Below are 43,139 nucleotides of genomic sequence, written 5' to 3' on the forward strand. Positions count from 1 at the left end.
GGTCATGAGACGAGCCTTCTCTCTGAGCGATGCCCAAACCGACGGTCGGTTGAACGTCCCGTGAACAGCTCAGCGGTTCTTCGCCAGCACGGCCCGCAACCGTGGCGTCAGCGGCTTCTCCACATACTGGTTCAGCAACCACGCGAGCAGCAGCATTGAGGCCGCGGTCAGGGCGAATGTCGCCCCGGATGGCAGGCCCAGGCCGCGGTGCAGCGCGTGGATCGCCACCCAGCCGAGGTGTTCGTGGACGAGATAGAACGGATATGTCAGCGCCCCCGCCACGGTCAGCCAGCCCCAGTTGGCCCAGCGCAGCCAGCCCAGCGCGATCGCCGCGACCGCCAGGAAGCCGAAGGTCACGACGAGGACGATGCCGGTCGAGGAGCGGTAGGAGAAGCCGTCCCCGCCGGCCGCGTGCCACAGGCTCTGCACCGCGTAGTGCTGCCCGATCAGCCAGCTGACGGCGACGATGCCCCACGCGTAGGCGTCCCGCCGGTCGAGGTGGACGAGGTAGAGGCCGACACCGCCGATGAAGTACGGGGCGTACTCGGGCATCAGGACGATGTCGAGCAGGGGCATGTTCGCGTTGTCCGCGATCACCGCCGCCAGCATCCAGCCCGCGCAGAACATGATCACCCGGCGGCGGCTCGCCCCCGGGAGCACCACGCACAGCGCGAACAGGGCGTAGAAGCGGACCTCCGCCCACAGCGTCCAGCACACCCCGAGCACCCGGTCCACGCCGAGCGGCATCTGCAGCATGGTCAGGTTGACCAGCGCGTCGCTCGGCGACACCGCCTTGTAGGCCACCACCGGCAGCGCGAACACCACCGTCACTATCGCGACCGCCACCCAGTAGGCGGGCAGCAGCCGGGAGGCGCGGGAGGCGAAGAACGACTTCAGGGGACGTCCCCAGCCGCTCATGCAGATCACGAACCCGCTGATGACGAAGAAGACCTGGACGCCGAGGCAGCCGTAGGCGAAGAACTCGTGCAGGGTGGGGAACTGGACCTTGGGCGAGCTGCCCCAGGCTTCGGAGACCTCACCGTCGCGACCGCCGTAGTGGTAGGCCGCCACCATCAGCGCGGCCACCAGCCTGAGGCCGTCCAGGGCACGCAGCCGGCCGCCGGAGCCCTTCCTGCGCCGCGGGGCGGTCGTGGCTCCCGGTGGTTCGACCAGCACGCTGACTTCGGGCTGGGGCTTGCGGGTGCTGACGACCGTCTCGGTCACGCTGGAAACCTCTGTAGCTCGTGTGTCCTTCACCTGAGCCGCCTGTGGGCGGGCAGGGCGCCGCCTGTCACCCTAGGACGGGAATTGACGCTTAAACGTTCGACAGAAACAGGCTTCGCCTTCCTGTTTCCATGGATTCATCTGGATGTCGGACGCGGGTGGCCGAAACGTCGGCCGCGCGCAGCGAATCGTCGGCCGCGCGCAGCCGAAAACGCGGAGGCGCCGGTCCGCCTCTCACGGGGGACCGACGCCCTTGCGGTGCTCGGCATACGTTTTCAGCGGCGTACCGCCTTGCGCAGTGCCCTGGCCCGCCGGACCACCCGGCGTGCCGTGGAATTGCGCGGCAGGAAGGCCAGCCGCTGCGGAATACCGCCGGGCAGGCCGAGCGAGGTGAGACGGCGCTTCTTGAAGTAGCGACGGGTGCGCGGACCGAGATACCGGGAGAGGAACCGCTCCGCCTGCGGGCGCAGCTCCGGGTAGATCTGCGGCTGCATGGTGAATCCGACGGCGGTGACCAGACCGGACAGCCGCTCGGCCGGCAGGACGTCGCCCTCCTGCCCGCCGTCCAGGTCGGGCAGCAGCGCGTCCGCCAGGGTGGTGGGGACCCGGTTGCTGTTCTGGTACGGCGTCAGCCGCTCCAGCAGCAGCTCGGTGCCGATGCGCGCGACCGGCAGGTCGTAGAGCGCCGAGGCCGTGAACAGCGCGGTCGAGAAGCAGCCGACGACCAGCGCGGGCCGGGCCCGGTCGAACAGCACCTCGGCGAGGACGGGAGTGTCCAGCACGGTGAGGTCCACGCCGAGCTTCTCGGCCTCGGTCTCCAGGGCGCGGCTGTAACGGGCCGGCGCGGTCGGGTGCGGTTTGAAGACGACCGTGCGGTGCCCGCGGGCGACCGCGCCCCGCATCATCCGCACATGCAGGTCCTCCTCCTCCTCCGGAGAGAGGATGTTCAGCGCCGACAGGTACTGACCGAGCAGCAGCGCCGCGTCACCGGGCAGGGCGGGCAGCTCGGGGACGGTCTCGGTGACCTCGCCCAGCACCTTCAGGAACGCGGGAGTCGGCACCAGATGCGCCGGCACCTCGAACTCGGTCAGCAGCATCGGCGTGAGCCCCGGCACCAGATCGAGGTGCAGCAGCCGCCGCACGCGCGTGCCGACCAGCGGGTCGAGCTTGTTGCGCGTGGGGCCGTAGCTCATCAGCCCGTCGGCGTAGACGTCGATGGGAGCGTCGGTGAACAGCTGGGCCACGGTCAGCGCGGGCGCGACCTGGATGGACTCCAGGACCAGGCTCACGCGGTCGTCGCCGAGACCCCAGAGCATCCGCAGATAGCGCTCGAACAGGGGGATGTCGTCGGAGCGCGGCGTCCAGGCCCCGGGATGGAAGGGGCGGATCGCCTCGTTCCAGGACAGCACCTCGTCGAAGTGCTCGCGCAGCGGTGCGAAGCCCGGCATCTCGTCGAGGGCCGGGGTGGTCTCCGGCGTCGCGGAGTTGTTGAACACCAGCAGCACCCGGCGGTCCGGCTCCTCGAAGAGGTCCGAGTCGATCGCGGCCGCCAGCGTGGCGACGCCGTACAGCGTCGAGGCGCAGAAGATCTGAGTGGTCCCGGGCATCAGGCGGCCGCCTCCGTGGTGGTGGCCCTGCGCCGCAGCCGCCGCAGCTTGGACGAGCGGTCCATGTCCATCGCCTCCAGTGCGTCACCGAGCGCGTCCTGCGGCATGCGCTTGATGGCCGCCGCGCTCATCGACCGCAGCTGTCTGGCCACGGCCGGTTCGAACCTGTCTTCGTTGGAGAGGTGGTGGGCGATGATCGCGCAGTAGGTCCGCACCGCCTTGGGGAGCAGCCGGTCGGCCTCCCGGTCCGACGCGGTCTCTTCGATCACCTGGTCGAAGGCCCGGATGAAGTCGAGCTGGCGGACATCGCCGATCTGGGTCAGCGACGAGGCCACCCCGCGCCGGTAGAACACGCCCAGCAGGCTCACCACGGCGAACGACTCCGCCTCCCGGTGCAGCTTCCAGATCCACGGCCGGTCCTCGGCCGTGCGCAGACCATGGGTGAAGTGGAGCACGCCCTTGTCGAGGAGGCGGCGGTGATAGGCGCCGGCCCAGGCGTAGGCGTAGTCCACCGACGTCGAGCGGTGGGCGGGGAGGATGGCGTCCCGCGGGCTGAACACCTCCCAGCGGCGGCCGACCGGCACCCGGCTCACGGAACGGGTGCGCGCGGTGGCCTGCACATGGTCGGTGCGCACGAAGTCGCATCCCAACTCGTCCATGGCGGACACCAGTTCGGTGAAGTAGCCGGGGGCCAGCCAGTCGTCGCCGTCCAGGAACGTCAGGTACTCGCCCTGGGCCGCGTCCAGGCCGGTGTTCCGGGCGGTGGCGAGCCCGCCGTTCTCCTCGTGGCGGATGTAACGCACCTGGGCGACATCCGAAAGTTCCTCGGCCGCTCGTTCGAGAATGGCCGGGGTTTCATCCTTCGAATGGTCGTCGACCAGGATGAACTCGAAATCACGGTCGGCGTTCAGCCGAAGGCTTCTGAGGGTGTCCGGGGCATATTGCTGCACGTTGTAGAACGGCACGATCACGGAAAGCTTAGGCACCTGCAAAACGTTAGGAGCCCGCCCGGCAGCGCAACTTTCCGATGAACGTACACCGGGTGAACTCAATGTGTCAGATCGGTGCACCCCGTGTACTTCCGGCCTTCCGGCAGGCCAGTTCGGCTCTCGGTGGGGTGTTGTTAACTTTTCGTTGAGTCCTGGTTCCGCCATACCTCGGATTCGCTTCCTAGCGTCATCGACGTGCCAGCAAGTACACCGAAGCGCCCGCGAATCGCCGTCCTCGCGGACTCAGACACCCGATGGAAATGGGGTGCGCTGACCGCGGACCGCATCGCCCCGGGCCCGTCCATGGAAGCCGGACCGCGCGAGGGCGCGCAAGTCCGCCCGGTCCTCGACGGCTACCTGCTGCGCGGCCGGGCGACGCCCACACCGCGCCAGCTGGAGGAAGTGGGCGTGCGCGCCGACTCGCTGCGGGAGGTCACCGCGGTCGAGTTCCTGCGCGCCATGGAAGAGGAGTCGTACGACCTCCTCGTCCTCGCCCTCGTCGGCGGCGGTGTGCAGGCGATGCTGCACGGCCTGGCGCGCGCCTGGCAGGACCGCGCCGAGCGGCCCGTCGTCGTCACCGGCTACGTCGGTGTCGTCTACGAGAAGCTCGCCGACGGCCTGCTGCTGCGGCACGGCGCGGACCTCGTCCTCGCCAACTCCCGACAGGACGCGGACCGCTTCCGCGCCGTCTACGACGGAGTGGGCGCCGACGCCTCCTCGGTGACCGAGGTGGCCCTGCCGTTCCTCGGAGGCGCGCCGTACGAGGGTGAGCACGACCCCTACACGGTCGTCTTCGCCGCCCAGCCCTCCGTCCCGGACAGCCGCAAGGACCGTACGTACCTGCTGAGCCGGCTGGTCCAGCACGCCCGCAGGCACCCCGAGCGCGAGGTGCTGCTGAAGCTGCGCTCCAAGCCGGGCGAGCACACCACCCACATCGAGGAACTGCCGTACCAGAAGCTGGTGCAGCGCCTCGATCCGCCGGACAACTTCCGCCTGGTCTACGGAAACATGGGCGAGGTCCTCGACCGCACCGACCTGCTGGTGACCATCAGCTCCACGGCCGCCCTGGAGTCGCTGCACCGCCGGATCCCCACCGTCGTCCTGACCGACCTCGGCATCCGCGAGTCGCTCGGCAACCACCACTTCGTGGGCTCCGGCTGCCTCGCCTCCTGGGACCAGCTCGACGCCGGGCACCGGCCGGCGCCCGACGAGGAGTGGGTCGCCCGGCAGGGCGTGGTCGCCGACGGCTCGTACGAGTCCGCCTTTGACGCGGCCCGCGAACGCATCGCCAAGCTGCTCGGCCGGCCCGGCGGCCTGCCCCCGCTGGCCCCGTACTACACACCCGTCACCGCGCCCGGCTACCTGCCCGGGATCCTCGCCCGCCACCACCTCGGCCCGGACGGCACCCCGCTGCCCGGCGCGCCCGCCGCCGACAAGGACCCCGGACCGGTCCGGCAGATCGTGCGCCGGGCGGCGCGCGGCGCCTACCGGCACGGCGTACAGCGCGTGGCGCCCGTCATCCGGCGGATGGGCGAGCTGTGAGCCGCCCCGAATCCCCTGCCCAAGGAGTAGTCCCCATGTCCCAACCGGAAGCGGGCCAAGGCGCCTCGGTGCGCCGCGTGCTCGCGGTGATCCCCGCGCGCGGCGGCTCCAAGGGCGTGCCCGCGAAGAACCTGCTCCCCGTCGGCGGCGTCCCGCTGGTGGCGCGTGCGGTGCGTGAGTGCCGCGCCGCCCGGCTCGTGACGGACGTCGTGGTCTCCACCGACGACCAGGCCATCGCGGCCGCCGCCCGCGAGGCGGGCGCCGAGGTCGTGCTGCGGCCCGCCGCCATCGCCGGCGACACGGCCACCTCCGAAGCCGCCGTCCTGCACGCCGTGGACGCGCACGAGGCCCTGCACGGCGCGGTCGTGGACGTGGTGCTGCTCGTTCAGTGCACCAGCCCGTTCATCACCCGGGAGGACGTGGACGGGGTCGCGGGCGCGATCGTCGAGAACGGCGCCGACACCGCGGTGACCGTGGCGCCCTTCCACGGGTTCATCTGGCGGGACGCCGAGGACGAGGTCGCGGTCGGCAGTGTCTCCGAGGCCGACGCGGCCACCGGCGGCGGCTACGGCGTCAACCACGACAAGTCCTTCCGCCCCCGCCGCCAGGACCGCCCCCAGGACCTGCTGGAGACCGGCGCCGCCTACGGCATGGAAGCGGTCGGCTTCCGCAAGCACCAGCACCGCTTCTTCGGCCGCACCGAACTGGTGCGCACCGACCCCGCGCGCGTGCTGGAGATCGACGACCCGCACGACCTCGCCCGCGCCCGGGCCCTGGCCCCGCTCTTCGACGCGGACCGGCCCGGCGCGCTCCCGACCGCCGACGACATCGACGCGGTCGTCCTCGACTTCGACGGCACCCAGACCGACGACCGGGTGCTCGTCGACTCCGACGGACGGGAGTTCGTCTCCGTGCACCGCGGAGACGGACTCGGCATCGCGGCCCTCCGCAGGAGCGGCCTGAAGATGCTGATCCTGTCCACGGAACAGAACCCTGTGGTCGCCGCCCGGGCCCGGAAGCTCAAGCTCCCGGTGCTGCACGGCATCGACCGCAAGGACCTCGCGCTGAAGCAGTGGTGCGAGGAGCAGGGCATCGCGCCGGAGCGCGTGCTCTATGTCGGCAACGACGTCAATGACCTCCCGTGCTTCGCCCTCGCGGGCTGGCCCGTGGCGGTCGCGAGCGCCCACGACGTCGTGCGCGGCGCCGCACGCGCGGTCACCACCGTCCCCGGTGGCGACGGCGCGATCCGAGAGATCGCCAGCTGGATCCTCGGCCCCTCTCTCGATTCCCTCACCAAGTAAGGACATCTGCGCCATGAGCACCAACTCCCGCATCCGCAAGTTCGGTACCCGCGAGGCCGGCCCGGGCCGCCCCGTCTACGTCACCGGCGAGATCGGCATCAACCACAACGGCGACATCGAGAACGCGTTCAAGCTGATCGACGCCGCCGCCGAGGCCGGCTGCGACGCGGTCAAGTTCCAGAAGCGCACGCCGGAGATCTGCACCCCGCGCGACCAGTGGGACATCGAGCGTGACACCCCCTGGGGCCGGATGACCTACATCGACTACCGCCACCGCGTCGAGTTCGGCGAGGACGAGTACGGCCAGATCGACGCCTACTGCAAGAAGCGCGGCATCGACTGGTTCGCCTCCCCGTGGGACACCGAGGCCGTCGCCTTCCTGGAGAAGTTCGACGTCCCCGCCCACAAGGTCGCCTCCGCGTCCCTCACGGACGACGAGCTGCTGCGCGCCCTGCGCGCCACCGGCCGTACGGTCATCCTCTCCACGGGCATGTCCACCCCGAAGCAGATCCGCCACGCGGTCGAGGTCCTGGGCAGCGAGAACATCCTCCTGTGCCACGCCACCTCGACCTACCCGGCGAAGGCCGAGGAGCTCAACCTCCGCGTCATCAACACCCTGCAGGGCGAGTACCCCAACGTCCCGATCGGTTACTCCGGCCACGAGACCGGCCTGCAGACCACCCTCGCCGCGGTCGCCCTGGGCGCCACCTTCGTCGAGCGTCACATCACCCTCGACCGCGCCATGTGGGGCTCGGACCAGGCCGCCTCCGTGGAGCCGCAGGGCCTCACGCGCCTCGTCCGCGACATCCGCACCATCGAGGCCTCCCTCGGTGACGGCGTGAAGAAGGTCTACGAGTCCGAGCTCGGCCCGATGAAGAAGCTGCGCCGCGTCAGCGGTGTGGTCGCCGAGGCGGAGATCGCCGACGCGGCGGGCGAGCCGGTAGGCGTCTGATCCCACAACCCCCACAACACCCCTTACGACGGGACGGTCGTACGTCGATGAGCCCCCGCGCCGGGAACGCCGGCCCCCACACTCTCGCGTTCGTCGAGAGTCCGGTACAGCTGCTGAACGTGCTGGAGTGGGCGCACGCGCATGCGCCCGGCGTGGGGCTCACCCTCGTGGTGCTGTCGCCCGTCGACCCGATGACGCGCGGCCAGCTGCGGCGGATGTCCGACCTGGCCCGTGACGAGGGGCACGAGGTCCGCTGGGAGGAGGCGCGCGGCGGCCCGCTGGCGCCCTTCCAGACCATCGGCGGCCTCACGGGCGTACTCCGCAGGGCCCGCCGGATCGTCCTGGGTGACCCCTTCTCCCGCTACGTTCAGCTCCTCCTGACCATCACCCGCGCCCGTGACCTGGTCGTCGTCGACGACGGCACGGCGACGATGGAGTTCGTCGGGCAGCTGGCCCGGGGCGAAAGGCTGGTGCGCTGGCATCGCAAGGGCGGCCGCCCCGGCCCCCGCGACCTGATCTTCGCGCCGGTGTCCTCCTCGGCCCGCCGCCGCCTGACCCCCGGGGACAGGCGCCGGGTGGAGATCTTCTCCTCCATGCCGATGGAGGAGACCCCCGAGGGCGTCACGATCAGCGCCAACGACTTCGCCTGGACCCGGGCCCGGTTCGGCCCGCCGCGCATCACCAAGGGCGCCGACATGGTGGGCACGTCCCTGGTGGAGACGGGAGTCGTCGACGACGACCGCTACCTGGAGGCCGTCCGCGCCCTGGCCGCCGCACACGGCGCCACCCGCTACTTCGCCCACCGCCGCGAGAGCCCGACGAAGCTCCGCCGCCTCGCGGTCGAGACGGGCCTGGAGATCGTCCGCCCCGAACTCCCCCTCGAACTGATCGCCCGCCGAGGCCCCATCGGCCGCACGATCCTCAGCTTCCCGTCCACGGTCGTCCACACCCTCCCCCTGGCCCTCGCCGGCACCGAGGTCCGCGTGGCGGTCTGCGACATCGACCCCACCTGGCTGACCGAGAACGCGTCCCCCCGGGCCCAGGGCTTCCTCTCGGGCGTGACGGGCACGGCCCGGGACGTCCACCGACTGTCCACGGGGGGTACGCCCGACGCCGCCGGAGGCCCGACCGACCCGGGAAGCATCCCGGACCCGACCACCATGACCGGCCCGGCGAGCGCCACGGATCCGACGGGTTCGCCGACCATGACCGGCCCGGGGAGTGTCCCGGGCACGGCGAGCACGACCGGTTCCGTGGGCCGGGGGAGTGCCACGGGCCCGACGGGTCCGGCGAGCACGACCGGCTCGGCCGGCCCGGGGGGTGTCCCGGGTTCGGCGAGCACGACCGGCTCGGCCGGCCCGGCCGGCATCCCGGGCCCGACGGCAAGGGCGAGCGTGTCCGGCTCGGCGGGGGCGGCCCGCTCGGCAGGCAGGACGGGCCCGGCGGACGCCGCGGGCGCGGTGGCCACGGGCTGACGCCATACAGGGCCCCTTGGGGGCCGGGGGACCGGTGCCCTCGGGGCCGAGCCCCAGCCGTGACCGGCTCGCGCCCCGGCAGGGCTCCGCTCACGCCCCGGCAGGGCTCCGCTCACGCCCCGGCAGGGCTCCGCTCACGCCCCGGCAGGGCTCCGCTCATGCCCCCGCAGGGCCCGGCTTGTAAGCCAACAGGAACGCCCGGGGGCGTTTCTCCTCGCCCTCCGGCTCCCGGAACACGCGGGCGTGGAGGCGCAGGCCTGCCTCGGTGAGGGTGGTCGCGACCGACTCCGGGGTGCGCCAGTAGAAGTCGAGCGAGATGGAGCTGCCGAAGCGCTCGGTGAGACGCTGGTGCCCGTCCTCGTCGCCCGACTGGAAGCCGAGCAGGACCGGCGCGCCAGGCAGCAGCACACGGTGGAACTCGGCGAAGACCGACGGCAGATGATCGTCCGGCACATGGATGATCGAGTAGAGCGCGACGATGCCGCCGAGCGTCTCGTCCGGCAGGTCCAGGGCCGTCATCGAACCGACGTGGAACCGCAGCCCCGGGTGCGCCCGGCGGGCCAGGGCCACCATGCGGGGCGAGACGTCGACCCCGAACACCGGCAGCCCGAGGCCGTGCAGTCGCGCCGCGACGTACCCGGGGCCGCTGCCGATGTCCGCGACCGGGGGCCGTACAGGCCCTCCGGGCGCCCGGACCAGGTCCACGAAGGCCGTGAGCAGCGCCCGCTCCAGCGGTCTCGCGTCCAGGCTGTCGGGGGACCCGGCGGTATAGGCCTCCGCGATGGCGTCGTACGAGGCCTGGGTGGCTGTGAGGAACTCGGAGTTGTCGGCGCGCACGGGCCGCACACTATCGGGGCCGTGTGTCAGTGAGACGAACAAGACAGCGTTCCCCGCGCGGGGCGTGGTATCCGTGGAGAGGATGGATGGGTACCGCAGTCGCGACTGAAGTGTGGCCGATATCACACTCAGCGGAGAGTGGTGACCGGCTCGACCCAAAAGGCGGGCGAGTTTACCCATCTCACTTGATGGCTATACGTCCGGCGGTCATATTTTCTTCCCCTAACGGGTTGAAAATTTGTTGATCGAGGGTCAGCCGACCGCCCTGGCGCCCTACCCTTCAGAGGGTGAAGCAATTGATGTCACTGGAGTCCGAGGTCGATCTTCCCGGCGAAGCCGTACTTCCCGGCGCACTGCCCGACGCCCTGCGCGCAGAGCTCATCGCGTTCCGACGCGACATGCACATGCACCCGGAGCTGGGCAACCAGGAGTTCCGCACGACCGCCGCGATCAAGGAGCGGCTCGAGCGGGCCGGCCTCAAACCGCGCGTACTCGCCGTCGGCACCGGACTCGTCTGTGACATCGGCGTAGAGGGCGAGCAGTGGGACGGCGGCCCCAGCATGCTCGCCCTGCGGGCCGACATCGACGGCCTGCCCATCCCGGACACCAAGGCCGAGTGCCCGTACCGCTCGACCGTGCCCGACCGCGCCCACGCCTGCGGCCACGACGTGCACACCACCGTCGTCCTCGGCGCCGGCCTGGTCCTCGCCGACCTGCACAAGCAGGGCCGGCTGCCCCGCCCCGTCCGGCTGATCTTCCAGCCCGCCGAGGAGGTCCTGCCCGGCGGCGCCGCCGACGTGATCAAGTGCGGGGCGCTGGAGGGCGTCGGCGCGATCATCGCCGTGCACTGCGACCCCCGGGTGGACGCGGGGTACGTGGGGCTCCGTGAGGGCCCCATCACCTCCGCCTGCGACCGTCTTGAGATCTCCCTCGACGGCCCGGGCGGCCACACCGCACGCCCCCACCTCACGACCGACCTGGTCACCGCGGCGGCCCGTGTCGTCACCGACGTACCCGCCCTGGTCGGCCGTCGTTTCGACAGCCGCAGCGGGCTCGCGATCACCTGGGGCCGCGTCGAGTCGGGGCACGCGCCGAACGTGATCCCGCAGCACGCCGAGCTCTCCGGCACCGTGCGCTGCCTCGACATCGAGGCGTGGCGCCAGGCCCCCGACGTCGTGGTCGCGGCGATCGACGAGATCGCGAACCTGCACCGCGCCAAGTCGGAGATCAACTACGTACGCGGAGTGCCGCCCGTCGTCAACGAGCCGGGCGTGACCGAACTCCTGCGCGACGCCATGATCGCCCGTCGCGGGGTCGAGTCCGTCCTGGGCACCGAGCAGAGCCTCGGCGGCGAGGACTTCTCCTGGTACCTGGAGCACGTCCCCGGCGCCATGGCCCGACTGGGCGTACGCGTCCCCGGCGAGCGCCACGTACGCGACCTCCACCAGGGCGACTTCGACGTGGACGAGTCCGCGATCACGGTCGGCGTGGAACTCTTCACGGCTGCGGCCCTGGTCAACGGCCTCCGTTAGGACAACCCCGGATCTCCGAGAAGGACTCCCGGCGAGGGCGGAGGAACGGCGCGTGCCGCACAGGCTCGCGCCGTGCCCCCGGCCGCACCTTTCGGCTCCGTTCGCTCCCGTGGTTCACAAGGACGTAACCGGCCATCGGCACGAATGGATAACGGCCCCACTGCGAACCGTTCCCAAGGGTGTCTACGCGCGTTAATGTGCGCCGCACTGAGCACCCGCTGCGGGGCTTTGGAGAATGGGGAACTTCAGATGCGTCGGATTTCCAAACTGACCCGTGTCGCGGTGGGGGTCGCGTCGCTCGGTCTCGCCGCCACGGCCTGTGGCAGCACCAGCAGTGAGAGCGGCGGCAGTGACACGAAGGACGACAAGGGTCTCGCCATCGCCTACGACATCGGCGGCAAGGGCGACCAGTCCTTCAACGACGCCGCCTACGCCGGCCTGACCAAGGCCAAGGACGAGTACGGCTACAAGACGGCCGACATCGAGCCCACCGAGGGCGAGACCGACGCCGACAAGGAGCAGCGGCTGGCCTCGCTGGCCAAGCAGGGCTACAACCCGGTCATCGGAGTCGGGTTCGCCTACGGCCCGGCGATGAAGGCCGTGGCCGCCAAGTACCCGAAGACCACCTTCGGCATCGTGGACTCCGTGGTCGAGGGCAAGAACGTCGCCTCCCTGGTCTTCGCCGAGGAGCAGGCCTCGTACCTCGCCGGTGTCGCCGCCGCCAAGGTCACCAAGTCGAACACCGTCGGCTTCGTCGGCGGTGTGGACATCCCGCTGATCCACAAGTTCGAGGCCGGCTACAAGCAGGGTGTTCAGGACACCAACCCGAAGGTGAAGGTCGTCTCGCAGTACCTGACGCAGACGGCCGAGGAGGGCGGCTTCGCCAGCCCCGACAAGGGCAAGGCCGCCGCCGAGGGCCAGATCGAGAAGAAGGCCGACGTCGTCTACCAGGCGGCCGGTCTCTCCGGCCAGGGCGTGATAGAGGCCGCCGCCAAGGCGAAGGTCTGGGCGATCGGCGTCGACTCCGACCAGTACAAGCAGGCCCCCCTCGCCGCGTACAAGCAGTACATCCTCACCTCCGCCCTCAAGGACGTCGGCGGCGCGGTCTACGCGCTGTCCAAGTCGGTCCACGACAACAAGCCGCTGTCCGGCACCCAGACCTTCGACCTGAAGGTCAACGGCGTCGGAGTCTCCGAGGCGAACCCGGAGTTCGGCAAGGTCGCGGGGCTCAAGGACGCCGTGGACAAGGCCAAGAAGGGCATCATCGACGGCTCGATCAAGGTCAAGACCGAGTAGTGGTCATGGTCTGAGACAGCTGGAGAGGGCGGGCACCCACGGGGGGTCCGCCCTCTCCGCGTTCCCCGGGGACGGATCACCCAGCGCCACCCCGCGTTCGCGGTCGGCAACGCCCGGGCCAAGGCACGGCGATGGCAGGGCACGGGCGCATAACAAGGTGGACAGAAGGGGTTTTCAGGCAGGTCTACGCGCGTTAATCTGCGGCGAAACCAGCGCCGAAGCTGAACCGACCCCGGCGCTTGTACGACAGGAGCCCCACACATGCGCCGGATTTCCCGGATCACGGTCGCAGGCGCAGCGACCGCCTCCCTGGCCCTCGCACTCTCCGCCTGCGGCAGCACCTCGACCTCTGCCGGGTCGTCGGACTCGAAGGGGAACAAGGGCCTCGCCATCGCGTACGACGTCGGCGGCAAGGGCGACCAGTCCTTCAACGACGCCGCTTACGCGGGTCTGGAGAAGGCGCAGAAGGAGTTCGGCTACAAGACGGCCGACGTGGAGCCCACCGAGGGCGAGACCGACGCCGACAAGGAGCAGCGTCTGGTCTCGCTGGCGAAGCAGGGCCACAACCCGGTCATCGGCGTCGGCTACGCGTACGCCTCGGCCGTCAAGGGCGCCGCGGAGAAGTTCCCCGACACCACCTTCGGCATCGTCGACGACGCCACGATCAACACCAAGAACGTCGCCGACCTGGTCTTCAACGAGGAGCAGGCCTCCTACCTCGCCGGTGTCGCCGCCGCCAAGAGCACCAAGTCGAAGGTCGTCGGCTTCGTCGGCGGTGTGGACATCCCGCTGATCCACAAGTTCCAGGCCGGCTTCGCGCAGGGCGTCAAGGACACCGACCCGAAGGTCAAGGTGCTCTCGCAGTACCTGACGCAGACGGCCGAGGAGGGCGGCTTCGCCAGCCCCGACAAGGGCAAGACGGCCGCCGAGGGCCAGATCGAGAAGAAGGCCGACGTGGTCTACGCGGCCGCCGGTCTGTCCGGTCAGGGCGTGATCGAGGCCGCCGCCGCCAAGAAGGTGTGGGCGATCGGCGTCGACTCCGACCAGTACGAGCAGGCCGCCCTCGCCAAGTACAAGGACTCCATCCTGACCTCGGCGATGAAGGACGTCGCCAAGGCCGTGTACAACCTTGCGAAGTCGGTCGAGGACGGCAAGCCCGAGACCGGTATCGTTCGTGGCGATCTGAAGACCGGCGAGGTGAGCCTCTCGGACTCCAACCCGAAGTTCGCGGACGACGCCGAGCTTCAGGAAGCCATCAAGACGGCCAAGGAGAAGATCATCAGCGGCGAGATCAAGGTCAAGAGCAGCTGACGACTTACTGCCTCGAGCAGGCAGTGACCCCCGGGGGGTCGCGTCCGCTCAACGGGGTGCGGGAAGGCTGTTCCCGTGCCCCGTTGGCGCGGGGGCGCCGGCCCCTTTGTATGCCGTAGGGGCGCTACGCGCGTAGACGACCCCCGTCCCCAGGAGAGTGCGTTATCAACGCGTCCAGCAGCCCTCCGGCCGGAGCGGCGGTCAACGAATCGGTGACCGCCGTCGAACTCGCCGGGATCACCAAGCGTTTCCCCGGCGTCGTGGCCAACCACGACATCCACCTCAGCGTCCGCAAGGGCACCGTCCACGCCCTCGTCGGCGAGAACGGCGCCGGCAAGTCGACGCTGATGAAGATCCTCTACGGCATGCAGAAGCCGGACGAGGGCACCATCGCCGTCAACGGCGAGCAGGTCGCCTTCTCGTCGCCGGCCGACGCCATCGTCCGCGGCATCGGCATGGTCCACCAGCACTTCATGCTCGCCGACAACCTCACGGTCCTCGAGAACGTGGTGCTCGGCAGCGAGAAGCTCCACGGCATCGGCGCCAAGGCCCGCCGCAGGATCAAGGAACTCTCCGAGCGCTACGGCCTCGACGTCAGGCCCGACCTCCTGGTCGAGGAGCTCGGCGTCGCCGCCCGCCAGCGCGTGGAGATCCTCAAGGTCCTCTACCGCGGCGCCACCACGCTGATCCTCGACGAGCCCACGGCCGTCCTGGTGCCGCAGGAGGTCGACGCCCTCTTCGCCAACCTGCGCGAACTGAAGTCCGAGGGCCTGTCGGTCATCTTCATCTCGCACAAGCTCGGCGAGGTGCTCTCCGTCGCCGACGAGATCACCGTCATCCGCCGCGGCACCACCGTCGGTACGGCCGTCCCCGCCGAGACCACCCCGCGCCAGCTCGCCGAGATGATGGTGGGCAGCGAACTGCCCACGCCCGAGACGGCCGAGTCCACGGTCACCGACCGCCCGGTCATCACCGTCGACAAGCTCCGCCTCGAGGCCCCCGGCGGCAAGGCCCTCCTCGACGACATCAGCTTCACCATCCACGAGGGCGAGGTCCTCGGCATCGCCGGCGTCGAGGGCAACGGCCAGACCGAGCTGGTCGACGCGCTCATCGGCCTCAAGCACGCCGACTCCGGCACGATCACCCTCGCCGCCGAGGAGATCACCGCCTGGCCCACCCGCAGGCGCCGCGAGCAGGGCATCGGCTACATCCCCGAGGACCGGCACCGCCACGGCCTCCTCCTGGAGGCGCCCCTCTGGGAGAACCGTATCCTCGGCCACGTCACCGAGAAGCCCCTCGCCAAGGGCGTCTGGCTGGACCCGAAGGCGGCCCAGGAGGACACCCGCCGGATCGTCACGGAGTACGACGTCCGCACCCCCGGCATCGACGTCACCGCCGCCTCCCTCTCCGGCGGCAACCAGCAGAAGCTGATCGTCGGCCGCGAGATGAGCCACAAGCCCCGCTTCCTGATCGCCGCGCACCCCACCCGGGGCGTGGACGTCGGCGCCCAGGCCGCCATCTGGGACCTCATCCGCGAGGCCCGCCGCGAGGGCCTGGCCGTGCTGCTGATCTCCGCCGACCTGGACGAGCTGATCGGCCTGTCCGACACTCTGCGCGTGATCTACAACGGCAGGCTGGTCGCGGACGCCGACCCGGCCGGCATCACGCCGGAGGAGCTCGGCTCGGCGATGACCGGCGCCGCGTCCGGACACCTGGAACACGAAGAGACCCCCGAGACCCGCAAGTCTCCCGAGTCTGGGGAAGACGAGGCCCGCTGATGAAGAAGTTCGACAAGGAGCGCGTGCTCCTCGCGGTGGCCGGGCCGGTCATCGCGCTCGCCGTGGCCTTCGTCCTGATCGCGATCGTGCTGGTCGCGTCGGGCAAGAACCCGATCGAGCCGTTCGCCCTGATGTTTGAGCAGCTCGGCTTCTCCGACATCCAGGTGCTGATCATCAACCAGGCGTCGATGTACTACATCGCGGCGCTCGCGGTGGCCATCGGCTTCCGGATGAACCTGTTCAACATCGGCGTCGACGGCCAGTACCAGCTCGCCGCCATGATGGCCGCCATCGTCGGCGCCCACGCGAGCATGCCGGCCGCGATCCAGGTGCCGCTGCTGCTCCTGACCGCCGTCCTCACCGGCGCCTTCTGGGCCGGCATCGCCGGTGTCCTCAAGGTCACCCGCGGTGTCAGCGAGGTCGTCGCCACGATCATGCTCAACGCGATCGCCACCTCGGTGATCTCCTACCTGTGGCTGCCGGACGTCTTCGGCGTGAAGGTCGGCAACAACAACACCACCGGCGAGATGCACGAGTCCGGCTGGATCCCCGGCATCGGCATGGGCGCGGCCGGCGAGATCTACGGCCTGGTCCTCCTCGCCGTACTGCTCGGCATCGGCTACTGGGTCGTCCTCAACCGCACCCGCTTCGGCTTCGACCTGCGCGCCTCCGGCGCCTCGTCGACCGCCGCCGCGGCCAGCGGTGTCGACCCCAAGCGCATGGTGCTGACCGCCATGCTGCTCTCCGGCGGCCTCGCGGGCCTGGCCGGTCTGCCGATCCTGCTCGGCGACACCCACACCTACAGCCTGAACTTCCCCACCGGCATCGGCTTCCTCGGCATCGGCATCGCCCTGCTCGGCCGCAACAGCCCGGTCGGCATCGCCTTCGCCGCCCTGCTGTGGGCCTGGCTCGACAAGGCCTCGCCCGAACTGGACTTCCACGGCTACGACAAGGAGATCGCGGTCATCATGCAGGGCCTGATCGTGCTCTCGGTCGTCGTCTCCTACGAGGCCGTGCGCGAATGGGGCCTGCGCCGCCAGCAGCGCCGGGTCGGCGCCGAACTGGCAGCCGGTCACGTCCTCGGCACCACCACCCACAACACCACGAAGGAGGTGGCTGGCCGATGACCACCGTGACCGACCTCAACCAGCCCACGCTGCAGCCCGCGGCGCCGACCGGCCGCCGCCTGTCGTGGCCCGTCCTGCTGCTGGTCATCGCCGGCGGCCTGGCGCTGACCTCGATCGTCCGCATCATCACCGGCGCCGACGGCATCACCAACGTCAGCCAGATGTCCACCGCGCTCCAACTCGCCGTGCCGATCGGCCTCGCCGGTCTCGGCGGCCTGTGGGCCGAGCGCGCGGGCGTCGTCAACATCGGCCTCGAGGGCATGATGATCCTCGGCACCTGGTTCGGCGCCTGGGCCGGCTTCCAGTGGGGCCCGTGGACCGGTGTCCTGGTGGGCATCGCGGGCGGCGCGATCGGCGGCCTGCTGCACGCCTTCGTCACCGTCACCTTCAACGTCAACCACATCGTCTCCGGTGTGGCGATCAACATCCTCGCCCTCGGCGCCACCCGCTACCTCGCGCCCCTCGCCTTCGAGGGCCACACGGGCGGCTCCGCCAAGCAGTCCCCGGCGGTGGACTCCCTCGGCAACTTCACGGTGCCGGGGCTTTCCGACGCCCTGCGGGACCTCAACGCCCACGGCTGGTTCCTGATCTCGGACATCGCCGGTCTGCTCGGCGGCCTGGTCACCAACGTCTCCTGGCTGACCCTGATCGCCATCGCGCTGATCCCCGCCACCTGGTGGATCCTGTGGCGCACCGCCTTCGGACTGCGGCTGCGCTCCTGCGGTGAGAACCCGGTCGCCGCCGAGTCCCTCGGCGTCAACGTCTACAAGTACAAGTACATCGCCGTGATCATCTCCGGCGGTCTGGCCGGCCTCGGCGGTGCCTTCCTCTCCATCGTGGCCAACCCCTTCTACCTGGAGGGCCAGGTCAGCGGCCGCGGCTACATCGGCCTCGCCGCGATGATCTTCGGCAACTGGATGCCCGGCGGACTCGCCCTCGGCGCGGGCCTGTTCGGCTACACCGACAGCCTCAACCTGCGCGGCGGCTCGGCCAACGTGCACGCACTGCTGCTGCTCGGCGCGCTTCTGCTGCTCATCGGCGCCATCTGGCTCGTGGTCCGCAAGAAGTACGTCCACGCCGCGATCACCCTGGTCGTCGGCGGCCTGGTCTTCGCCTGGTACGCGACCACCGACGAGGTCCCGAACCAGGTCGTCTCCGCCACGCCGTACGTCATCACCCTGGTGGTGCTCGCCCTGTCCGCGCAGCGCCTTCGGATGCCGAAGGCGGACGGCATGCCGTACCGGAAGGGGCAGGGCAAGTGACCGGCGCCGGCCCGGCCGTCGACTGGGAGAAGCTGCGTGCGGTGGCCCTGGACGCCATGTCCCGGGCGTACGCCCCGTACTCCGGCTACCCGGTGGGCGTGGCCGCCCTGGTCGACGACGGCCGGATCGTCTCCGGCTGCAACGTCGAGAACGCCTCGTACGGCCTCGGCCTGTGCGCCGAGTGCGGCCTGGTGTCGGAGCTGCAGAACACCGGCGGCGGCCGTCTGACGCACTTCACCTGCGTCGACCGCGAGGGCGACCCGCTCGTCCCGTGCGGCCGCTGCCGCCAGCTCCTGCACGAGTTCGGCGGCCCGGACCTGCTGCTGGAGACCCCGGCGGGCATCGTGCCGCTCTCTCAGATGCTGCCCCAGGCCTTCGGCCCCGGCCACCTCGGCAAGTAGTCATTCCCGTACGGCCCCTCCGAGTCGCTCGCGCGACCGGCTCGGAGGGGCCGTACGGCTTCTGGAAATCCTCGGAAGGAAGCCCAAACCATGGCCATGGACGCCATCTCCGTCATCCGCACCAAGCGGGACCGCGGCGAGCTCAGCGACGGACAGATCGACTGGGTCATCGACGCGTACACCCGCGGGGAGGTGGCCGACGAGCAGATGTCGGCCCTCGCGATGGCCATCCTGCTCAACGGCATGAACCGCCGTGAGATCGCCCGCTGGACCGCCGCGATGATCGCCTCCGGCGAGCGCATGGACTTCTCGTCCCTGTCCCGCCCGACGGCCGACAAGCACTCCACGGGCGGCGTCGGCGACAAGATCACGCTGCCGCTGGCCCCCCTGGTCGCCGCCTGCGGGGCCGCCGTACCCCAGCTCTCGGGCCGCGGCCTCGGCCACACCGGCGGCACGCTGGACAAGCTGGAGTCCATCCCCGGCTGGCGGGCCCTGCTCTCCAACGAGCAGATGCTGGACGTCCTGAACACCACCGGCGCGGTGATCTGCGCGGCGGGCGACGGCCTGGCCCCCGCGGACAAGAAGCTCTACGCCCTGCGCGACGTCACGGGCACGGTCGAGGCGATCCCCCTGATCGCCTCCTCGATCATGTCCAAGAAGATCGCCGAGGGCACGGGCTCCCTGGTCCTGGACGTCAAGGTGGGCACGGGCGCCTTCATGAAGACCATCGAGGACGCCCGCGAACTGGCCTCCACCATGGTCGGCCTGGGCACGGACCACGGCGTGAAGACGGTCGCGCTCCTGACAGACATGTCGACCCCGCTGGGCCTGACGGCCGGCAACGCGCTCGAGGTCCGCGAGTCGGTGGAGGTCCTGGCGGGCGGCGGCCCCGCGGACGTCGTGGAACTGACTCTGGCGCTGGCCCGCGAAATGCTGGACGCGGCGGGCATCCGGGACGCCGACCCGGCGAAGGCCCTGGCCGACGGCTCCGCGATGGACGTCTGGCGCCGCATGATCACGGCCCAGGGCGGCGACCCGGACGCGGAGCTGCCGGTGGCCCGCGAGCAGCACGTCATCAAGGCGACCGCCTCGGGCACCCTGACCCGCCTCGACGCCTACGACATCGGCGTCGCCGCCTGGCGCCTCGGCGCGGGCCGCGCCCGCAAGGAGGACCCGGTCCAGGCAGGCGCGGGCGTCGAACTCCACGCCAAGCCGGGCGACACGGTGAAGGAGGGCCAGCCCCTCCTCACCCTCCACACGGACACCCCCGAACGCTTCGAGTACGCACTCCAGTCGGTCGAGGGCTCCTACGACATCGCCGCGCCGGGGACTGACTTCACGGCGTCGCCGGTGGTACTGGAACGTATCGCCTGAGCTGCGGTTTCCTCCTTCGGGTGAACGGGATCGGTGGACCCTTGTCGGTCCCGTTCGGCGTGTTGGACGACCCCATGAGCGTGCCGCACAGCGACCACATCCCGACCGGCGACGAGTGGGACGAGCTGGTCCGGGTCCGGGAGCGGACGCGTGCCCCCAAGGGCTGCAAGTGGAGATCATCGAGGGAGTCATCACTGTGGCGCCCCACTCCGCCATCTCCCATCACCGCATCGCCGATCGCGTCCAACGAAGCCTCTCCACAGTGGTCCCCGAGCACTGGCTCGTCTTCCAGTGGCTGGGCATGGCCGTTCCCGCCCGGCTCGGGTTGTATGTGCCTGACCTCGCCGTCGTACCGGAGATGCCGACCGAAGGCCACGACGACTTCCTGCCGGCTGCCGCCGCCCAGCTCGTCGTCGAGATCACCTCGGCGGCCACCGCCCGCTACGACCGCACGACGAAGGCGGCGGGCTATGCCGAGGCGGGGGGTGCCGCTCTATCTCCTGGTCGACGGTTGGGCGCCGGGCGGCCCGACGGTCACCCTGTACGCGGAGCCGAGGAAAGGCGTGTACCGCCTCCTGCGCGCAGGCAAGTTCGGAGAACGCATCACGCTGCCGGAACCCTTCGGCCTCGAACTCGACACCGGAGAGTTCCCGGACAACCGGGTCACCCCAACAACGCCGCCACCACCACAAGCACCGGCACCGCCAGCACCGTAGACAGCAGGATCGCCTCCCTCGCCAGCACCTCGCCCACCCGGTAGCTGCTCGCGTACGTGAACAGGTTCTGTGCCGCCGGCAGGGCGGATGTCACCACCACGTCGAGCAGGGACGCTCCGTGGAGGCCGAAGACACCCGCTGCCAGGGCCCAGGCGATCAGGGGCTGGGCGATGGCCTTGAGGGCGACGGCGAGGAGAACGGGGGCTCGTTCCGCGCCGCGCAAGGGGAGTGTGCTGCCGCGCAGGGAGATGCCGAAGGCCAAGAGGACCGCCGGGACCGACATGTTGCCGATCAGGGTCAGGGGGTCCATCAGCGGGCCCGGGACATGGAGGCCGGTCGCCGACGCCGCCACCCCCGCCAGGGAGCCCAGTGCTATCGGGTTGCGCAGCGGGGTGAGCAGGCTCTGCCACAGGGGGCGCTTGTCCTCGTCCGAGACGGTCGCCAGGTCCAGGACCGTCAGCGCCACCGGCGTGACGGCGACCAGCTGGAACAGCAGCACCGGCGCGACCAGTGACGCGTCGCCCAGGACGTACACGGCGATCGGGATGCCGAGGTTCCCCGAGTTGACGTAGCTGGAGCACAGGGCACCGACCGTCGTCCGGCCGACCCCCCACCCGCGCACGGCACCCACCGCCACGAAGACCCCCGCCGCGGCCGCCGTACTCATCGCCGTGACCAGCAGCCGGTCGGAGAAGATCACCGACAGGTCGGCCTGCGCGAGCGTCGTGAAGAGCAGCGCCGGGGACGCCACATGGAAGGCCAGCTTGGTCAGGACCTCGCGGCCCCCGTCCCCCAGGTAGCCCCGGCGGCCGATCAGGTAGCCCACCCCGATGACCACGGCGATGACCGCGAACCCGCTCAGCACCCCCTGCACGACGCCCCCTCACCGGCGAAGAGAGCATCAGGCAGCGCGGGAGGGGAAGGTGCATGGGGCATACAGCCAACCCTCCGGGGTAGGCCATGTCCCGGTCAATGTGATCTTCCCGGCGCGCAGACAGGAAGGACCGTCGCGATGAGTTACCGCCGCCCGCCCGGTCTACCGATCGTGGACGCCATGACACCCCCCGTGCTCGTGCTGCCAGGCCCCGTCACCCGGGACGAGGTGAGAGGGCTGAGCGACGACGTACGGGCACTGCTGCACACCAGCGGTGCCCGGGTCGTGGTGTGCGATGTCGGACGCCTGGGACCACCGGGCCTCGCCACCGTCGACCTGCTGGCGCGGCTCCAGCTCGCCGCCCGCCGGGCAGGCGGCCGGATCAGACTCCGCGACCCCGACCCGGCCCTAGGCGCCCTGCTCGACCTGGTCGGCCTCCGCTTCGAGACGGAGGGGCAGGTCGAAGAGCGGGAACCAGCGCTTGGTGTCGAGGAAGCAGTGGAACCCGGTGATCCGGCCGTCTGAGATCTCCAGCACCTGGACCGCCCACGGCATGAAGCCGCCGCCCTCCGGGTCGGGCTTGTACTGGGCGAACCCCGGCAGCCCGTTGACCTCGACCGGCACCAGCCGGGAGCCCGCGCAGGGCGCGCCGAGCGTGGTCATGAAGCCGGTGATGTCGTCGGTGCCGGTGAGCCACAGGTCGAACGGCGGCATCGTCATGACCGCGTCCTCGTGCAGCAGCGCCGTCAGCGCGGTCATGTCGTAGCCCTCGAAGGCCGCCACATAGCGGTCCAGCAGCTTCTGCTGGTCCTCGTCCAGCGGGTCGGAGACGACCGCGTCGGCGCCCGGCTCCTGCCGCTCGGCCAGGGTGGCGCGGGCCCGCTGGAGGGCGCTGTTGACCGACGCCACCGAGGTGTCCAGCAGCTCGGCGACCTCGCTGGCCTTCCAGGCCAGGACCTCGCGCAGGATCAGCACCGCCCGCTGCTTGGCCGGCAACCGCTGAAGGGTGGCCATGAAGGCGAGCCGCACGGACTCCTTGGCGACCGCCGCCTCCGCCGGGTCGTCGGTCGTGGGCAGCACACGGGCGTCCGGCATGGGCTCCAGCCAGGTGTTGTCCGGTCGGGGGGCGAGGGCCGCCTGGGCGAGCGGGGTGGACTCGGTGAGGTCCATGGGCCGGGCGCGCTTGTTGCCCGCGGACAGCATGTCCAGGCACACGTTCGTCGCGATGCGGTAGAGCCAGGAGCGGAGGCTGGAGCGGCCCTCGAACTTGGCGTAGCTGCGCCAGGCGCGGACCATCGTGTCCTGCACCGCGTCCTCGGCCTCGAAGGAGGAGCCGAGCATCCGGTAGCAGTACCCGGTCAGCTCGGTCCGGTGTGCCTCCAGCCTGGTGTCCAGGTCCGTCGGTGTCGCCGTGCCGTTCGTCATCGCCCACCCACCCCTGTGGAATTTCTGTCACGCGCCATTGCGCCCAGCACTTCGGAAGCTACCGCAGCCCACTGACAACGGCCCCCCGAGCGGGTGAAAGCGCAGGTGGAAGGGGCCCTTCAGACCAGCTGCCGCACCGACATCAGCAGATGCCGGTGTGTCACCGCGGCTCCGTCGTCCGGCACGGCGTGCAGCAGCGCCCGCTGCCCCGCCCCCTGCAGCTCCAGCCGCACACGGGAGCTCTCGAAGGACGTCAGCGCGTCCAGCAGATAGGCCGGGTTGAAGGCCACCGGCATCTCGTCGGCGCCGCTCAGCGTGGCCGGCAGCCGCTGGACCGCCACGTCGTCCCCGAAGCCCGCGCGCAGCATGACGGACCCCTCGGCCGAGAAGTCCAGCCGCACCGGACTGTTCGCCTCCGCCACCACGGCAACCCGCCGCACGGCCTCCGCGAGCCCCTCGCACTCCACCTCGGCGACCGCCGCCCCCGCCATGTCGAACAGCGACTTGTAGGCCGGCAGCCGCCCGTCCAGGAGCCGCAGCGCCGTCCGCGTCGACCCGCACTCGAAGCCGATCAGCCCCCCGCCACCGGCCGGATCCCACCCGATCAGCACCTCCCCGCCGCGCACCGGCGACCTCGCGACGTCCAGCAGCCGCCGCGACGGCAGCAGTGCCTCCACCGCCCCGTCGGCCGCCGCCCGCGGCTGCCACTCCAGCCGCCGCACCGCGTACCGGTAGCGATCCGAGGCGGACAGTGTCATCTCCCCGCCGTCGAGGCGCAGTTGGACGCCCGTCAGCAGCGGCAGCGTGTCGTCGCGTCCGGCGGCGACCGCGACCTGCGCGACGGCGCTCGCGAACGCGGCGGCGTCCACCGTGCCGTACGGCGCGGGCGCCGTCGGCAGGGCCGGGTACTCGGCGAGCGGCAGCGTCGAGAGCCCGAAGCGCGTACCGTCCGCCTCCACCGTGAACCGCGACGCCTCCAGCGCACAGCTCACCGGCCCGTCCGGCAGCACCCGGCACACATCGAGCAGCCGACGCCCCGGCACGAGCACCCGCCCGGGCACCGCGATCTCCGCCTCGGCCTCCACCCGTACCGCCGCCTCGAAGTCGAACCCCGTCACGGCGAGCCGTCCCGCGTCCGCCTCCAGCAGCAGTCCGCCCAGCACCGGCACCGGCGTCCGCGTGGGCAGCGCCCGTACCGCCCGGCCCACGGCCTCGGCGAACGCCGTGCGGTCGATGCGGAACTCCATGAAAAATCCCCCTGCTCGGTCCGGTGGTCAGCAGACGCGGACGTTATCCGCACCCACTGACAACCGGCCCCGACCAGGGGGATCGTCACCTGGAATCAGGCAGCCGTGGCCAGTTGCCTCCGCTGCAGCCGAGCCGCGCGCGTGCCGAACACCGTGATCGTCACGACGCCGAGCACCGCCAGCAGCCCGACCCCGACCGTCCCGGCCCAGCCGCCGGCGTGGAAGGCGATCGCGCCGACCGTGCTGCCCGCGCTGGAGCCGATGTAGTAGGCGGACTGGTACAGCGCCGAGGCCTGTGCGCGGCCGGTCGTGGCCGTCTTGCTGACCGCCGAGGAGGCCACCGCGTGGCCCGCGAAGAAGCCGCCGGTGATGAGGACCAGGCCCAGCAGGACCAGCGGCAGGGAACCGGCCAGGGACAGCAGCAGGCCCGCGGCCGTCGTACCCCCCGCCGCGTACAGCGCGCCCCGGCGGCCCATCCGGCCCACCAGCCGGCCCGCGGTCGACGCCGACACCGTACCGACGAGGTACACCAGGAAGATCGAGCCGATGATGCCCTGGGGCAGCGAGAACGGGGCCTCGGTCAGGCGGTAGCCGATGACCGTGTACACGCCGCCGAACACCGTCATGAACAGGGCGCCGATCGCGTACAGCCGGCACAGCAGCGGGTTGGACAGGTGGTCGCGGACCGTGCGGGCCAGGACGCGCGGCCGCAGCGAGCCGGCCTTGAAGTGCTTCGGGGCGGGCAGCAGCGCCCGGAAGGCCACCGCACAGGCCACGGCGATCGCGCCGATGACACCGACGGCGACCCGCCAGCCCCACTCCTGCGCGACCCAGCCGGTGATGACCCGGCCGCTCATCCCGCCGACGCTGTTGCCCGCGACGAACAGCCCGATCGCGGTGACCAGCGCCTTGGGGCTGACCTCCTCCGCGAGGTAGGCGGTCGCCGACGCGGGCAGCCCGGCCAGGGCCGCGCCCTGGAGCGCCCGCAGCGCGACCAGCACGCCCAGCGACGGGGCGAGGGGCACCAGCAGCCCGATCGTGACGGCCACGGCCAGCGACGCCGTCATGACCGCACGCCGTCCGAAGCGCTCGGACAGGGCGCTCATCGGCAGCACGAACAGCGCCAGCCCGCCCGTCGCGGCGGCCACCGTCCAGCTCGCGTCGCTCGCCGCCACCCCGAACTCGCCGGAGATCAGCGGGAGCAGCGCCTGGGTGGAGTACAGCAGCGCGAAGGTCGCGACACCCGCGAGGAAGAGGGCGAAACTCATCCGGCGGTAGCCGGGCCCGCCCGGCGACATACGGGAGTCGGAAGCAGGGACAGAGACATCGGCGCCCACGGTGGTGGACGCCCCGGTACTGGCGGGAGTCATGCCTCGAAATTACGTACGCACCCACTGATCCGTCCAATGCATGGAACGGCGATAATCGTTCCCATGGTGCATCAACCCAGTTCCACGGCTCGCCTGTCACCATCCAGTGACACAGAAGACATGGCGGAGATGTCGAAGGTGCTGGCGCCCCGCCTCGCCTACTTCGCGGGCGTCGCCCGTACCGAGCACGTCACCCGTGCCGCCCAGGAGATGAACGTCCCGCAGTCGACCCTCTCCCGCTCCATGGCCCGTCTCGAGCAGGACCTCGGCGTCGACCTCTTCGCCCGCCACGGCCGTACGGTCTCCCTCACCCCGGCCGGACGTACCTTCCTCACCTCCGTCGAGCGCGCCCTGGCCGAGGTCGAGCGCGCCGCCGAGGAGGTGCGCGCCGACGCCGACCCGGCCACCGGCAAGGTCGCCTTCGGCTTCCTGCACACCATGGGCGCAGAAACCGTCCCCGGCCTTCTCCAGGCCTTCCGGGCCGACCACCCACGCGTCCGCTTCAGCCTGGTCCAGAACTACGGCGAGGCCATGCTGGAACGCCTGCGCGCGGGCGAACTCGACCTGTGCCTGACGTCACCCGTCCCCGACGCCCCCGGCCTGGTGGCCCGCCGCCTCGACGAACAGAAACTCCGTCTGGTCGTCCCGGCCGACCACGCCCTCGCCACCCGCCGCCGCATCCGCCTCGCGGAAGCCGCCGACGAAACCTTCGTCACCCTCGAACCCGGCTACGGCCTGCGCCGCATCACCGACGACCTGTGCCAGGAGGCGGGCTTCAAGCCCCGCATCGCCTTCGAGGGGGAGGAGGCGGAAACCCTCCGAGGCCTGGTGGCGGCAGGCCTCGGAGTAGCCCTCCTGCCCCCACCGGCCGTCCCCCGCCCGGGAGTGGTCGAACTGACGGTGACGGCCCCCCGAGCGGTCCGCGAAATCGGCGTGGCCTGGCTGGAAGGCCACCCGGACACGCCCCCGGTAGCAGCCTTCAAACGATTCCTGCTCTCAAGAAGAGGCAGCTTGCTCCCCTAGTCAGGGGCGCGGGGAACTGCGCGAGAACTACCCACGACCCGCACCCCGAAACCCACAGCCACCCCGAACGGCGCTACCGCCGCAACGAAGAACCGAATCCCGCAGCCAACGGCATCCGCAACCCCAACGGCGGCGGCGCCGCAAACGCATCCCGCACCGGCCGTGACACCGCCCGCCCGAACACCGCCCCCATCACGAAGTCCTCGGCCAGCGCCAGCACTTCATCCCGGTACTGATGCAACCCGTGCCCGTCCGCGTGCACTTCGAACCGGCACACATCCCGATTCGCCTTCTTCACCCGCGCCGCCAGCCGGAACGACAGTTCGGGATCCGTCCGCTCGTCGTTCGTGCCGTGCACGATCAGCACCTGCCGCCCCACCAGCTGCTTCACCGGTTCGGGTGGCGCCGCCACATCGTCCTCCGGCAGCCAGGGGGCCAGCGCCAGCACGGAGTTGACGGCCTCGTGCCCACCCGCACGCAGCCCGGCCCGGCCGCCCATCCCGGGCCCCGCGAGGCAGACGGGCACGTCCCCGTAACGCCGTACGACCTCGTCGGCCGCCCAGGCGGCGTCCGCCGCGAGGTTGGCCTCGCTGCCGTTCCAGCCGCGGCAGCGGTAGTGCACCACGTGCGCGGCCAGACCCTCGTCCCGCCCCGCGCGGGCCAGGCGGCGCCCCAGGGCGCGTACGGAGGCGGTCGCCAGCATGGGCGACGGTCTGCGGCCGGAGACCTCGTCCCCGTTGGGCAGCAGCAGCACCACGCCGCTCACCGCCGTCGGCTCCGGACCGAGTGTCCTGCCCAGCCGGGCCCTGCGAACCGGCGTCGCTTGGTGTGCCATGACAGAACAGTGTCAGAAGCACGGGTGTATTCGACCCTTCCCCGGGGTCACCGTTACGTATCGACGAAAACGTAAAGGGGCCGAAGAGGCGCCATCTACGCGCGTAGGAGTTAGAGTGCGGAAATGACGAGCCAGACCATCGCGAACACCCCGACACCGGACCAGATCCGCCGGGCGCCCAAGGTTCTGCTGCACGACCACCTCGACGGCGGCCTGCGCCCCGCCACGATCGTCGAACTCGCCCGCGAGAACGTCCCCCACAGCCCTAATGGCGTGGGAGGTGCCCCCATCACCCAGCTCCCCGAGACCGACCCGGAGAAGCTCGGCATCTGGTTCCGCGAGGCCGCCGACTCAGGTTCCCTCGAGCGGTACCTGGAAACCTTCTCCCACACCGTCGGCGTCATGCAGACCCGCGACGCGCTGGTCCGGGTCGCCGCCGAGTGCGCCGAGGACCTCGCCGCAGACGGCGTCGTCTACGCCGAGGTGCGCTACGCCCCCGAGCAGCACCTCGAGGGCGGGCTGAGCCTCGAAGAGGTGGTCGAGGCCGTCAACGAGGGCTTCCGGGAAGGGGAGCGGCGCGCCAGGGAGAGCGGCAACCGCATCCGCGTCGGCGCCCTGCTCACCGCCATGCGGCACGCGGCCCGCGCCCTGGAGATCGCCGAACTCGCCAACCGCCACCGGGACCTGGGAGTGGTCGGGTTCGACATCGCGGGTGCCGAGGCCGGCTACCCGCCCACCCGGCACCTGGACGCCTTCGAGTATCTGAAGCGCGAGAACAACCACTTCACCATCCACGCCGGCGAGGCCTTCGGGCTGCCGTCCATCTGGCAGGCACTCCAGTGGTGCGGCGCCGACCGGCTCGGACACGGTGTACGGATCATCGACGACATCCAGGTCCACGAGGACGGCCGGGTCGAACTCGGGCGGCTCGCCTCGTACGTCCGGGACAAGCGCATCCCGCTGGAGCTGTGCCCGAGCTCCAACCTGCAGACCGGGGCGGCGTCCTCGTACGCCGAACACCCCATCGGGCTGCTGCGCCGGCTGCATTTCCGCGCCACCGTCAATACGGACAATCGCCTCATGTCCTACACCAGCATGAGCCGGGAATTCGAGCATCTTGTCGAGGCGTTCGGTTACACGCTCGACGACCTTCAGTGGTTCTCAGTCAATGCGATGAAATCAGCGTTCATTCCTTTCGATGAACGACTGGCCATGATCAATGACGTGATCAAGCCGGGATATGCCGAGCTGAAATCCGAATGGCTGTTCCGGCAGACCGCTTCGACCAGCGACTCTGTGGATTCGGAGAGCTGAGCCCGCGGGAATCGGCACACAGGGAATGCGGACGGTGTTCACAAGCCGTCCGCATTTCGATGTTTGCGGCGGGTGGTGCCGCCTGATTACGGTCGCCGCACCGCTCACACACCCCGTCATCCCATTGCGAGGACGCGTTTTCATGAAGCAGTCTGCTGCCAAGTCCCTCGGTGTCGCCGCTCTCGGTGCCGCCTTCGCCGCCACCGGTGCGGGCGCCGCCAACGCCGCCCCGGCCGTCCCGGACGCCACCCAGGCCCTGGAGAGCGTCACCCACGCGCTCCCGGCGGAGCAGCTCTCCCAGACGCTGCCGGCGGGCTCGGGTGAGGCGGTGGGTCAGGGGCAGAGCCTGGCCGGCACCGGTCTCGCCGCCGCCCAGCCGGTCGCCGGGCAGCTGCTTGCCCAGGGTCCGAACGGCCCGGCCCCCAAGCTGCTCGGCGGGCTCCCGGTGAACGGCATTCCGCTCGCCTGACCCTCCCGCCCGCGCGGACGCACACGCCGATGGGGCGCACCCCTGGACACAGGGTGCGCCCCATCGGTGTTTCAGCGGTGGGCGGTCAGGTGTTTCAGTGGCGCGCGGTCACCAGGCCGTCTGGGCCTTGTTCCGCGCCTTGTCCTCCGAGGGCAGCACGATCCACAGTGCGATGTACAGCAGGAACTGCGGGCCGGGCAGCAGGCACGAGACCAGGAAGATCACCCGCATCGTCGTCGTGGAGGTGCCGAAGCGCCGGGCCAGCGCGGCGCACACTCCGCCGATCATGCGGCCGTTGGTGGGGCGGGCGAGGCGGGACATGTGCGACTCCTTCAGCGTCGGTGTGCGAGGTCTCTCGTCCGAGTACCCCATCTGCACTCCACGCTACGGAGACGAAGGGGGCAAAGCGTCGCTCCACGGGGCGATCCCGACCCTGGGAATCGTCGGGGTCCGACCCTGAGCCGGCTCCTCCGGGGGGAGGGGCGTGCGGGTCGGGGGCGCGGTGGAGCGGCGGCGCAACCAGGAGCGGCCCGCCGGGACGAGCGCCAGGTGCGCGAGGCCCACGCCCGCGGTGTTCAGGAACAGCGAGTCGACATCCACGACCTGACCGGGCACGCCGGTCTGCAACAGCTCGATGCCCAGCGACAGCAGCGCACCGGCCGCGACGGTGCGCAGCAGGGACGCCAGCGGCGAGACGGCCAGCCTGCCGCTCGCCATCGGCAGCAGCACACCCAGCGGGGCGAGCAGGGCCAGCTTCTCGCCGATGTGCCGGGCCGCCTCGGGCCAGCCCAGGGCGAGATCGGCCCGGACCCCGGCGAACGGCCGCAGATTGGCCGGCATCACCCAGGGCACCTCCAGCGGCCGCAGCGTGAACCAGGCGACGAACGCGAGGTGTGCGACGAGGAGGACACCTCCCGTCACACGGATGCGGAACTCGGCACTGCCGCCGATGGAGCCTTGACGCTGCACGCCCCCCTAGACGCGGCCTCCGGCAGGATCGGTTCCGGGATACCCCCAGGGACGCCTGTGAGGCGTGCGCCACAGCCCCGCGGAACCCGCCCGCCGCCTCACTCGCCGGCCACGTCCTTGGACGGCGGCGCCGTGCTGCCCGGGCGGGCCCGCACCTCGTCGGTGCACTCGTAGCGGCGCGGGGACTCGGGGCCGGGGCCGCCAAGCACCACGGAGCCGTCGCCCTCGGCCGCTGCGGAGTCGGAGAAGGTGCAGACGATCTGGGCCAGCGCGTACGAGGTGAGGCTGTCCGGCGCCGCGCTCAGCCGCAGCGTGTCCTCCGGGTCGCTCTTCCCGGGCCCGCCCACGGTGATGCCGCCGCGTACGTCCGAGCTGTAGCCGGCCTCCTTCTCGGCGGGCGACGGCGTCTCGGCGAGCTCGTCCAGCAGGCCCTGCGCCACCAGCATGCGCCGCTCGGAGTCGGCCGCGCCGTCCGGGACCCGTACGGTCCGGTCGACGGTCACCAGCGAGGACCCGCACAGCAGGAACACCTGCACCGGCAGCCCCCGCGCGGCCTGCGCCGACACGTCCGGCTCGGCGAGCGAGCACCGCACCCGCGAGGGCGCGGGCCCGAAGTTCGTCGGCACCTCCGTGGCCCGGATCCCGCAGCCGGCCAGCAGGACCGCGAGCACGGGCAGGCCGGCCAGCCGCACCAGGGACACCGGCCGCTTCCGCCCGGCCGGCACGGAAGCCGTCGCCTGAGCCCCGGCTCGTGGACGTCGTACGGTCATCAGGCGTCCCCCTTCGAGTCCTCGGCCTGGCTCCGGTCGGCGTCGGGTCCGGGCTCCTGCTCGTCCTCGGCGGGCTGTTCCGCCGAGGCGGAGGTGCCGCGCGGGAGCCGCAGGGTGAACACCGCGCCCGAGTCGGCCGAGTTGGCCGCGGTGATCTCGCCGCCGTGGATGTGCGCGTTCTCCAGGGCGATGGACAGGCCGAGACCGCTGCCCTCGGAGCGCGGCCGGGAGGCGCTGGCCTTGTAGAACCGGTCGAAGACATGCGGCAGCACGTCCTCGGGGATACCGGGCCCGTGGTCCTGCACCTCGATGACGAGCGAGTCGTCGTCCGCCCGGACGGTCACCCGCACCGGGGAGCCGCCGTGCTTGAGGGCGTTGCCGATGAGGTTGGCCAGGATGACGTCGAGGCGGCGCGGATCCAGGCGGGCGTGGATACCGCGCTCGGCGTCCAGCTCGACCGCGTCCAGCCAGGCCCGGGCGTCGATGCACGCGGTGATCTGGTCGGCGATGTCGACGTCGTCCAGGACGAGCCGGGCGGTGCCCGCGTCGAAGCGGGTGACCTCCATCAGGTTCTCGACCAGGTCGTTCAGCCGCCGCGTCTCGCTGACCACCAGCCGGACGGCGGGCTCGATCATCGGGTCCATGCTCCCGGTCTCCGCCTCCAGCTCCTCCTCCAGGATCTCCGTCACGGCGGTGATCGCGGTGAGGGGAGTACGGAGTTCATGGCTCATGTCCGCGACGAACCGCCGGGACGCCTCGTCCCGCGCGGCCATGTCGGCGACCCGTTTCTCCAGGGCCTCGGCCGCGTAGTTGAACGTCCGGGACAGATCGGCGAGTTCGTCGGTGCCCGACACCCTGAGCCGGGTGTCCAGCTTGCCCTCGCCGAGCCGCCGCGCGGCCGACCCGAGCCGCTGCACGGGCTTCAGCACCGTCGTCGCGGCGGCCTGCGCGAGCAGCGCCGAGCCGATCAGCGCGAGCCCCGTGGCGATTCCCAGCGACCAGGCGAGCGAGTTCAGATCCTTCGCCTCCGGTTCCAGCGACTTGAGCATGTAGCCGGTCGGGCCGCCGCCGATCACCCGCGTCCCGGCCACGAGATACGGCGTGTCGTGGTCTATGACCCGCTGCCAGTACAGGTGGTACGGGTGCTTGTTGGCCCCGTCGACCTTCTGCGTCCTGTTCACCGCCGTGCGCAGCGGGGCCGGCACGTCCCGCAGCGAGAAGCCGCTCAGTCCGCCGGAGCTGCCGTAGACGGTCCTGCCGTCGGCGTCGCGGGCGACCAGCAGCACGCTGAAGCGCTGGTCGCTGCCCGCCATCTGGCCCGCGGTGTGCTGCAACTCGTCCTGCGTCGGCCGCTCGGGCAGCGCGCCCGCCCGGTTCTGCATCTCCTGCTCGAAGTCGCGCAGCACCGCGTCCTGGGTGCGGGTGAGGACCGCCTCGCGGTTGAGCCAGTACGCGATGGCGGACGCGGACACGGCGGCCGTCAGGGCCACCAGGCCGAAGACGACGACCAGCCTCAGTCGCAGGCTGGTGAAGCGCAGCCGCGACAGAACTCCCTTGCGCTCCGCGGTCCAGCCGCGGGCCCCCCCTTGGTGCGCCTGTGTCACTGAGGCGCGTCCAGGCGGTAGCCGACACCCCGCACGGTACGGATCAGCGTCGGGGACGACGGAACGTCCTCGACCTTGGCACGCAGCCGCTGGACACAGGCGTCCACGAGCCGCGAGTCACCCAGGTAGTCGTGCTCCCACACCAGCCGCAGCAGCTGCTGGCGGGACAGCGCCTGCCCCGGCCGCCGGCTCAGCTCCAGCAGCAGCCGCAGCTCGGTCGGCGTGAGCTGGAGGTCCTCGCCGTTCTTGGTCACGGTCATCGCCGAGCGGTCGATGACGAGGCTGCCGAACGACGCCGCGTCGTTGGACTCCCGCTCACCGCGCCGCAGCACGGCCCGGATCCGGGCGTCGAGCACACGCCCCTGCACCGGTTTGACGACATAGTCGTCGGCGCCGGACTCCAGCCCGACGACCACGTCGATGTCGTCATTGCGAGCGGTCAGCAGGATGATCGGCAACTGGTCCGTGCGCCGGATGCGCCGGCACACCTCGAACCCGTCGATGCCGGGCAGCATCACATCCAGCACGATCAGATCCGGCCGCTGCTCGCGCAGCAGCTTCAGACCGTCCTCACCGCTGGCAGCGGTCGCCACGCGGTGACCCTGGCGCGTCAGTGAGAGCTCCAGGGCCGTCCGGATGGCGTCGTCGTCCTCGATCAGCAACAGGGAAGGCACGGGCTCATTCTGGCCCATGAGGGGGGCGGGGTTCGACCTGTGGGCCGAGATCAGCGCCGCGCCTACCGCCGACACCTGTGTACGAACCGTGCCAGCCCTGTGGCCGACCCCTGTGACAGGCCTGTGACAGTCGGCGGACACGGCGATGAAAGTGCCGGGGCAAGCTTTTCGGCACAAGCAAGGAAGCCCGCCCGACCGGCGGGCCGCACACCGGAAGTCCACGACGGGGGGCGCGAGATGAACACGCTGCACGGCATCAGCACCAGCGCAGTGATCACGCGTCTGCACGACGTGCACCGGGTTTCCGAGAAGTCCGGTGCCGTGAGCGGGCGGGGGTGCGCTCGCGGCACCGGGCGTCAGCACACCGGTTACATGACGGTGGTCGACGCACACACGGGGGACGGCAACAAGGCCGGAGCCGCGTACAGGGAGGACTCGGGGGAGCGCCGTTCGCTGTCGGAGGCGGAGTTCACCGCCTACGTCCAGGAGCGCCGCGCCTCCCTGTACGCCACCGCCTACCACCTCACCGGCGACCGCTTCGAGGCCGAGGACCTGCTGCAGAGCGCGCTGTTCTCGACCTACCGGGCGTGGGACCGGATCAGTGACAAGGCGGCGGTCGGCGGATACCTCCGCCGCACCATGACGAACCTGCACATCAGCGCGTGGCGCCGCCGCAAGCTGAACGAATACCCGACCGAGGAGCTGCCGGAGACCGCCGGTGACACGGACGCGATGCGCGGCACCGAGCTGCGCGCGGTCCTGTGGCAGGCGCTGGCCCGGCTGCCCGAACTCCAGCGCACCATGCTGGTCCTTCGTTACTACGAGGGCCGCACGGACCCGGAGATCGCGGAGATCCTCGACATCAGTGTCGGCACGGTGAAGTCCAGCATCTGGCGGTCGCTCCGCCGGCTGCGCGAGGACGAGGTCCTCAGCTTCGGCCGTGACGAGGAAGACGCCTTCGGCGAGCTCGTGGCCTGAAGGTTCGGGGGGGGAGCACCACAAGGGGGCCCACGGGGGACTGCGGAGGCGCTGGGGGGCGTCTCCTCAGGAGAGTGGGGACACGGGGGAAACGAGGGGGAGGAAACGGGGGAGCACCACGGGGGAGCACCCAGGGGGGAGCACCACGGGGGAACACAAGAGCGGGACTGGAGGGCCGGGGGGTCCGTCCAGTCCCGCTTTTTCCTGCTCGCGTATCGCGTTGTCCGTCTGACGCCGTCGCCGCTCAGGCCGCCGTACGGAGGCTCGCGCAGCGGCCCGCCGCAGCGGCCGCGAGCCGGCCCATCGCCTCGTCGCGGTCACAGGCGTACGCGCCCAGCGCGCTCTGACGGGCGACGATCGAGCGCTCCTGCCGCATCAGGCGCCAGCCGCGCCGCAGCAGGAACGGCACCGACTTGCGGCCCTCCTTCAGATCCCGCAGGAAGCGCCGGCGGAACGTCTTCACCGGGCCGCGGCTCAGACACAGCGCGTCGGCCAGGACGCCGAGTTCCCGGCAGCGCGAGACGATCTCCGCGGCGAAGATGCCCTCCGCGAGGAACAGCGTGGTCCGTCCGATCTCGACCGTCTCCTCGCCGGTGCGGGCGCTGAGCGAGAGGTCGTAGACGGGGACGGCCGTGCGGCCCGTGCGGCACAGCTGGGTGATCGCGGCGACGGCGGTGTCCGCGTCCCAGGAATCCGGATGGTCCCAGTCGATGTCCGAACTCCCCGCCACCACAGGCAGAGTCGGGTCGTCGCCCTCCTTGTAGAAGTCGTCGAGCCGCAGCACCGGAAGGCCGGAGCGGGCCGCGAGGAGGGACTTGCCGGAGCCGGAAGGGCCGCAGAGCAGCACGACTCGCGTCGGTATGGGCAGAGGGGAACTCACGAGACACCAGTCTGAGGCATCCACCGGGGGCCGTACGACCCCGCGGGTCGCCTTTGATGCGCGCGTCACATCTCAACTACCCTTCGTATCGATCCGATTACCCAGAGCGTCAGAAGGTGGCAGCGATGGCCCGACACGACTCACCCAAGAAGCCGACCGTCCAGCGTGCCCTGGCCGTCCTCGCGACCGCGGGAGTGGCGCTGGGGGCGGGTGCGGGTGCGGCGTCGGCCGCGGCGGGCGCCGGCTCGGTCCTGGACCTGGTCCACACCGCCCCGGGAAAGACCGACACCCGGGCCGGTCTCCAGGCCGCGAGCGACACCCTCGCCTACACCACCGGCACGGTCACGGGCCTCAAGCCCAACCCCCTCGCCGGCACGGGAGTCGATCCGCTCGACAACGGCGTCGGCACCGAGGTCGCCGACTTCAAGCCGGTGGATTCTCAGGAGGTGACCGGTCCGGTGGCCCAGGCGCCGTCGGTCGGGGACGCCCTGGTGCTGAGCCAGGTCACCAGGCTGGTCTCGGGGTAGTTCACCGGCCCCGCAGCGGGACCTCCCGGACCAGCCAGGACACCGCGAACGCCACGGCGCACAGCACGGCCGTGCCGAGCGCGACACCGTGCAATCCGTCCACCACGCCGGCCCGGAAGGCGTCCCGGGCCGGCTCCGGAAGGTCCCGCAGCGCCTCGGGGGTGAGCTCACCGCCGGTCAGCCAGGCGTCGTCGGGGCCGAGCCGGTCCGTGACCGCGGCTGTGAGCCGGCCGGTGTAGACGGAGCCGAGGACGGCGACACCGAGCGAGCCGCCGACGGTGCGCAGCAACGTCTGGGTGCCGCTGGCCGCCCCCATGTCGCGTGGTTCCGCGCTGTTCATCGTGATGAGCATCGTCGGCTGCATCAGACAGCCGATGCCCACGCCCAGCACCAGCGTCAGGCCGGAGGCCACCGGTGCCGTCGTGGCCGTGTCGAGCGTCAGCAGGGCCAGCGCCCCCGCCGCGGCCAGCGGACCGCCCGCGATGGGGTAGCCGCGGTAGCGCCCGCCGTCGCCGACCCGCCGGCCGATGACGAGCTGGGCGGCCATCATGCCCAGCATCAGCGGGAGGAGCAGGAGTCCGCTCTAGGTGGACGACACGTCCCGTACGAACTGCAGGTACTGGGGCAGATAGCTCGCCGCCGCCAGCATGGCCGCGCCCGTGATGAAGCTGAGCACCTGTGCCACCGAGAAGTTGCGGTCGCGGAACAGCCGGGGCGGGATCACCGGTTCCGGGGCGCGCCGCTCGACCCGTACGAACGCGGCCAAGGCGGCCGCGGAGACCAGGGCGAGCCCGATGACCTGCGGTGACGACCAGGCGTACGTCGTCCCGGCCCAGCTCGCGAGGAGGGTCAGGGCGAGGATCGCGCCGGTCAGCAGCCCGGCTCCGGCCAGGTCGATCCGGGCCTTGACCCGGGCGGCGGTCAGCCGCACCCCGAAGCCGATCAGGGCGAGTGCCACCGCGCCGACCGGGACGTTGACGTAGAACACCCAGCGCCAGTCGAGCTGGTCGGTGAGGAAACCGCCGGCCAGGGGTCCGCCGATCATCGCGGCGGGCAGGAGTACCCCGATCAGCGACTGGGCCCGCCCGGCCTCTGCCGGGGTGAGCAGCGTGCCGATGAGGGCGAGCGCGCCGACGAAGAGGCCGCCCGCGCCGATGCCCTGAAGGGCCCGGAAGGCGATCAACTGGCCCATGTCCTGAGCGAGTCCGCAGAGCACCGAGCCGATCAGGAACAGGGTGATGGAGGTGAGGTAGCTGCCCTTGTGGCCGTAGAGGTCGCCGAGTTTTCCCCAGATCGGGGTGGAGACGGCGGTGGTGAGCAGATAGGCCGTGATCACCCAGGACAGCTGGTCGAGGCCGCCCAGGTCGCCGACGATGGTGGGCAGGGCGGTGCCGACGACGGTTCCGTCGAGCGTGGCGAGCACGATGCCGAGCAGCAGGCCGAGGATGACGAGCCGGGAGGGCGGGGCGTCCGGCCGGACCGGATGTGCCGTGCTCGCGGGCGAGGCCGTGGTCTCCCCGGTCATGCGACGTAGTCACGGACGGACTTGGCGTCCCGCAGGGCGTGGCCCCACCAGGCGAGCTGGTCGAGCAGGGCCTTCGCGGCCGTGTCAGCGGCGGGGTCCGTACAGGTGCCGTCCTCGTCGAAGCGGCTCCAGGCGTTGTGGAGGCTGACGGTGTTGCGGATGGTCGCGGCGTTCACCTCGGCCATGACGACCCGCAGTTGCTCCACCGCGCGCAGACCGCCGGACAGACCGCCGTAGGAGACGAAGCCGACCGGCTTGCCGTGCCACTCCGTGCCGTGCCAGTCGATCGCGTTCTTCAGGGACGCCGGGAAGCTGTGGTTGTACTCGGGCGTGACGAGGACGAAGGCGTCGGCGGCCGCGAGCCGGGGTGACACCAGGGCCAGCCGCTCCTCGGTGCCGGGCGGCGGCTGCTGTCCGAAGGCCGGGAACACCGTCGGCAGCGGCGTCTCCGCGAGGTCGACGACATCGGCGCGCAGGTCGTCGCGCTGGTCGAGGTGGCCGGTCAGCCACTTGGTCACGACGGGCGCGAAGCGTCCCTCCCGGGTCGAGCCGACGAGAACGGCGACGCGGAGCGGTTCGGCGGTGGCGGGCATGGGTCTCCCCCTGATGTGTACGGCCTTGTGTACGGCGTATCTTCTGTGCGTACAACGTACACAGCGATGTGTACGCCGTCTACTGGAGATACGCTGTACGCGACAATTCGACCGGGAGGAGCGGACCATGGCGGTCGCGAAGAAGAAGGAGGGCGCGGAGAGCGGGGCCGAGGCGCCCTCCCTCTGGGAGCGCATGGAGCGGCCCGCCCCGGCCCCTCGCACCTCACTGACCCTGGAGCGGATCGCCGCCGCCGCGGTCGAGATCGCCGACGAGGAGGGCGGCGCGGCCGTCACCATGCGCCGTCTCGCCACGAAGCTCGGCGTCGCGCCCATGGCCGCCTATCGGCACGTCAGCGGCAAGGACGACCTCTGGGCGCTCATGATCGACCGGGTGTCCCGGGAGCTGGCCGTGTCGGACGACGTCACGGACTGGCGCGAGGTGCTGCGCTCCTACGCCCTCCAGACGCGGGAGTTGATGCTCGCCCACCCGTGGATGGCGGTCATGCCCACCCCGGTGATCATGCTCACCCCCTCGCGGATGGCCGTGGCCGAACGGGGGGTGTCCGCGCTCGCCGCCCACGGTCTGGACGCCGACTCGGTGATGGCCGTCCTGCGAACCGTCACCTCCTTCGTGCACGGCTCGGCCCAGACCGAGATCGCCCTGCGGGACTACCAGGAACGCCACGGCTGGGCCGGCGGCGACGAGACCCGCGAGGCCCTGGCCCCGCAGATGCGCTACCTGATGAGCACGGGCCGCTATCCGGCCTTCGAGCAGTACGCCCTCACCGCGGCCCGCAAGGACGACCGGGCGGGGGAGTTCGAGTTCGGCCTCGACTGCGTGCTCGACGGCATCGCGCAGCGGCTGGCGATCTGACGGGGGCGGGTCCGGCTACGCGAGAAGCCCCGGCTCTCCTGGACGGAGGAGGGCCGGGGCTTCGGCTGTGAGGGGCGTCTAGTACGAGGAACCCGACGCGCCCAGTGACCCTGTGGGGTGCCAGACCGTTTTCGTTTCCAGGAATGCCGTCATGCGGTCGGTGCCCGGGGTCTCCGTGTAATCCACAGGCTGTGGACGGAGAACGCGCTTGAGGTTGTCGGCCGCCGCGATCTCCAGTTCCTTCGCGAGGACCTCGTCGGCGCCCGCGAGGTCGATCGCGTTGACGTCCTGGTGGGCCGAGAGCGGGGTCGCGATCTCCACCGTGCGGCCCGAGAGGACGTTGACCACGCCGCCGGGGACGTCCGAGGTGGCCAGCACCTCGGCCAGGGAGAGCGCGGGCAGCGGGGACTTCTCGCTCGCCACCACGATCGCCGTGTTGCCGGTGGCGATGACCGGGGCCACCACCGAGACCAGGCCCAGGAAGGACGACTCCTGCGGAGCCAGCACGGCGACCACGCCCGTCGGCTCGGGGGAGGACAGGTTGAAGAACGGGCCCGCCACCGGGTTGCCGCCGCCCACCACCTGGGCGATCTTGTCCGTCCAGCCCGCGTACCAGACCCAGCGGTCGATCGTCGCGTCCACGACCGCCGCCGCCTTGGACTTCGACAGACCCTCCGCGTCGGCCACCTCACGGATGAATTGGTCGCGGCGGCCCTCCAGCATCTCGGCGACGCGGTACAGGACCTGGCCGCGGTTGTACGCCGTCGCGCCGGACCAGGCGCCGAACGCCTTGCGGGCCGCGACGACCGCGTCACGGGCGTCCTTGCGGGAGGACAGGGGCGCGTTCGCCAGCCACTTGCCCTTTGAGTCCGTCACCTCGTACACCCGGCCGCTCTCGGAACGCGGGAACTTTCCGCCCACGTACAGCTTGTAGGTCTTGAGGACACTGAGTCGGTCAGACATCGAGGTACGCCTCCAGGCCGTGGCGGCCGCCCTCGCGGCCGAAGCCCGACTCCTTGTACCCGCCGAACGGCGAGGTCGGGTCGAACTTGTTGAACGTGTTGGACCAGACGACACCCGCGCGGAGCTTGTTCGCGACCGCCAGGATGCGCGAGCCCTTCTCCGTCCAGATGCCGGCGGAGAGGCCGTACTGCGTGTTGTTGGCCTTGGCGACCGCCTCGTCCGGCGTGCGGAACGTCAGGACCGACAGCACCGGGCCGAAGATCTCGTCGCGGGCGATCCGGTGCGCCTGGGTGACGTTCGTGAAGAGCGTCGGGGCGAACCAGTAGCCGCTCTCCGGCAGCTCGCAGGCCGGCGACCAGCGCTCGGCGCCCTCCGCCTCGCCCTGCTCGACGAGGGAGGTGATGCGGGTGAGCTGCTCCTCGGAGTTGATCGCCCCGATGTCCGTGTTCTTGTCGAGCGGGTCGCCGAGGCGCAGCGTCGACAGGCGGCGCTTGAGGGAGTCGAGCAGCTCGTCCTGGATCGACTCCTGGACCAGGAGGCGGCTGCCGGCGCAGCAGACCTGGCCCTGGTTGAAGAAGATGCCGGTCACGATGCCCTCGACGGCCTGGTCGATCGGGGCGTCGTCGAAGACGATGTTGGCGCCCTTGCCGCCCAGTTCGAGCGTGACCTTCTTGCGGGTGCCGGCGACCGTGCGCGCGATCTGCTTGCCGACGGCGGTGGAGCCGGTGAAGGCGACCTTGTTCACGTCCGGGTGGGCCACCAGCGCGGCGCCCGTGTCCCCGTAGCCGGGGAGGATGTTGACGACGCCCTTGGGCAGGCCCGCCTGGCGGCAGATGTCCGCGAAGAAGAGGGCCGAGAGGGGGGTCGTCTCGGCGGGCTTCAGCACGACCGTGTTGCCCGTCGCGAGCGCCGGGGCGATCTTCCACGCCAGCATCAGGAGTGGGAAGTTCCAGGGGATGACCTGGCCCGCCACACCGAGGGGCCTGGGGTTCGCGCCGTAGCCGGCGTGGTCGAGCTTGTCGGCCCAGCCCGCGTAGTAGAAGAAGTGCGCGGCGACCAGCGGCAGGTCGGCGTCGCGGGTCTCCTTGATCGGCTTGCCGTTGTCGAGGGTCTCGAGGACGGCGAGCTCGCGGGAGCGTTCCTGGATGATGCGGGCGATCCGGAAGAGGTACTTCGCGCGCTCCGCGCCCGGCAGCGCCGACCACTTCTCGAAGGCCTTGCGGGCGGCCTGTACGGCGCGGTCCACGTCCGCCTCGCCCGCCTGGGCGATCTCGGAGAGGACCTCTTCGGAGGAGGGGCTGACCGTCTTGAAGACCTTGCCGTCGGCCGCGTCGGTGAACTCACCGTCGATGAACAGGCCGTACGAGGGCGCGATGTCGACGACCGCGCGGGACTCGGGGGCCGGAGCGTACGCGAATGCGCGTGACATGTTTTCCATGGTCATGAGGTCTCAGTCCACCGTCACGTAGTCGGGGCCGGAGTAGCGGCCCGTGGCCAGCTTCTGGCGCTGCATCAGGAGGTCGTTCAGCAGCGAGGAGGCGCCGAAGCGGAACCAGTGGTTGTCCAGCCAGTCATCGCCCGCGGTCTCGTTGACCAGGACGAGGAACTTGACGGCGTCCTTGGTGGTGCGGATGCCGCCGGCCGGCTTCACGCCGACCTGGATACCGGTCTGGGCGCGGAAGTCGCGGACGGCCTCCAGCATGAGGAGGGTGTTGGCGGGGGTGGCGTTCACCGCGACCTTGCCGGTGGAGGTCTTGATGAAGTCCGCGCCGGCCAGCATCCCGAGCCAGCTCGCGCGGCGGATGTTGTCGTACGTGGACAGCTCGCCCGTCTCGAAGATGACCTTCAGGCGCGCGGAGGTCCCGCAGGCCTCCCGCACGGCGGTGATCTCGTCGTACACCTTCAGGTACCGGCCCGCGAGGAACGCGCCGCGGTCGATGACCATGTCGATCTCGTCGGCACCCGCGGCGACGGCCTCGCGGACGTCGGCCAGCTTGACGGTGAGCGGGGCGCGGCCCGCCGGGAAGGCGGTGGCGACCGAGGCGACCTTCACGGCGGAACCGGCGACGGCCTCCTTGGCCACGGCCACCATGTCGGGGTAGACGCAGACGGCCGCCGTGCTGGGCGACGTACGGTCGGTCGGGTCGGGCTTGACCGCCTTGGCGCCGAGCGCCCGGACCTTGCCCGGGGTGTCCGCGCCTTCCAGCGTCGTCAGGTCGACCATCGAGATGGCGAGGTCGATGGCGTAGGCCTTCGCGGTCGTCTTGATCGAACGCGTACCGAGGGAGGCCGCACGTCCCTCGAGTCCGACCGCGTCTACGCCGGGGAGCCCGTGGAGGAAGCGGCGCAGCGCGCTGTCGGACGCGGTGACGTCCTTGAGGGGGTGAGCTGCGGTGAGTGCAGAACTGGGCATGGTCACCAGACGAGCATATCTACGCGCGTAGCGGCTGTACAGCCCCGGGGCTGTCTTGGGTGGGGGTGCGGTGGGTGTGAGGTGGAGTGGGGGGGTGGGGCGGAGTGGGTGCGGGGTGGAGTGGGGCGGAGTGGGGTGGGGAGCGGTGGTTGCGCTTTGAGCTTTGGGGTGGGGGCGGTGGCTTGAGCCGGGGTGGCGGGGGTGGGGGTGTCGGCGTCCGGCAGAATCGGGGTATGACGAGTCCCGAGTCCCAGTCGCCCGAGTCCAAGGACCGGGTCTACCGGTCGGTCCCGGCCATCGCCGGTGGTGTGCTGCTGCTCGCCATCGCCGGGTGGCTCGGTGTCGACGCGCTCGTCTCGGGGGAGGGGCGCACGCAGTGGCTCGCGCTCGCGCTGATGCTGCTGATCGTGCCGCTCGTCGTCGCCTTCACCCTGCGGCCTGCCGTGTACGCGGGCGACGACCGGCTGCGGATCCGCAACCCCTTCCGCGTCATCGCGCTGCCCTGGGGGCAGGTCGCCTCGCTGAAGTCCGCCTACTCGAACGAGGTCCTCACCGAGTCCGGCGCCAAGTACCAGCTGTGGGCCGTCCCCGTGTCGCTGCGCGCCCGCAAGAAGGCCGCGCGGCGTGAGATGCGGGCGACCGCGCAGGCGCGGCGGGCCATGGGGCGGGACGAGGGGCGTGGCAGCGGCCTCGGGATGCGTGGGGGGCTGGGGCAGGGCCCCGGTGGGGGCGGTCCGGAGTCCGAGGGGCCCGTGCGTGCGGACACCGACCGGATCATGGACGAGCTGCGCGGGCTGCACGAGGCGCGGCACGGGGCGGCGACGGCGCAGGGTGAGGTGACCGTGCGGTGGGCCTACGAGGTGGTGGGGCCGGCGGCTGCCGGGGTGGTGCTTGTCGCGATTCTGCTGGCTGTGGGGTAGCGCGATTCTGCTGGCTGGGGGGTAGGGGGCAGGGCTCAGGGGGTGTGGCGGGGGGGGGGGGTGGGGGGGCCCCCCAAAAAATTGTGCCTGATCGCAGCAGCACCAACCGGCGGGCAGTCTTGAGATACAAAACGCCCCCCCCCGCAGGCCCGCCCCAGGGGGGGTTGT

Annotated in this window: 42 protein-coding genes and 1 pseudogene (1 of these 43 cut by a window edge); 21 read left to right on the plus strand and 22 right to left on the minus strand. The window is 71.0% G+C overall.

The features are described from left to right. The 4 genes from ACIBK5_RS13555 to ACIBK5_RS13570 all read right to left on the minus strand — a co-directional run. Nucleotides 1–6 carry the 5' end (the start) of a class I SAM-dependent methyltransferase gene (locus ACIBK5_RS13555; RefSeq protein ID WP_399019106.1) on the minus strand. 918 nt of this gene lie to the left of the window's left edge, so the window shows 6 of its 924 coding nt (coding positions 1–6); its start codon is at nucleotides 4–6; the stop codon falls past the left edge of the window. A gap of 63 nt (nucleotides 7–69) precedes the next feature. Next, nucleotides 70–1,176: an acyltransferase family protein gene (locus ACIBK5_RS13560; protein WP_399019216.1), complete on the minus strand. Its 1,107-nt coding sequence runs from the start codon at nucleotides 1,174–1,176 to the stop codon at nucleotides 70–72. A 323-nt stretch (nucleotides 1,177–1,499) separates the two neighbouring features. Then, nucleotides 1,500–2,831: an alpha-2,8-polysialyltransferase family protein gene (locus ACIBK5_RS13565; protein WP_399019108.1), complete on the minus strand. Its 1,332-nt coding sequence runs from the start codon at nucleotides 2,829–2,831 to the stop codon at nucleotides 1,500–1,502. Next, a complete protein-coding gene (locus ACIBK5_RS13570) occupies nucleotides 2,831–3,817 on the minus strand; it encodes a glycosyltransferase family 2 protein (RefSeq protein WP_399019109.1) in 987 nt (328 codons plus the stop codon). The genes ACIBK5_RS13565 and ACIBK5_RS13570 overlap by 1 nt, the downstream gene beginning before the upstream one ends. 198 nt (nucleotides 3,818–4,015) lie before the next feature. Between ACIBK5_RS13570 and ACIBK5_RS13575 the strand changes: the two genes are divergently transcribed. The 4 genes and pseudogenes from ACIBK5_RS13575 to ACIBK5_RS13590 all read left to right on the plus strand — a co-directional run. After that, nucleotides 4,016–5,362, plus strand: coding sequence for a DUF6716 putative glycosyltransferase (locus tag ACIBK5_RS13575; protein WP_399019110.1), 1,347 nt, complete (start codon nucleotides 4,016–4,018; stop codon nucleotides 5,360–5,362). Between the two features lie 35 nt (nucleotides 5,363–5,397). Beyond that, a complete protein-coding gene (locus ACIBK5_RS13580) occupies nucleotides 5,398–6,663 on the plus strand; it encodes a cytidylyltransferase domain-containing protein (protein ID WP_399019112.1) in 1,266 nt (421 codons plus the stop codon). A gap of 13 nt (nucleotides 6,664–6,676) precedes the next feature. After that, a complete protein-coding gene (locus ACIBK5_RS13585) occupies nucleotides 6,677–7,615 on the plus strand; it encodes an N-acetylneuraminate synthase family protein (protein WP_193481666.1) in 939 nt (312 codons plus the stop codon). 47 nt (nucleotides 7,616–7,662) lie between these two features. After that, nucleotides 7,663–8,709 (plus strand): annotated as a pseudogene (locus ACIBK5_RS13590) (hypothetical protein); the annotation flags it as partial. 537 nt (nucleotides 8,710–9,246) lie between these two features. On the opposite strand, the gene ACIBK5_RS13595 reads toward ACIBK5_RS13590, so the two are convergent. Further along, nucleotides 9,247–9,927, minus strand: coding sequence for a class I SAM-dependent DNA methyltransferase (locus ACIBK5_RS13595; RefSeq protein WP_399019114.1), 681 nt, complete (start codon nucleotides 9,925–9,927; stop codon nucleotides 9,247–9,249). Between the two features lie 299 nt (nucleotides 9,928–10,226). On the opposite strand from ACIBK5_RS13595, the gene ACIBK5_RS13600 reads away from it, so the two are divergent. The 9 genes from ACIBK5_RS13600 (at nucleotide 10,227) to ACIBK5_RS13640 (ending at nucleotide 20,768) form a co-directional block, all read left to right on the plus strand. Further along, nucleotides 10,227–11,459: a M20 family metallopeptidase gene (locus ACIBK5_RS13600; RefSeq protein ID WP_399019217.1), complete on the plus strand. Its 1,233-nt coding sequence runs from the start codon at nucleotides 10,227–10,229 to the stop codon at nucleotides 11,457–11,459. Between the two features lie 249 nt (nucleotides 11,460–11,708). Next, on the plus strand, nucleotides 11,709–12,755 hold the full coding sequence (locus ACIBK5_RS13605; protein ID WP_399019116.1) for a BMP family protein: 1,047 nt from the start codon (nucleotides 11,709–11,711) through the stop codon (nucleotides 12,753–12,755). Between the two features lie 261 nt (nucleotides 12,756–13,016). Then, the gene (locus ACIBK5_RS13610; protein ID WP_399019118.1) at nucleotides 13,017–14,066 is read left to right on the plus strand and encodes a BMP family protein; all 1,050 of its coding nucleotides are present in this window, start codon (nucleotides 13,017–13,019) and stop codon (nucleotides 14,064–14,066) included. Between the two features lie 212 nt (nucleotides 14,067–14,278). Then, the gene (locus ACIBK5_RS13615) at nucleotides 14,279–15,844 is read left to right on the plus strand and encodes an ABC transporter ATP-binding protein (RefSeq protein ID WP_399019119.1); all 1,566 of its coding nucleotides are present in this window, start codon (nucleotides 14,279–14,281) and stop codon (nucleotides 15,842–15,844) included. Beyond that, complete coding sequence (locus tag ACIBK5_RS13620) at nucleotides 15,844–16,971, plus strand: ABC transporter permease (protein WP_399019121.1); 1,128 nt, start codon at nucleotides 15,844–15,846, stop codon at nucleotides 16,969–16,971. The genes ACIBK5_RS13615 and ACIBK5_RS13620 overlap by 1 nt, the downstream gene beginning before the upstream one ends. After that, entirely contained in the window at nucleotides 16,968–18,233 is a 1,266-nt protein-coding gene (locus tag ACIBK5_RS13625; protein ID WP_399019123.1) for an ABC transporter permease, read from the plus strand. The genes ACIBK5_RS13620 and ACIBK5_RS13625 overlap by 4 nt, the downstream gene beginning before the upstream one ends. Next, the gene (locus ACIBK5_RS13630; RefSeq protein ID WP_399019124.1) at nucleotides 18,230–18,634 is read left to right on the plus strand and encodes a cytidine deaminase; all 405 of its coding nucleotides are present in this window, start codon (nucleotides 18,230–18,232) and stop codon (nucleotides 18,632–18,634) included. The genes ACIBK5_RS13625 and ACIBK5_RS13630 overlap by 4 nt, the downstream gene beginning before the upstream one ends. A gap of 96 nt (nucleotides 18,635–18,730) precedes the next feature. Continuing rightward, nucleotides 18,731–20,008 (plus strand): thymidine phosphorylase, encoded by a 1,278-nt coding sequence (locus tag ACIBK5_RS13635; protein ID WP_399019219.1) that lies wholly within the window; start codon nucleotides 18,731–18,733, stop codon nucleotides 20,006–20,008. A gap of 196 nt (nucleotides 20,009–20,204) precedes the next feature. Then, a complete protein-coding gene (locus tag ACIBK5_RS13640) occupies nucleotides 20,205–20,768 on the plus strand; it encodes a Uma2 family endonuclease (protein ID WP_399019221.1) in 564 nt (187 codons plus the stop codon). On the opposite strand, the gene ACIBK5_RS13645 is transcribed toward ACIBK5_RS13640, so the two are convergent. Next, nucleotides 20,672–21,598: an AEC family transporter gene (locus ACIBK5_RS13645; RefSeq protein WP_399019126.1), complete on the minus strand. Its 927-nt coding sequence runs from the start codon at nucleotides 21,596–21,598 to the stop codon at nucleotides 20,672–20,674. The genes ACIBK5_RS13640 and ACIBK5_RS13645 overlap by 97 nt on opposite strands. A 138-nt stretch (nucleotides 21,599–21,736) precedes the next feature. On the opposite strand from ACIBK5_RS13645, the gene ACIBK5_RS13650 reads away from it, so the two are divergent. Beyond that, entirely contained in the window at nucleotides 21,737–22,123 is a 387-nt protein-coding gene (locus ACIBK5_RS13650) for an STAS domain-containing protein (protein ID WP_399019128.1), read from the plus strand. Here ACIBK5_RS13650 and ACIBK5_RS13655 read toward each other — a convergent pair. From ACIBK5_RS13655 to ACIBK5_RS13665, 3 genes are all read right to left on the minus strand, one after another. After that, nucleotides 22,007–23,023 (minus strand): sigma-70 family RNA polymerase sigma factor, encoded by a 1,017-nt coding sequence (locus ACIBK5_RS13655; RefSeq protein WP_399019129.1) that lies wholly within the window; start codon nucleotides 23,021–23,023, stop codon nucleotides 22,007–22,009. The genes ACIBK5_RS13650 and ACIBK5_RS13655 overlap by 117 nt on opposite strands. A 119-nt stretch (nucleotides 23,024–23,142) precedes the next feature. Beyond that, nucleotides 23,143–24,270 carry a DNA polymerase III subunit beta gene (dnaN, locus tag ACIBK5_RS13660; RefSeq protein WP_399019131.1) on the minus strand — a complete coding sequence of 376 codons (1,128 nt, stop codon included), beginning with the start codon at nucleotides 24,268–24,270 and terminating at the stop codon, nucleotides 23,143–23,145. Nucleotides 24,271–24,365: 95 nt separating this feature from the next. After that, entirely contained in the window at nucleotides 24,366–25,640 is a 1,275-nt protein-coding gene (locus ACIBK5_RS13665) for an MFS transporter (protein WP_399019133.1), read from the minus strand. A gap of 63 nt (nucleotides 25,641–25,703) precedes the next feature. Here ACIBK5_RS13665 and ACIBK5_RS13670 point away from each other — a divergent pair, with 63 nt between their 5' ends. After that, nucleotides 25,704–26,663 carry a LysR family transcriptional regulator gene (locus tag ACIBK5_RS13670; RefSeq protein WP_399019135.1) on the plus strand — a complete coding sequence of 320 codons (960 nt, stop codon included), beginning with the start codon at nucleotides 25,704–25,706 and terminating at the stop codon, nucleotides 26,661–26,663. A gap of 73 nt (nucleotides 26,664–26,736) precedes the next feature. On the opposite strand, the gene ACIBK5_RS13675 is transcribed toward ACIBK5_RS13670, so the two are convergent. After that, complete coding sequence (locus tag ACIBK5_RS13675; RefSeq protein ID WP_399019137.1) at nucleotides 26,737–27,498, minus strand: alpha/beta hydrolase; 762 nt, start codon at nucleotides 27,496–27,498, stop codon at nucleotides 26,737–26,739. A 123-nt stretch (nucleotides 27,499–27,621) separates the two neighbouring features. Between ACIBK5_RS13675 and ACIBK5_RS13680 the strand changes: the two genes are divergently transcribed. Both ACIBK5_RS13680 and ACIBK5_RS13685 read left to right on the plus strand, forming a co-directional pair. Then, nucleotides 27,622–28,812, plus strand: coding sequence for an adenosine deaminase (locus tag ACIBK5_RS13680; protein WP_399019139.1), 1,191 nt, complete (start codon nucleotides 27,622–27,624; stop codon nucleotides 28,810–28,812). A 142-nt stretch (nucleotides 28,813–28,954) separates the two neighbouring features. Beyond that, nucleotides 28,955–29,281: an ATP-binding protein gene (locus ACIBK5_RS13685; protein ID WP_399019141.1), complete on the plus strand. Its 327-nt coding sequence runs from the start codon at nucleotides 28,955–28,957 to the stop codon at nucleotides 29,279–29,281. 108 nt (nucleotides 29,282–29,389) lie between these two features. Here ACIBK5_RS13685 and ACIBK5_RS13690 read toward each other — a convergent pair whose 3' ends face one another. The 5 genes from ACIBK5_RS13690 to afsQ1 form a co-directional block, all read right to left on the minus strand. Then, entirely contained in the window at nucleotides 29,390–29,602 is a 213-nt protein-coding gene (locus ACIBK5_RS13690; protein ID WP_399019142.1) for a PspC domain-containing protein, read from the minus strand. 63 nt (nucleotides 29,603–29,665) lie between these two features. Then, entirely contained in the window at nucleotides 29,666–30,250 is a 585-nt protein-coding gene (locus ACIBK5_RS13695; RefSeq protein WP_399019144.1) for a VanZ family protein, read from the minus strand. Between the two features lie 98 nt (nucleotides 30,251–30,348). Further along, nucleotides 30,349–31,020, minus strand: coding sequence for a hypothetical protein (locus tag ACIBK5_RS13700; RefSeq protein WP_399019145.1), 672 nt, complete (start codon nucleotides 31,018–31,020; stop codon nucleotides 30,349–30,351). Next, nucleotides 31,020–32,624, minus strand: coding sequence for an ATP-binding protein (locus ACIBK5_RS13705; RefSeq protein ID WP_399019147.1), 1,605 nt, complete (start codon nucleotides 32,622–32,624; stop codon nucleotides 31,020–31,022). The genes ACIBK5_RS13700 and ACIBK5_RS13705 overlap by 1 nt, the downstream gene beginning before the upstream one ends. Next, the gene (afsQ1, locus tag ACIBK5_RS13710; RefSeq protein ID WP_097219620.1) at nucleotides 32,621–33,298 is read right to left on the minus strand and encodes a two-component system response regulator AfsQ1; all 678 of its coding nucleotides are present in this window, start codon (nucleotides 33,296–33,298) and stop codon (nucleotides 32,621–32,623) included. Before afsQ1 ends, ACIBK5_RS13705 begins: the two co-directional genes overlap by 4 nt. Before the next feature lie 237 nt (nucleotides 33,299–33,535). Here afsQ1 and ACIBK5_RS13715 point away from each other — a divergent pair, with 237 nt between their 5' ends. After that, the gene (locus ACIBK5_RS13715; RefSeq protein WP_399019149.1) at nucleotides 33,536–34,276 is read left to right on the plus strand and encodes a SigE family RNA polymerase sigma factor; all 741 of its coding nucleotides are present in this window, start codon (nucleotides 33,536–33,538) and stop codon (nucleotides 34,274–34,276) included. Between the two features lie 244 nt (nucleotides 34,277–34,520). Here the strand turns inward: ACIBK5_RS13715 and ACIBK5_RS13720 are convergent, their stop codons facing one another. Beyond that, nucleotides 34,521–35,225 (minus strand): uridine kinase, encoded by a 705-nt coding sequence (locus tag ACIBK5_RS13720; RefSeq protein WP_399019151.1) that lies wholly within the window; start codon nucleotides 35,223–35,225, stop codon nucleotides 34,521–34,523. Between the two features lie 56 nt (nucleotides 35,226–35,281). Between ACIBK5_RS13720 and ACIBK5_RS13725 the strand changes: the two genes are divergently transcribed. Beyond that, nucleotides 35,282–35,683, plus strand: coding sequence for a hypothetical protein (locus ACIBK5_RS13725; RefSeq protein WP_399019153.1), 402 nt, complete (start codon nucleotides 35,282–35,284; stop codon nucleotides 35,681–35,683). Between the two features lies 1 nt (nucleotide 35,684). Here the strand turns inward: ACIBK5_RS13725 and ACIBK5_RS13730 are convergent, their stop codons facing one another. Genes ACIBK5_RS13730 through ACIBK5_RS13740 form a run of 3 tightly spaced genes read right to left on the minus strand, consistent with a single transcriptional unit; the run spans nucleotide 35,685 to nucleotide 37,801 of the window. Next, a complete protein-coding gene (locus ACIBK5_RS13730; protein WP_399019155.1) occupies nucleotides 35,685–36,242 on the minus strand; it encodes a hypothetical protein in 558 nt (185 codons plus the stop codon). A 24-nt stretch (nucleotides 36,243–36,266) separates the two neighbouring features. Then, nucleotides 36,267–37,208, minus strand: coding sequence for an MFS transporter (locus ACIBK5_RS13735; protein ID WP_399019157.1), 942 nt, complete (start codon nucleotides 37,206–37,208; stop codon nucleotides 36,267–36,269). Further along, nucleotides 37,205–37,801, minus strand: a complete 597-nt coding sequence (locus tag ACIBK5_RS13740) for an NADPH-dependent FMN reductase (RefSeq protein WP_399019158.1) — start codon at nucleotides 37,799–37,801, stop codon at nucleotides 37,205–37,207. Before ACIBK5_RS13740 ends, ACIBK5_RS13735 begins: the two co-directional genes overlap by 4 nt. 127 nt (nucleotides 37,802–37,928) lie before the next feature. Between ACIBK5_RS13740 and ACIBK5_RS13745 the strand changes: the two genes are divergently transcribed. Then, nucleotides 37,929–38,675, plus strand: a complete 747-nt coding sequence (locus ACIBK5_RS13745; RefSeq protein WP_399019160.1) for a TetR/AcrR family transcriptional regulator — start codon at nucleotides 37,929–37,931, stop codon at nucleotides 38,673–38,675. A 78-nt stretch (nucleotides 38,676–38,753) separates the two neighbouring features. Here ACIBK5_RS13745 and ACIBK5_RS13750 read toward each other — a convergent pair whose 3' ends face one another. From ACIBK5_RS13750 to deoC, 3 genes are read right to left on the minus strand one after another with little or no spacing between them, the layout of a single operon-like run. Beyond that, nucleotides 38,754–39,638 carry an aldehyde dehydrogenase family protein gene (locus ACIBK5_RS13750; protein ID WP_399019161.1) on the minus strand — a complete coding sequence of 295 codons (885 nt, stop codon included), beginning with the start codon at nucleotides 39,636–39,638 and terminating at the stop codon, nucleotides 38,754–38,756. Further along, entirely contained in the window at nucleotides 39,631–41,067 is a 1,437-nt protein-coding gene (locus ACIBK5_RS13755; RefSeq protein ID WP_399019163.1) for an aldehyde dehydrogenase family protein, read from the minus strand. The genes ACIBK5_RS13750 and ACIBK5_RS13755 overlap by 8 nt, the downstream gene beginning before the upstream one ends. A gap of 21 nt (nucleotides 41,068–41,088) precedes the next feature. Beyond that, nucleotides 41,089–42,051 carry a deoxyribose-phosphate aldolase gene (gene deoC, locus ACIBK5_RS13760; protein ID WP_399019165.1) on the minus strand — a complete coding sequence of 321 codons (963 nt, stop codon included), beginning with the start codon at nucleotides 42,049–42,051 and terminating at the stop codon, nucleotides 41,089–41,091. Between the two features lie 233 nt (nucleotides 42,052–42,284). Here deoC and ACIBK5_RS13765 point away from each other — a divergent pair, with 233 nt between their 5' ends. Further along, the gene (locus ACIBK5_RS13765) at nucleotides 42,285–42,971 is read left to right on the plus strand and encodes a PH domain-containing protein (protein WP_399019167.1); all 687 of its coding nucleotides are present in this window, start codon (nucleotides 42,285–42,287) and stop codon (nucleotides 42,969–42,971) included. Nucleotides 42,972–43,139 lie beyond the last annotated feature (168 nt).

This window comes from Streptomyces sp. NPDC050546 (assembly GCF_044457425.1).
GTDB lineage: Bacteria > Actinomycetota > Actinomycetes > Streptomycetales > Streptomycetaceae > Streptomyces.

What these genes read in the sequence shown, in the direction of transcription:
- ACIBK5_RS13600 (WP_399019217.1), top strand. Translation starts at nt 10,227, where the DNA reads ATGTCACTGGAGTCCGAGGTCGATCTTCCCGGCGAAGCCGTACTTCCC.
- ACIBK5_RS13745 (WP_399019160.1), top strand. Translation starts at nt 37,929, where the DNA reads ATGGCGGTCGCGAAGAAGAAGGAGGGCGCGGAGAGCGGGGCCGAGGCG.
- ACIBK5_RS13635 (WP_399019219.1), top strand. Translation starts at nt 18,731, where the DNA reads ATGGACGCCATCTCCGTCATCCGCACCAAGCGGGACCGCGGCGAGCTC.
- ACIBK5_RS13565 (WP_399019108.1), bottom strand. Translation starts at nt 2,831, where the DNA reads ATGCCCGGGACCACTCAGATCTTCTGCGCCTCGACGCTGTACGGCGTC.
- ACIBK5_RS13730 (WP_399019155.1), bottom strand. Translation starts at nt 36,242, where the DNA reads ATGCTGGGCATGATGGCCGCCCAGCTCGTCATCGGCCGGCGGGTCGGC.
- ACIBK5_RS13650 (WP_399019128.1), top strand. Translation starts at nt 21,737, where the DNA reads ATGAGTTACCGCCGCCCGCCCGGTCTACCGATCGTGGACGCCATGACA.
- ACIBK5_RS13585 (WP_193481666.1), top strand. Translation starts at nt 6,677, where the DNA reads ATGAGCACCAACTCCCGCATCCGCAAGTTCGGTACCCGCGAGGCCGGC.
- ACIBK5_RS13735 (WP_399019157.1), bottom strand. Translation starts at nt 37,208, where the DNA reads ATGACCGGGGAGACCACGGCCTCGCCCGCGAGCACGGCACATCCGGTC.
- ACIBK5_RS13700 (WP_399019145.1), bottom strand. Translation starts at nt 31,020, where the DNA reads ATGACCGTACGACGTCCACGAGCCGGGGCTCAGGCGACGGCTTCCGTG.
- ACIBK5_RS13605 (WP_399019116.1), top strand. Translation starts at nt 11,709, where the DNA reads ATGCGTCGGATTTCCAAACTGACCCGTGTCGCGGTGGGGGTCGCGTCG.
- ACIBK5_RS13725 (WP_399019153.1), top strand. Translation starts at nt 35,282, where the DNA reads ATGGCCCGACACGACTCACCCAAGAAGCCGACCGTCCAGCGTGCCCTG.
- ACIBK5_RS13715 (WP_399019149.1), top strand. Translation starts at nt 33,536, where the DNA reads ATGAACACGCTGCACGGCATCAGCACCAGCGCAGTGATCACGCGTCTG.
- ACIBK5_RS13765 (WP_399019167.1), top strand. Translation starts at nt 42,285, where the DNA reads ATGACGAGTCCCGAGTCCCAGTCGCCCGAGTCCAAGGACCGGGTCTAC.
- ACIBK5_RS13685 (WP_399019141.1), top strand. Translation starts at nt 28,955, where the DNA reads ATGAAGCAGTCTGCTGCCAAGTCCCTCGGTGTCGCCGCTCTCGGTGCC.
- ACIBK5_RS13750 (WP_399019161.1), bottom strand. Translation starts at nt 39,638, where the DNA reads ATGTCTGACCGACTCAGTGTCCTCAAGACCTACAAGCTGTACGTGGGC.
- ACIBK5_RS13675 (WP_399019137.1), bottom strand. Translation starts at nt 27,498, where the DNA reads ATGGCACACCAAGCGACGCCGGTTCGCAGGGCCCGGCTGGGCAGGACA.
- ACIBK5_RS13610 (WP_399019118.1), top strand. Translation starts at nt 13,017, where the DNA reads ATGCGCCGGATTTCCCGGATCACGGTCGCAGGCGCAGCGACCGCCTCC.
- ACIBK5_RS13665 (WP_399019133.1), bottom strand. Translation starts at nt 25,640, where the DNA reads ATGACTCCCGCCAGTACCGGGGCGTCCACCACCGTGGGCGCCGATGTC.
- ACIBK5_RS13680 (WP_399019139.1), top strand. Translation starts at nt 27,622, where the DNA reads ATGACGAGCCAGACCATCGCGAACACCCCGACACCGGACCAGATCCGC.
- dnaN (WP_399019131.1), bottom strand. Translation starts at nt 24,270, where the DNA reads ATGGAGTTCCGCATCGACCGCACGGCGTTCGCCGAGGCCGTGGGCCGG.
- ACIBK5_RS13655 (WP_399019129.1), bottom strand. Translation starts at nt 23,023, where the DNA reads ATGACGAACGGCACGGCGACACCGACGGACCTGGACACCAGGCTGGAG.
- deoC (WP_399019165.1), bottom strand. Translation starts at nt 42,051, where the DNA reads ATGCCCAGTTCTGCACTCACCGCAGCTCACCCCCTCAAGGACGTCACC.
- ACIBK5_RS13670 (WP_399019135.1), top strand. Translation starts at nt 25,704, where the DNA reads ATGGTGCATCAACCCAGTTCCACGGCTCGCCTGTCACCATCCAGTGAC.
- ACIBK5_RS13690 (WP_399019142.1), bottom strand. Translation starts at nt 29,602, where the DNA reads ATGTCCCGCCTCGCCCGCCCCACCAACGGCCGCATGATCGGCGGAGTG.
- ACIBK5_RS13620 (WP_399019121.1), top strand. Translation starts at nt 15,844, where the DNA reads ATGAAGAAGTTCGACAAGGAGCGCGTGCTCCTCGCGGTGGCCGGGCCG.
- ACIBK5_RS13625 (WP_399019123.1), top strand. Translation starts at nt 16,968, where the DNA reads ATGACCACCGTGACCGACCTCAACCAGCCCACGCTGCAGCCCGCGGCG.
- ACIBK5_RS13755 (WP_399019163.1), bottom strand. Translation starts at nt 41,067, where the DNA reads ATGTCACGCGCATTCGCGTACGCTCCGGCCCCCGAGTCCCGCGCGGTC.
- ACIBK5_RS13580 (WP_399019112.1), top strand. Translation starts at nt 5,398, where the DNA reads ATGTCCCAACCGGAAGCGGGCCAAGGCGCCTCGGTGCGCCGCGTGCTC.
- ACIBK5_RS13740 (WP_399019158.1), bottom strand. Translation starts at nt 37,801, where the DNA reads ATGCCCGCCACCGCCGAACCGCTCCGCGTCGCCGTTCTCGTCGGCTCG.